Annotated in this window: 52 protein-coding genes (2 of these 52 only partly in view); 35 read left to right on the top strand and 17 right to left on the bottom strand. The window is 38.7% G+C overall.

What is annotated here, in order from left to right:
- The 3 genes from EJ994_RS01460 to EJ994_RS01450 all read right to left on the bottom strand — a co-directional run.
- Positions 1 to 97 carry the 5' portion of a phosphoenolpyruvate carboxylase gene (locus EJ994_RS01460; RefSeq protein ID WP_126590894.1) on the bottom strand. Its footprint begins 2,450 nt before the window's first position, so only the first 97 of its 2,547 coding nucleotides appear in the window; its start codon is at positions 95 to 97; its stop codon lies beyond the left edge, outside the window.
- Positions 98 to 484: 387 nt separating this feature from the next.
- Positions 485 to 1,162, bottom strand: a complete 678-nt coding sequence (locus EJ994_RS01455; protein ID WP_126590893.1) for a class I SAM-dependent methyltransferase — start codon at positions 1,160 to 1,162, stop codon at positions 485 to 487.
- A 51-nt stretch (positions 1,163 to 1,213) separates the two neighbouring features.
- Positions 1,214 to 1,873 (bottom strand): uracil-DNA glycosylase family protein, encoded by a 660-nt coding sequence (locus tag EJ994_RS01450; protein WP_126590892.1) that lies wholly within the window; start codon positions 1,871 to 1,873, stop codon positions 1,214 to 1,216.
- A gap of 132 nt (positions 1,874 to 2,005) precedes the next feature.
- Here EJ994_RS01450 and EJ994_RS01445 point away from each other — a divergent pair, with 132 nt between their 5' ends.
- The gene (locus tag EJ994_RS01445) at positions 2,006 to 2,134 is read left to right on the top strand and encodes a 30S ribosomal protein THX (protein ID WP_099574542.1); all 129 of its coding nucleotides are present in this window, start codon (positions 2,006 to 2,008) and stop codon (positions 2,132 to 2,134) included.
- 1 nt (position 2,135) lies between these two features.
- Here EJ994_RS01445 and EJ994_RS01440 read toward each other — a convergent pair whose 3' ends face one another.
- From EJ994_RS01440 to EJ994_RS01425, 4 genes are all read right to left on the bottom strand, one after another.
- A complete protein-coding gene (locus EJ994_RS01440) occupies positions 2,136 to 2,501 on the bottom strand; it encodes a hypothetical protein (protein WP_126590891.1) in 366 nt (121 codons plus the stop codon).
- Positions 2,502 to 2,554: 53 nt separating this feature from the next.
- Positions 2,555 to 3,316, bottom strand: coding sequence for a peroxide stress protein YaaA (yaaA, locus tag EJ994_RS01435; protein ID WP_126590890.1), 762 nt, complete (start codon positions 3,314 to 3,316; stop codon positions 2,555 to 2,557).
- A gap of 97 nt (positions 3,317 to 3,413) precedes the next feature.
- Positions 3,414 to 4,439, bottom strand: coding sequence for an RluA family pseudouridine synthase (locus tag EJ994_RS01430; protein WP_126590889.1), 1,026 nt, complete (start codon positions 4,437 to 4,439; stop codon positions 3,414 to 3,416).
- A 2-nt stretch (positions 4,440 to 4,441) separates the two neighbouring features.
- Positions 4,442 to 5,029, bottom strand: a complete 588-nt coding sequence (locus tag EJ994_RS01425; protein ID WP_126590888.1) for a PASTA domain-containing protein — start codon at positions 5,027 to 5,029, stop codon at positions 4,442 to 4,444.
- Positions 5,030 to 5,194: 165 nt separating this feature from the next.
- On the opposite strand from EJ994_RS01425, the gene EJ994_RS01420 reads away from it, so the two are divergent.
- The 6 genes from EJ994_RS01420 to EJ994_RS01395 all read left to right on the top strand — a co-directional run bounded on the left by EJ994_RS01420 (position 5,195) and on the right by EJ994_RS01395 (position 12,753).
- Entirely contained in the window at positions 5,195 to 6,169 is a 975-nt protein-coding gene (locus EJ994_RS01420) for a D-alanine--D-alanine ligase (RefSeq protein ID WP_126590887.1), read from the top strand.
- Between the two features lie 18 nt (positions 6,170 to 6,187).
- Entirely contained in the window at positions 6,188 to 6,646 is a 459-nt protein-coding gene (gene coaD / locus EJ994_RS01415; protein WP_126590886.1) for a pantetheine-phosphate adenylyltransferase, read from the top strand.
- Between the two features lie 118 nt (positions 6,647 to 6,764).
- A complete protein-coding gene (locus EJ994_RS01410) occupies positions 6,765 to 8,603 on the top strand; it encodes a PAS domain S-box protein (protein WP_126590885.1) in 1,839 nt (612 codons plus the stop codon).
- Positions 8,604 to 8,691: 88 nt separating this feature from the next.
- Positions 8,692 to 10,539, top strand: a complete 1,848-nt coding sequence (locus tag EJ994_RS01405) for a PAS domain S-box protein (RefSeq protein WP_126590884.1) — start codon at positions 8,692 to 8,694, stop codon at positions 10,537 to 10,539.
- Positions 10,526 to 10,930 (top strand): response regulator, encoded by a 405-nt coding sequence (locus tag EJ994_RS01400; protein ID WP_126590883.1) that lies wholly within the window; start codon positions 10,526 to 10,528, stop codon positions 10,928 to 10,930. Before EJ994_RS01405 ends, EJ994_RS01400 begins: the two co-directional genes overlap by 14 nt.
- A gap of 74 nt (positions 10,931 to 11,004) precedes the next feature.
- Positions 11,005 to 12,753 carry a M14 family metallopeptidase gene (locus EJ994_RS01395; RefSeq protein ID WP_126590882.1) on the top strand — a complete coding sequence of 583 codons (1,749 nt, stop codon included), beginning with the start codon at positions 11,005 to 11,007 and terminating at the stop codon, positions 12,751 to 12,753.
- A 15-nt stretch (positions 12,754 to 12,768) separates the two neighbouring features.
- Here EJ994_RS01395 and EJ994_RS01390 read toward each other — a convergent pair whose 3' ends face one another.
- Positions 12,769 to 13,359, bottom strand: a complete 591-nt coding sequence (locus EJ994_RS01390; protein WP_099574575.1) for an NUDIX hydrolase — start codon at positions 13,357 to 13,359, stop codon at positions 12,769 to 12,771.
- 7 nt (positions 13,360 to 13,366) lie between these two features.
- Between EJ994_RS01390 and pyrE the strand changes: the two genes are divergently transcribed.
- Both pyrE and EJ994_RS01380 read left to right on the top strand, forming a co-directional pair.
- Positions 13,367 to 14,008: an orotate phosphoribosyltransferase gene (pyrE, locus tag EJ994_RS01385; RefSeq protein WP_126590881.1), complete on the top strand. Its 642-nt coding sequence runs from the start codon at positions 13,367 to 13,369 to the stop codon at positions 14,006 to 14,008.
- 4 nt (positions 14,009 to 14,012) lie between these two features.
- The gene (locus tag EJ994_RS01380) at positions 14,013 to 14,405 is read left to right on the top strand and encodes an SRPBCC family protein (RefSeq protein ID WP_126590880.1); all 393 of its coding nucleotides are present in this window, start codon (positions 14,013 to 14,015) and stop codon (positions 14,403 to 14,405) included.
- On the opposite strand, the gene EJ994_RS01375 is transcribed toward EJ994_RS01380, so the two are convergent.
- On the bottom strand, positions 14,402 to 15,133 hold the full coding sequence (locus EJ994_RS01375) for a biotin--[acetyl-CoA-carboxylase] ligase (protein ID WP_126590879.1): 732 nt from the start codon (positions 15,131 to 15,133) through the stop codon (positions 14,402 to 14,404). The two genes, EJ994_RS01380 and EJ994_RS01375, sit on opposite strands and share 4 nt — an antisense overlap.
- Positions 15,134 to 15,226: 93 nt before the next feature.
- On the opposite strand from EJ994_RS01375, the gene rsfS reads away from it, so the two are divergent.
- From rsfS to EJ994_RS01345, 6 genes are read left to right on the top strand one after another with little or no spacing between them, the layout of a single operon-like run.
- Positions 15,227 to 15,604 (top strand): ribosome silencing factor, encoded by a 378-nt coding sequence (rsfS, locus tag EJ994_RS01370; RefSeq protein ID WP_099574556.1) that lies wholly within the window; start codon positions 15,227 to 15,229, stop codon positions 15,602 to 15,604.
- Positions 15,605 to 15,613: 9 nt separating this feature from the next.
- Positions 15,614 to 17,605, top strand: a complete 1,992-nt coding sequence (gene ftsH, locus EJ994_RS01365) for an ATP-dependent zinc metalloprotease FtsH (RefSeq protein WP_126590878.1) — start codon at positions 15,614 to 15,616, stop codon at positions 17,603 to 17,605.
- A gap of 51 nt (positions 17,606 to 17,656) precedes the next feature.
- Positions 17,657 to 18,268, top strand: a complete 612-nt coding sequence (locus EJ994_RS01360) for an LUD domain-containing protein (protein WP_126590877.1) — start codon at positions 17,657 to 17,659, stop codon at positions 18,266 to 18,268.
- A 1-nt stretch (position 18,269) separates the two neighbouring features.
- Positions 18,270 to 19,073: a phosphatidate cytidylyltransferase gene (locus tag EJ994_RS01355; protein ID WP_126590876.1), complete on the top strand. Its 804-nt coding sequence runs from the start codon at positions 18,270 to 18,272 to the stop codon at positions 19,071 to 19,073.
- A complete protein-coding gene (locus EJ994_RS01350; protein WP_126590875.1) occupies positions 19,063 to 19,746 on the top strand; it encodes a phosphatidylserine decarboxylase family protein in 684 nt (227 codons plus the stop codon). The genes EJ994_RS01355 and EJ994_RS01350 overlap by 11 nt, the downstream gene beginning before the upstream one ends.
- Positions 19,721 to 19,978, top strand: coding sequence for an acyl-CoA-binding protein (locus tag EJ994_RS01345; RefSeq protein WP_126590874.1), 258 nt, complete (start codon positions 19,721 to 19,723; stop codon positions 19,976 to 19,978). Before EJ994_RS01350 ends, EJ994_RS01345 begins: the two co-directional genes overlap by 26 nt.
- Positions 19,979 to 19,992: 14 nt before the next feature.
- Here EJ994_RS01345 and EJ994_RS01340 read toward each other — a convergent pair whose 3' ends face one another.
- The 5 genes from EJ994_RS01340 to EJ994_RS01320 all read right to left on the bottom strand — a co-directional run bounded on the left by EJ994_RS01340 (position 19,993) and on the right by EJ994_RS01320 (position 26,361).
- On the bottom strand, positions 19,993 to 20,757 hold the full coding sequence (locus EJ994_RS01340) for a creatininase family protein (RefSeq protein WP_206507165.1): 765 nt from the start codon (positions 20,755 to 20,757) through the stop codon (positions 19,993 to 19,995).
- A 9-nt stretch (positions 20,758 to 20,766) separates the two neighbouring features.
- Positions 20,767 to 22,035, bottom strand: a complete 1,269-nt coding sequence (locus EJ994_RS01335; RefSeq protein ID WP_126590873.1) for a sterol desaturase family protein — start codon at positions 22,033 to 22,035, stop codon at positions 20,767 to 20,769.
- 18 nt (positions 22,036 to 22,053) lie between these two features.
- A complete protein-coding gene (locus EJ994_RS01330; protein WP_126590872.1) occupies positions 22,054 to 22,647 on the bottom strand; it encodes a hypothetical protein in 594 nt (197 codons plus the stop codon).
- 69 nt (positions 22,648 to 22,716) lie between these two features.
- The gene (locus tag EJ994_RS01325) at positions 22,717 to 23,730 is read right to left on the bottom strand and encodes a HEPN domain-containing protein (protein WP_126590871.1); all 1,014 of its coding nucleotides are present in this window, start codon (positions 23,728 to 23,730) and stop codon (positions 22,717 to 22,719) included.
- A 6-nt stretch (positions 23,731 to 23,736) separates the two neighbouring features.
- Positions 23,737 to 26,361, bottom strand: a complete 2,625-nt coding sequence (locus EJ994_RS01320) for a valine--tRNA ligase (protein ID WP_126590870.1) — start codon at positions 26,359 to 26,361, stop codon at positions 23,737 to 23,739.
- 194 nt (positions 26,362 to 26,555) lie between these two features.
- Between EJ994_RS01320 and EJ994_RS01315 the strand changes: the two genes are divergently transcribed.
- Entirely contained in the window at positions 26,556 to 26,948 is a 393-nt protein-coding gene (locus EJ994_RS01315; protein WP_126590869.1) for a DUF1573 domain-containing protein, read from the top strand.
- 48 nt (positions 26,949 to 26,996) lie between these two features.
- Here the strand turns inward: EJ994_RS01315 and EJ994_RS01310 are convergent, their stop codons facing one another.
- A complete protein-coding gene (locus tag EJ994_RS01310; RefSeq protein WP_241240826.1) occupies positions 26,997 to 28,358 on the bottom strand; it encodes a PDZ domain-containing protein in 1,362 nt (453 codons plus the stop codon).
- A 120-nt stretch (positions 28,359 to 28,478) separates the two neighbouring features.
- On the opposite strand from EJ994_RS01310, the gene EJ994_RS01305 reads away from it, so the two are divergent.
- The 9 genes from EJ994_RS01305 (at position 28,479) to EJ994_RS01265 (ending at position 37,373) form a co-directional block, all read left to right on the top strand.
- Positions 28,479 to 29,669 carry a pyridoxal phosphate-dependent aminotransferase gene (locus tag EJ994_RS01305; protein WP_126590868.1) on the top strand — a complete coding sequence of 397 codons (1,191 nt, stop codon included), beginning with the start codon at positions 28,479 to 28,481 and terminating at the stop codon, positions 29,667 to 29,669.
- On the top strand, positions 29,669 to 30,685 hold the full coding sequence (gene murB, locus EJ994_RS01300) for a UDP-N-acetylmuramate dehydrogenase (protein ID WP_126590867.1): 1,017 nt from the start codon (positions 29,669 to 29,671) through the stop codon (positions 30,683 to 30,685). Before EJ994_RS01305 ends, murB begins: the two co-directional genes overlap by 1 nt.
- A 205-nt stretch (positions 30,686 to 30,890) precedes the next feature.
- A complete protein-coding gene (locus EJ994_RS01295; RefSeq protein ID WP_099574569.1) occupies positions 30,891 to 31,454 on the top strand; it encodes an RNA polymerase sigma factor in 564 nt (187 codons plus the stop codon).
- A complete protein-coding gene (locus EJ994_RS01290) occupies positions 31,451 to 32,209 on the top strand; it encodes an anti-sigma factor (protein ID WP_126590866.1) in 759 nt (252 codons plus the stop codon). The genes EJ994_RS01295 and EJ994_RS01290 overlap by 4 nt, the downstream gene beginning before the upstream one ends.
- 75 nt (positions 32,210 to 32,284) lie before the next feature.
- On the top strand, positions 32,285 to 32,485 hold the full coding sequence (locus tag EJ994_RS01285; protein ID WP_099574571.1) for a membrane or secreted protein: 201 nt from the start codon (positions 32,285 to 32,287) through the stop codon (positions 32,483 to 32,485).
- 56 nt (positions 32,486 to 32,541) lie between these two features.
- Positions 32,542 to 33,099 carry an RNA polymerase sigma factor gene (locus EJ994_RS01280; protein ID WP_126590865.1) on the top strand — a complete coding sequence of 186 codons (558 nt, stop codon included), beginning with the start codon at positions 32,542 to 32,544 and terminating at the stop codon, positions 33,097 to 33,099.
- A 104-nt stretch (positions 33,100 to 33,203) separates the two neighbouring features.
- Positions 33,204 to 34,079 carry a lipoyl synthase gene (gene lipA / locus EJ994_RS01275; RefSeq protein ID WP_126590864.1) on the top strand — a complete coding sequence of 292 codons (876 nt, stop codon included), beginning with the start codon at positions 33,204 to 33,206 and terminating at the stop codon, positions 34,077 to 34,079.
- 67 nt (positions 34,080 to 34,146) lie between these two features.
- Positions 34,147 to 35,157: a type I glyceraldehyde-3-phosphate dehydrogenase gene (gene gap, locus EJ994_RS01270; RefSeq protein WP_126590863.1), complete on the top strand. Its 1,011-nt coding sequence runs from the start codon at positions 34,147 to 34,149 to the stop codon at positions 35,155 to 35,157.
- Between the two features lie 59 nt (positions 35,158 to 35,216).
- Positions 35,217 to 37,373 carry an ATP-binding protein gene (locus EJ994_RS01265; protein ID WP_126590862.1) on the top strand — a complete coding sequence of 719 codons (2,157 nt, stop codon included), beginning with the start codon at positions 35,217 to 35,219 and terminating at the stop codon, positions 37,371 to 37,373.
- Here EJ994_RS01265 and lpxK read toward each other — a convergent pair.
- Entirely contained in the window at positions 37,363 to 38,361 is a 999-nt protein-coding gene (gene lpxK, locus EJ994_RS01260) for a tetraacyldisaccharide 4'-kinase (protein WP_126590861.1), read from the bottom strand. The two genes, EJ994_RS01265 and lpxK, sit on opposite strands and share 11 nt — an antisense overlap.
- A 51-nt stretch (positions 38,362 to 38,412) precedes the next feature.
- Here lpxK and EJ994_RS01255 point away from each other — a divergent pair, with 51 nt between their 5' ends.
- The 3 genes from EJ994_RS01255 to EJ994_RS01245 all read left to right on the top strand — a co-directional run bounded on the left by EJ994_RS01255 (position 38,413) and on the right by EJ994_RS01245 (position 40,766).
- Positions 38,413 to 39,507 carry a Nif3-like dinuclear metal center hexameric protein gene (locus EJ994_RS01255; RefSeq protein ID WP_126590860.1) on the top strand — a complete coding sequence of 365 codons (1,095 nt, stop codon included), beginning with the start codon at positions 38,413 to 38,415 and terminating at the stop codon, positions 39,505 to 39,507.
- Between the two features lie 2 nt (positions 39,508 to 39,509).
- Positions 39,510 to 40,289, top strand: a complete 780-nt coding sequence (locus EJ994_RS01250) for a zinc ribbon domain-containing protein (protein ID WP_099575187.1) — start codon at positions 39,510 to 39,512, stop codon at positions 40,287 to 40,289.
- A gap of 117 nt (positions 40,290 to 40,406) precedes the next feature.
- Entirely contained in the window at positions 40,407 to 40,766 is a 360-nt protein-coding gene (locus EJ994_RS01245; protein WP_164721413.1) for a DUF4174 domain-containing protein, read from the top strand.
- On the opposite strand, the gene EJ994_RS01240 is transcribed toward EJ994_RS01245, so the two are convergent.
- The gene (locus EJ994_RS01240) at positions 40,763 to 42,106 is read right to left on the bottom strand and encodes an FAD-dependent oxidoreductase (protein ID WP_126590858.1); all 1,344 of its coding nucleotides are present in this window, start codon (positions 42,104 to 42,106) and stop codon (positions 40,763 to 40,765) included. The two genes, EJ994_RS01245 and EJ994_RS01240, sit on opposite strands and share 4 nt — an antisense overlap.
- A 160-nt stretch (positions 42,107 to 42,266) precedes the next feature.
- Between EJ994_RS01240 and EJ994_RS01235 the strand changes: the two genes are divergently transcribed.
- From EJ994_RS01235 to EJ994_RS01205, 7 genes are all read left to right on the top strand, one after another.
- On the top strand, positions 42,267 to 42,911 hold the full coding sequence (locus tag EJ994_RS01235; protein ID WP_126590857.1) for a flavin reductase family protein: 645 nt from the start codon (positions 42,267 to 42,269) through the stop codon (positions 42,909 to 42,911).
- The gene (locus EJ994_RS01230) at positions 42,901 to 43,053 is read left to right on the top strand and encodes a DUF2256 domain-containing protein (protein WP_126590856.1); all 153 of its coding nucleotides are present in this window, start codon (positions 42,901 to 42,903) and stop codon (positions 43,051 to 43,053) included. The genes EJ994_RS01235 and EJ994_RS01230 overlap by 11 nt, the downstream gene beginning before the upstream one ends.
- 6 nt (positions 43,054 to 43,059) lie before the next feature.
- Entirely contained in the window at positions 43,060 to 44,355 is a 1,296-nt protein-coding gene (locus EJ994_RS01225) for a DASH family cryptochrome (protein ID WP_126590855.1), read from the top strand.
- A 22-nt stretch (positions 44,356 to 44,377) separates the two neighbouring features.
- Positions 44,378 to 45,910, top strand: a complete 1,533-nt coding sequence (locus EJ994_RS01220; RefSeq protein WP_241240825.1) for a cryptochrome/photolyase family protein — start codon at positions 44,378 to 44,380, stop codon at positions 45,908 to 45,910.
- A gap of 462 nt (positions 45,911 to 46,372) precedes the next feature.
- Positions 46,373 to 46,606: a hypothetical protein gene (locus EJ994_RS01215; RefSeq protein ID WP_126590853.1), complete on the top strand. Its 234-nt coding sequence runs from the start codon at positions 46,373 to 46,375 to the stop codon at positions 46,604 to 46,606.
- Positions 46,566 to 52,538 (top strand): Calx-beta domain-containing protein, encoded by a 5,973-nt coding sequence (locus EJ994_RS01210; protein ID WP_126590852.1) that lies wholly within the window; start codon positions 46,566 to 46,568, stop codon positions 52,536 to 52,538. The genes EJ994_RS01215 and EJ994_RS01210 overlap by 41 nt, the downstream gene beginning before the upstream one ends.
- A gap of 252 nt (positions 52,539 to 52,790) precedes the next feature.
- Positions 52,791 to 57,671: the 5' portion of a Calx-beta domain-containing protein gene (locus EJ994_RS01205; protein ID WP_164721412.1), read on the top strand. The gene runs 3,486 nt beyond the window's last position; the window shows 4,881 of its 8,367 coding nt (coding positions 1-4,881); its start codon is at positions 52,791 to 52,793; the stop codon falls past the right edge of the window.

The raw sequence follows: 57,671 nt of genomic DNA, 5'->3' as shown, positions 1-57,671 counted from the left end.
TATTCCGATACGGTAAATTTAAGAACAGGCTGTTATAAACATTGAACTTGTTCTGTACCGATTTTTTAAATTCTTCTAATCTTTCTTGCTGCTGCATACCTCAATTTCGTTATCAATTCTTATTTGAAAATTGCTGGTATAACATACCGAATTTTCCGATATAAATATCGCTATTCTAAGAGAATCTTGAATTTAAATTTTAGTAAATAACAAAATTCATAGGCGACACCACAAAAACAACAGCTTTGACAACAATAAGTCTAGATTACGAGATGTAGCTTATATATTTACAATGTATTTAAGTAAATAATTTTTTCATTTTCATATAGTGTTCTCGTAAAAGAGTCTGATCTTAAAAGATTGGACTCTTTTTAGTTGGTGGCCATTCTATATTTTGAGACAGTGAAATTAATAGAATCTAAGATTAATTTCTGAGGTGTTCAAAACTTAGGTCATTACGTTACCCGTAGTCTAAATTATCAATTTACCAAAGCTGATATAAAGTAGTTTCAATTACACCTTTACCTTTACCTAAATCAATAGCAGATAAAAGCTTTTCCTCTATAACTTTTAGATTAAACGGTGCAGACAATACCTTGACACCACTTTGTTTTTTAAGCCGAATTCCCTGACCTGAAATAATATCTCTGTTGGGCTCGTATTCACCTGCGGGAACATGCTCTGTAATTATTACATACTTAAAAGCACTTAGTTTTTTAATTATACGGAGTATTTCTTTATTCGAAAGGTGTTGTAAAACCTGCCTTAATAGTACACAGTCCGCAGCAGGTAAAACATCATTTGAAATATCCAGACAATAAAATTCTAGGTTTTTCAGGTCAAATTTTTTCTTATTACGCTTTACCAGTTCTGGCACAATATCTACGGCATGGTAAAACTGGGTGTACTCCACTAATTTGCTTCCAATATTAAAATCTCCACAGCCTAAATCACAGACCGTAAGGGGATGTTCAAAATCGCTTAAGAAAGCAATCAAGTCTTTATGATAGGGTGCTATGATTTGAGGATGATGTGAACCAACTCCTGAATAGAAATCTGTTTGATTCCCTCCCCATAGTTTCTTTTCGTATACCTGTATCATGGCCCTTTTCGTAGGCCATGGTTTCTTTGCCAATTTAGATATATGTCCGTTAGCTTCCATTTAAAATGATGGTCTATGAATCATACCATAAGGAGATAATTCATCATGATTTTAAAAAAATTCCCTGTATTGCATCACCCTAAAATCCAAGGTATTGAAATCAGGATTTTTGATCTTTAATTTTTTATATAAATCTAAACTGCCCACTGCTCTGTTGGCCGCTCCAGAAGGTGCCGTTAACGAAACCGTTTTCAGGTGTTTCTTTGTCTTTGGATGCGTAAATGTATGAATCCTTGGCACTACGTTCGAGACTACCTGCAGCGCAAGACCATTTTCTTTGAGATGTCTTCTAAAGAAATATTCTGGACCATTTTTACTATTTCCTCCAGTAAAGAGCAGTGTATCTACTGCGGGATACCGTTCCAAATACCCGAGAATATTTCTCAAAGTAGTGTTTTGCATACCCAGGTCCGAAGCATCCACTTTATCGCGCTCCGCACTCGCCACAATATCACAAACTCCTATTTTATACTTCACTAAAAATGCCTTTCGCTGCTGAGCTGCAAATTCCGTAGTTTCATACTTCAACCCCAAGTCGAAAATTATATCCAAAATTGGCCAAAGCTGTCCGTTTTTACTCCCGTAACAAAAATCTACATCTTCTGGTTTTAAATCGCCAGTAGTAAAGCGTGGTGGAGGTAAGGTGCCTACAATGAGTTTGGTAGCCTCAGGAAATAAAAACGGTTCATAAGGATGTATATGTTGAAACACGGTTAAAATTATTTAATTGAAAGATGAGAACGGAATTTTCACCAAAATTAAACCCGAATTTACTAACTTTAATACAATAGTAACGTGAAAGGTTTTTTGCCTTCCGCTTTATGCAACTTAAAATAAAAAGGAATGGGGAAGGGAGATAAAAAATCAAGGAAAGGAAAAATAGCCAATAACTCTTATGGTGCAAGAAGGCCAAGAAAAATTAAGAGAAGACCTACGGTAGAGGAAAAGATAAAAACCGTTAAAAAGAAGTGATTTAGTATTCTATTCTAAAAGTAAGTTCTATTTGCTGTGCCTCGTCAAAACTGAGTTCATAGGTATAGAAACCTATAGGTAGTGAATCTGTAAAAACTTCTGAAGGAGTATAAGTTAAGGTGGTTGAGTCTGTTTTTACAGTTAATTCCGTAGCCTCGAACGCTCGTTGGAACTCTATGTACTCAGAAAATTCCCCAGCGGGAATGTTTTCGTATACGGTATCATTTTCCACGATCAACACTTCATTGAACAAGGATTCCGTATTATTCTTAATGCGAATATTAACCGCATTTACGTCGTCATCCCTATCGGTACAAGCAAAAAACAAACCAACAACAACTAATAACGACAATATCAATTTTCTCATAGCACAACTACTCTTATGGTATACTAGGAGAACGGTATTCGCAAAAGTTTATTTTATCGTACAAAAACAGGTTCGTTTTCTTTTAAGGTGTGCGCTTTGCTAAACTGGTATTCGTCCCTATCAAAACCTTGTATATCCTCTAAGGTTTTTGCATCGGTATCCAAAATGTACCGGACCATAGAACCTCTTGCTTTTTTGGCATAAAAGCTAATCACTTTTAACTTATCGTTCTTCCAATCTTTAAAAATAGGGGTAATTACCGGTACTTTTAATGCTTTTGCATCAACAGCTCCAAAATATTCGTTACTAGCAAGATTTACAAACAATTCGTCCGCTACCAATTCCTCGTTTAAGTGTTCCGTTATGGTTTTTTTCCAGAATTCGTATAGATTTTTATTTCTTCCAACCTTCAAAGAGGTTCCCATTTCCAATCTATATGGTTGCATTAAATCCAGCGGTCTTAGAACCCCATATAACCCGGATAAGATACGTAATGTGTCCTGTAATTTATCTAGTTTTTCTTCTGGAATGGAATAAGCGTCCAGTCCATTATAAACATCTCCATTAAATGCAAAGACCGCAGGCCTGGCATTTTTAGGTGTAAATGGCACCGTAAATTTCTGATTGCGCTCCCAGTTCAATTGTGCTAAATTGTCAGATATGGACATTAGTTCGGATAATGCCTTCGGTTTCTTCTTTATCAAAACCTTGTTCAATTTCTCTGACTCCACAAGAAAATTGGGCTGCGTAAATTTAGTTGTGGGCAACTCGCTTTCAAAATCCAACGATTTTGCCGGGGATATTACAATCTTCATAAGACACTTAAATTTAAGTATAAAAATAAAATAGATTTAGGATACTACCTATTGGTATCTAAAAAGAGTTTCAATGACCCTATTGGAGAAAACTATGTTACATACTATTTTGAGCGTAGCTCCGCCATTTTTCAATACATTGGGCCATATCTTGCGGTAATTCAGAATCAAATTGCATGTGTTTTCCGGTAAGAGGATGCACGAAACCTAGTGTTTTTGCGTGAAGTGCCTGTCTTGGTAATATTTTAAAAGCGTTCTCCACAAACTGTTTATACTTGGTAAATGTAGTCCCCTTTAAAATCTTATCCCCTCCGTAACGCTCATCGTTGAACAAGGTATGCCCAATATATTTCATATGAACCCTTATTTGATGGGTTCTACCAGTTTCTAGCCTACAGGATACAAGTGTTACGTAACCTAACCGCTCTATCACCTTAAAATGGGTAACCGCTTCCTTACCTTCTTCTCCTTCGGGAAAAACATGCATTTGCAGTCTATTTTTAGGACTGCGGCCTACATGCCCCTCAATAACCCCTTCTTCTTCGTTAACATTACCCCAAACCAAAGCAACATACTCGCGTTCTGAGGTCTTATTAAAAAATTGTTTGGACAAGTGGGTCATTGCTGCCTCTGTTTTTGCAATGACCAGTAGCCCGGAGGTATCCTTATCAATTCTATGAACTAAACCAGGACGTTCACTGCTATTGGCGGGTAAATTATCTACGTGATGAATCAATGCATTGATTAAAGTGCCGGAGTAGTTTCCGTGACCAGGATGCACCACCATGCCTGCCGGTTTGTTCACCACCAAAAGCACATCATCCTCATAAATGATGTCTAAAGGAATATCCTCGGCCACCAACAAAAATTCATGTGGAGGATGTTCAAAAAGCACTTTTACCTCATCACCTGCCTTTACCTTGTAATTAGACTTTACCATGGCACCGTTGACCCAAACATGGCCATCTTTAGCCGCCTTCTGGATTTTATTTCTGGTGGCATTTTCAATGAAGTTCATAAGGAACTTGTCTACACGCAAAGGCTCCTGACCTTTAGAAGCTAATACACTATGATGCTCGTATAGCTCATCATCATCTAATTCATGGGTTGAAGTGGATGCCATAGCTATTCTGAGTCTGCCTTTATAATGGCGCTGTTAGGAATGGTACCGTTACCGCATACCAATTCTATTTTGGAGGTTTTAGGAAGTTTATCTCCAGGTTTAATATCCTTGCCCTTAAATTTTATATAGTACACCATATCCTTACCCAATTGGTCTATATAAGTAACACGTTGCACGTCTAAACCAACAGCTTTGAGCATTGAAGATGCATTTCTTTTGGTAACCTGTATAATTTTAGGAACCGTAACTTTCTTATAACCCGACGGATTAACAGTAAAATAAATTTTTCGGTTCGTTTTTACCTTTGTCCCCGCTGCGGGATTCTGCTCTATAATTGAAAACCGGGGATAATCCGGATTATAGTTTGCGGAATCTAAAACTTCATAGCGCAATCCAGCATCCTCAACCGATTTGCGCATCTCCATGACGGAGAGTTTAGCAAAATCGGGAACTTCCACAAATTCTCCATGATTAGTGGTACTGCCTAACCAACGCAGCACCAGAAAAATCAAAATTACAAGCATTACTATAGAAAGCCCTAACTGAATCAAAAAAGTCTTGCTCTTTAAAAAATTTAGAAAATTCTTCATGAAATCCTTTTATTGCCACAAATATAACAAATGCCCTTTTATCATTAGAATTCTATTTTAATAGTTACTACACAAACACGTTTATTGGTATAGGTGCTCTGGCAGTACTTTTTTCTTTAATCGGAAAAGCACATCTTTGTTAAATTAATAGCTTACATCTTTATCATGAAAAAGACTATAGGTATCATCATGGGCGGCTACTCTAGCGAGTTTAAAATTTCATTAAAAAGCGGAAGCGTTGTTTATGATTATTTGGATAAAACAAAATTTAGTCCTTACCGCATACATATCTTAAAGGAAAAATGGGTTCATGTAGATGACGATGACAACGAACACCCTGTGAACAAACATGATTTCTCCTTAACGATTAACGACACAAGGGTTACTTTTGATTGTATCTTCAACGCCGTCCATGGCACTCCTGGAGAAGATGGTCTTATGCAGGCCTATTTTGAACTTCTGGGCATACCTCAAACTTCTTGTGGTTTTTACCAAGCTGCACTAACCTTTAACAAAAGAGATTTACTAAGTGTACTAAAACCATATGGCATTAAGTGCGCACCATCTTATTACCTTAACAAGGGAGATGAAATCAACGAAGATGCCATTATTGAAAAGGTGAAACTACCATGTTTTGTTAAGGCAAATAAATCCGGGAGCAGTTATGGTATTTCTAAGGTATACAAGAAGGAAGAACTGGCAAAGGCAATAAGCATTGCATATAAGGAAGATGACGAAATTATTATAGAAGGCTTTTTATCGGGAACGGAAGTGTCTGTCGGAGTCATAAAATATGAAGGGAAAACTAAAGTCTTACCAATTACCGAGATTGTTACTGAAAATGATTTTTTTGACTACGAAGCGAAGTACGAAGGAAAGTCTACGGAAATTACTCCAGCAAGAATTTCAAAGGAGCAGGAAGAAAATGTAAGACAGAGCGCACAGACCATTTACGATGTCTTAAAAATGACAGGTTTTTCGCGAAGTGAATTTATCTTCATTGGCAACGAACCTTTTCTGCTAGAAATGAACACTACTCCGGGGCTGACCACGGAAAGCATATTACCGCAACAGGCAAAAGAAGCGGGAATACATCTTGCCGAACTTTTTGAAAATGCTATAAACGAAGTTTTGTCCTAAAATAACTACCTTTAAATCATGAGACGTGCAATTTTTCCAGGTTCCTTTGACCCATTAACCTTGGGACATCATGATATTATTATGAGAGGTATACCTTTATTTGACGAACTCATTATCGCTATCGGGAAAAACGCGGACAAAAAGTATATGTTCTCTCTAGAAGAGCGCATGAATTTTATAGTGGAAGCATTCAAAGACCAACCCAATGTAAAAGTGCTAACTTATGAAGGGCTTACGGTAGATTTCTGTCAAAAAGTTAATGCAAATTATATTCTTAGAGGATTACGTAATCCAGGAGATTTTGAATTTGAAAAAGCTATTGCCCATACCAACAGAAAATTGTCCGAGATAGAAACCGTATTCCTATTAACTTCTTCCGGAAAATCTTATATCAGCTCTTCTATTGTAAGGGATGTTATAAGGAATAATGGAGATTACACTGGTTTAGTCCCTAATTCCGTAAGGACAGAGCAATAGTTTTAATCACTTCACCACACATAATCACTTATCAACAACACTTTATTGATAATTTACAACAATTCTGATACCATAAAAGGAATAACCATATAAATTCGTAAGAAAATTCTTCGTTATTATGATTAGTGCCAAAACCAACCTTTCTTTTTCCTCTGACTGGATTCAACAAATCCCTACTGCCATTGCCCTTGTCGATACCAATTATAATTTGGTAAGTGCATCACCAAATTGGTTAAAAAAATTCGACTTTTCTCAGAGTGATGCCATCGGGCTCAATCTGTATGACCTGTTCCCTAGATTTTCAAAAGATTGGGATACGAAATTAAAATATTGCGTTGATGGTTTAAAGGATATCAAAATTATTGATAATCAGACTAACGCAAAGAATCCAGAAAATAATCTTGTTTGGGACCTGAACCCGTGGAAAGACGGTTACGGTAATATCATCGGCGTTATTCTTAAGGTAGATAACATATCCAAAAGCAGAAAGTTAGAGCTAGAATTAAACCGGACAAAACTTATATTAAACCAGAAAGGTAATATAGCTAAAATAGGTAGTTGGGAATATTTAATTAACGAAGAGCAATTGCAATGGTCTCCAATAGTACATACCATCTATGGCGTAAGTAAAGATTTTGAACCCACCTTAAATAGTGCATTAGCCTACTACGTACAAGGGACCTCAAGAGATACAATTAAGGAAAGGGTACAGCACGCCATAACTAAGGGTAAGCCCTGGAACGAAAATTTACAATTAAAACGAGGAGACGGGAAAACCATTTGGGTAAATTCTATTGGAAGACCAAAGTATAAAGATGGCGTTTGCATACGTGTTATTGGTACCGTACAAGATATTACCGCTACGTATGAGCAATCGTTGAACAAATTAGAACGGCATCAAAACACCTTTTTTGACCAAGTTACTTTTGGATTGATCCTTAGTGATTTTAAGACAGGTAGTATTATTGCGGCAAATGATGCCTTTGCAAAATTAGCCGGATACGAGACTAGCTATTTTAAGGGAAAGACGTTCAAAGCTTTTATAAGTGATTCCTTAAAAAAACGCAGTATCAACTTAGCAAAACAGCTTAAGAATAAGGGAGCGTTCAAGGCTATAGAAACAGTGTTTTACAATAAAGATGGAAAAAAATTAACCTTACGACTATCAGGTAAAAGAATCGAAACTTTTTCCGGAGGTTTTAATGTGCTTACTACAATTGAAAATATTACGCCAGAAATAGAAAAAGAAAAAAGAATTAAAGGGCTTCTTGACGATGCTACCGAAAAGAATGAGCACCTGCTGAATTTTGCTCATATGGTATCCCATAATTTGAAGGCACATGCCACTAATTTTTCTCTTCTCCTAAACTTTTTAGATAAAGAAGTCGGTGAAAGCGAGCGCAAGAAATTAACGGAAATGCTTTTCAACGCCTCGGATAACTTGTCTGAAACTATAAAAAGGTTAAGAGAAGTTTTTGCCATAAAAACTAATGCCAACCAAGAGAAAAAAAATATTTCTTTGAACGAACACATCTTCCATGTAGAGCAGAATCTTATGGGACTTTTAAAACAAAATAACGGTAAGATTATAAATGAGATTCCCGATAGTATTAAGGTAAAAGCTTTACCTGCATACTTAGATAGTATTCTTACGAATTGTTTGACCAATGCCATTAAGTACAAAAAGAAAGATAAAGCACCGATCATTATCTTAAGTGTTCAAAAAACAAAGGCATATACCACCTTAAGCATAGAGGATAATGGCGTAGGACTGGATATGGAAAAATTTGGAGATAAACTCTTTGGACTATACCAGACATTCCATAAAGAAAACAAGGGCAATGGAATTGGACTATACATAACCAAACAACAGATTGAATCCATGAATGGCAAAATCAGCGCTACAAGTACTTTGGGACAAGGGACAATTTTTAAAATATCTTTCAGCAATTCATAACCACCCTTTACAACAACAATGATACGTTTCGCAACAAATTCTATAGAAAGTAGTACTATTAATGTATAATTGTAAGAAAATACAATCAATGAAAAGGGGTTCCCCAACTTTATCCACTTCCTATCTAGTTAAGCAGTTGCCAAGTGCAACGGTCTTTATAGATAAGACCTTTAGTATTGCGCACGCTTCTGATAGGTGGGTCAATACCTTTGGTAAAGAAGAGGTAGATATTCATGGGAAAAACCTTTTTGAACTGCTACCAGAACTCAGCACCAAATGGAAAAACGTTCTGGAAAATTGTTTCCAAGGTAAATCAGGCCCCATGGGGGTGGAAAAAGTCCTTGAAGATGGATGCGAAAAATGGTATGAATGGTCTACCTCATCTTGGTACGATGATAAGGAGAATATAGTTGGCGCCATCATCCAGTCCAATGATATCACAGAAATGATCGTTAGCGAACTTAAACGTGATAGAGCGGAATCACTCCTAAAACATCAATCAGAAATATCTCAAATTGGTAGTTGGGAATATAATGTCATTGAAAATACCGTTCAATGGTGTAGTATGACAAAAGCTATTCACGAAGTAGAACCAAGTTATGAGCCTAACATTGAGACAAGTATAAATTTTTACAAAGAGGGTCATAGTAGAAATGCTATTTCCATGGCCGTTTTTGAGGCGATGGAAAAAGGAACTCCTTGGAACCTAAAGCTGCAGATTATAACTGCAAATGGCTCTGAGAAATGGGTAAGGGCTGCAGGAAAAGCTATCTACAGAAAAAGGAAGCTGATTAGTTTAATGGGGACCTTTCAGGACATTGACGAACAAGTACTTTCCAATTTAGAAACCAAAAACAATGAAAAGCTTCTAAAGACCTTAATAGACAATCTTCCGCTAAATGTATATATAAAAGACACGGAATCCAGAAAGATTCTCGTAAATAAGGCGGAATGTGACTATCTCGGAATAGAGGATCCAAAAGAAATTTTAGGTAAAAGCGATTTTGACCTGTATCCTGACAAGAGTGCAATTTTATCAAGGGAAGAAGATTTAAGGGTTTTGCAGACCTTAAAACCAATAATTAGTAAGGAGACGGTAAATATTAGAAAAGACGGTTCAGAAACTGCATTCTTAAGCTCAAAAATACCGCTAATAGACCATTTAGGAAACTCCTACGGACTCGTAGGCATTAGTTTGGATATCACAGATATAAAACAGAAAGAAAAAGAACTCAGAAACCTGATTAACGTAACATCACAACAGAATAAAAAATTAATAAACTTTGCTCACATTGTATCCCACAACTTAAGATCTCATTCGGCCAATTTTTCAATGCTTTTAAACTTTTTAGTCGAAGAAACCAACGAAAAAGAAAAAGAGGGCATCCTTAAAATGCTCATGAGTGCTTCTGGAAATCTATTGGAAACCTTGGATAATCTCAACGAAGTGGTAGCCATAAGTTCTAACGTTAATATCAAAAAAGAACCTACGAAGGTATTACAGACGGTCACTAAGGTAAAACAAACATTATCTGGATTCCTATTGAACAATAAAGCACAGATCATTACCAACATTCCAAAAAATCTTAAGGTAAATGTGGTGCCATCTTATTTAGAAAGTATCATCCTTAACTTTATAACTAACGGTATAAAGTACAAGCATCCAGAACGTGATCCTAAACTAACATTGAGCGTAAGCAAACGTGATAAACAAACTTTATTAAGCATTGAGGATAACGGACTAGGCATAGATTTAAAAAAATACGGAAACAAACTATTTGGCATGTACAAAACCTTTCATACTCATGAGGATGCTAGAGGTATAGGCCTGTATATTACAAAGAACCAGATTGAGGCGATGGGCGGTAGAATTACGGTAGAAAGTAAAGTCGGTCAGGGTACTAAATTTAATATATTTTTTGATGACAAAAATTAAGTACATAGGCATAGTGGACGATGACCCCATAACGGTCTTTGGAATAAGGAAAATGTTGAATTCCACTGTGGAATGCGAACAAATAGATACTTATAAGAACGGTAAAATTGCTTTTGATGATATTTGTGAAAAATTAAAACACAACCAAACCTTACCCGAAATAATTTTTTTAGACATTAATATGCCCATAATGGACGGATGGCAGTTTCTAGAAGCGTTTCTAAATTTGCCTATTGAACATAAAGTGCGTATCAATATTGTTACCTCTTCTATAGATCCCTATGATGTTGAGAAGTGGAAATCTTACAAGAATAGAACCCATCATCTTATTACCTTCAATAACAAACCTATACGACCTCAAGAAATTGCCCAAATAACTAAGGTGGCCTAACCACATCTGTCTGTAATTTTAATTATTTTTACGCTTCACAATTTTGAGATTCACTCAAAACTAAGTCGTAAATAATGAAGCAGGCAACACTTATTTTAGCTATAATATCGATTTTCTATTCCTGCGAAAAAAAACCAGAAGAGATAGCACGCGATTTTCCTACGACCTTCGAAATTTCTAACGGTACTAAAACAGCAACCTACGCGGAAGTCTTGGAATTTTACATGGCTTTAGCCAAAGAATTTCCAGAAATTAATATTCAGACCATTGGCGAAACCGATAGTGGTGAACCTTTGCATGTGGTGACCTATAACGAAGGTGGTACTTTTAATTTTAATAAAATCGGAGAAGAAAATACCGTCATCCTAATCAATAACGGAATTCATCCCGGAGAAAGCGATGGTATAGATGCCACAATGATGCTGTTCAGGGATTTAGCAAGTGGCAAAATTAGTCCCCTGGAAAGAACGGTAGTCGCAAGCATCCTAGTTTATAATGTAGGCGGTGCGCTTAACAGAAATTCGCACAGTAGGGCAAATCAAAATGGTCCTAAATCCTACGGGTTCAGAGGTAATGCCAGAAATTTTGATCTAAACAGGGACTTTATTAAGGGCGATACAAAGAATGCAAGAACCTTTGCACAGATTTTTCATATGGTAAAGCCAGATGTGTTTATAGATAACCACGTAAGTAATGGTGCGGATTACCAATATATACTTACCCATCTTTTTACGCAGCACAACAAATTAGGTGATGAACTCGGTGCTTATTTAAACGATTCTTTAATGCCAGCACTGCAGGATTCCTTGGCCCTTTCAGGTTGGGACATTACCCCGTACGTTAATGTATTCAATAAACCACCAGAAATCGGATTTCAACAGTTTATGGACCACCCAAGATATTCCACAGGGTATACGACATTATGGAATACCCTAGGAATGATGGTGGAAACCCATATGCTAAAACCTTATAAACAAAGGGTAGACGGTACATATATGCTTATGAAAAAAATGATAGCCATCGCCGAAATCGATGGGGAAAGAATTAAGCGATTAAGGGATGAAGCTGGCAGAAGACATTTAGAGTGGGAATATTATCCTGTACAATGGCAAGTAGACACGACTCAATACTCGGTCTTGAATTTTAAAGGTTTTAAGGCGGATACGATTCCCAGCGAGGTAACGGGATTTCCTAGATTAAAATTCAACAGGGATGCTCCCTTTACAAAAAATGTTACTTATCAGAATTATTTTATGCCGTCGGATTCCGTAAAAATACCCGAAGCCTACATTATCCCGAAGCAATGGAACAAGGTCATAGAATTACTAGATCTGAACCATATTGAATATACCGCTGTTGAAAACGATACGCTATTAAATGTAGGTTCCTACCGTATACAAGATTATGAGACCGTAGAAAATCCGTATGAGGGCCACTACCTGCACTTTAATACAAAAGTCAGTTCAACAATGCGTGAAGTTCAATTAAAAAAAGATGATATCTGGGTTCCTACGAATCAGACAGGCTTTAGATATATACTAGAAACTTTAGAACCTACCGCGCCAGATTCATTTTTTAACTGGAACTTTTTTGATACTATACTTCAACAAAAAGAAGGTTTCTCCCCTTACGTATTTGAAGATAGCGCATTGAAAATGCTACAAAACGACAGTATTTTAAACCGCGAATTTCAACTGAAAAAGGAACAGGAATTATCATTTTCAGAAAATTGGTATGCACAATTAGAATGGCTCTTTGAAAAATCCAAGTACTATGAAAAAGCACATATGCAATACCCTGTATATCGATTTATGAAGAATTAACGCCCTTTGCCAGCTTTAATCCCCTTCAAATAAGATTTTGATATTGTTGTAGGAATTCTGTAATGCCTTCTGAATTTTATTGGGACCCTTCCATTTTACTTTTACTATTCCCTCCTTTTTTTCCGGTTTAAGTTTACCGTCATAGTCTGTCTTCATGGCGTACCAATGCACTTGTTTCAAAGTGGGTTTTCCAGAATTATTAAAGACGTGATAGGTGGTACGCAAAAAATTCTCTATTCGAAGCCCTTCAACACCCGTTTCTTCCATTACCTCCCTTACAGCGCAAGCTTCAATAGACTCTCCCTTGTCCAATTTACCCTTAGGTAAATCCCACTTATCGTTCCTGTAAATAAAAAGTACCTTTCCCTTTTGGTTGGTTACTACACCCCCAGCTGCCACAATCATAGGTATTTCTTGAGTAAATTTCTTTAGAATTTCCTCATGGTTAGGGTGATAGATATAGGCAATGGAGAGTTTTTTCTTTTTCAACGCCTTAATTGCCTCCAGTATAGATTCTTGATTTAGTAGAAAATACTCGCCGTCGGATGTTTCAGAGAGTTTATTTGTCAATATCAAGGGTAATTCATTAACAAAAACTTTATACATTTGCGTCATGGTTTTAGACAAGAACACGGCTAAAAAAACAGCGGAACTTCTGCTGCAAATTAATGCAATAAAATTGAATCCTGAAAATCCTTTTACTTGGGCATCAGGCTGGAAATCTCCTATATATTGCGATAATAGAATTTTACTCTCGTATCCTACTATCAGAAAGTATATCAGTGAGGAAATTGCAAAACAAGTAGAAACACTTTATGGTAAGCCAGATGTTATTGCGGGTGTTGCCACAGGCGCCATTGGTATGGGGGTTTTGGTAGCGGACGCCTTGGGTCTACCCTTTATATATGTAAGACCAGAACCTAAATCCCATGGGAGAAAGAATCAGATAGAAGGCCAGTTAGAGGCAAACCAAACCGTTGTAGTCATCGAAGATTTGATTAGCACAGGAAAGAGTAGTTTAAATGCGGTAGCCGCCTTAGAAGAGCAAAATGCCAAGGTAAAGGGTATGCTCGCTATTTTCACCTATGGCTTTGACCTTGCTGTAAAGAATTTTAGTGAAAAGGATATTGAACTTCACACTTTGAGCAGCTATGAATACCTTGTAAAGCAGGCCTCGGAAACAGGTTACATAAAAGAAGAACAACTACATACATTAATGGATTGGCGTGTGACGCCATCAGAATGGTTACAATAAAAATATGTTTATAGAAACACCTAAAGCAGCAGTAAGTAAAAGTCAAACGGAAACTTTTGAATTTTTAAGTGATTTGGCAAATTTTGAACAATTAATGCCAGAGAACATAGATAAATTTGAAGTTCTGAATGAAAATAGGTTTCTTTTCGCACTTAAAGGTATGCCAGAAATTGTACTGGAGCGAAAAACAGAAACCCCACATAGTCAAATAGTATTGGGTGCCGCAAGTGAGAAACTCCCCTTTACCCTAACGGCGGACATTGCTGACTTACAAGATCATAAAAGCGAAGTAACGCTAAGTTTTGCCGGTGAGTTCAATGCAATGATGGCGATGATGATAAAAAACCCTATTACCAATTTCATTAATACGCTCGCTACGAATTTGGCTAAAATTTAATATTGTAAACTAACTTCTTTAAGTGCAAATTCACGGACTGCTCCGTCTTCTAATCTCACTTTTAATTTACCCTCTTTGCCAATACCTAGTAGGGTGCCTTGAAATACTTCATCGTTCTCCAGGACAAAATGGGACAAGACATCTTTTCGGAACAATAGACTATGATATTCGTCCAAAAGCATTTCCCAATTCAAAGGGTTAATTTTCGATAAATAGGTGTTCAGATTTTGCAAAACCGTATGCAACGAATCTTCTAAATCTATTGTTCTGCCTGTTAGGGCATACAAAGATGTTGCTTTAGGCTGATTTTCAAAAGTAATTTGATTCACATTGAGGCCTATTCCTATGACCGAAGACGAAATTTTAAGACCAGAAATACTATTTTCAATAAGAATGCCACAAATCTTAGAATTACCTGACAGAATGTCGTTAGGCCATTTAATCCTTACATCAGGAATTTTGAAAGCCATGAGTGACCTGTAAACCGCCAAAGAGGCACAAATACTTATTAAGAACTGATCTTGAATTGTAAGAGAAGTAAATTTTTTCAAAATGCTGAAAGTGAGGTTTTTACCATCTTCAGACTCCCACATACCGTTCATTTGACCCCTACCTTTCGTCTGTTTTTCGGTAACGACAACGGTGAAATCCTCTAGATTTTTCACTAATGCCAGTTCCTTCAAATAGGTATTTGTAGACTCCGTGGCACTAAGTTTGATTATTTGCATTAAGATTTGGTTTTAGCAATCTTTAATCTATTGTTAAAAACTAACCTCAAAAGAACAAAAAAACAATAACTTTGTAGAAACTAAATTTTTTGAATGCAGAAAAAGAAAGCTAGCGCAGATGAGTTGATTACTTTAATTTTACAAGGCATTGAGGAAGTAAAAGGACACCATATAAATTTACTTGACCTAAGGGAAATTGAGAATACCGTTTGTGACTACTTTATCATTTGTAATGGTACTTCTAATACGCATGTAAACGCCATAGTGGGCTCTATCCAAAAAACAGTTAGTAAAGCTATTCAGGACAAACCCTGGCATATAGAAGGTGAGGACAATGCCGAATGGATACTCATGGATTATGTAAACGTAGTTGTGCATGTGTTCCAAAAACAAGTTCGCGAATTCTATGACATAGAAGGTCTATGGGGAGACGCCAAATTTACAACGATAGAAAGTAGCATTAATCAATAAAAAATTAAAATGGCTAAAGAAAATAATACAAATCCTAAGAAACCTAAGTTTAGCTCATGGTGGATTTACGGATTGGTGGCAGTACTGCTCATAGGTTTTCAATTTTTTAATAGTGATAATCTAGCAAGTGCTGAAAAAACAACAACTTCAGAGCTTCAGGAATACCTACGAAACGGGGATATTGAAAAGATTCTGATTATCACGAATACCAATCAGGCAAAAGTCTTTCTTACCGATGAGGCACTGGCCAAGGATGTGCACAAGGGTGTAACGGAGAAACCCTTTATACCTTCCACTACCAAAGTACCACAATACACTTTGGATTATGGTGATCTCCAAATTTTTCAAAATGAAATTACGGAAATCAAAAAGGAAAATAACTTAGACACCATTGTTGAATTTGGCAAGGAATCTACAGCTATTCTAGATTTTCTACTATCACTTTTACCCTTTGTACTGATCATAGGGATTTGGATATATCTAATGCGCAGAATGTCTGGCGGAGGAGGTGGTGGTGCCGGAGGGCAGATTTTCAATATCGGAAAATCAAAAGCCAAGCTCTTTGACGAGAAAACGGATACAAGAACCTCGTTTAAGGATGTCGCAGGTTTAGAAGGTGCTAAAGAGGAGGTTGAAGAGATTGTAGAATTCCTAAGGAATCCGGACAAATACACATCTCTGGGTGGTAAAATTCCCAAAGGAGCCCTCTTAGTCGGTCCTCCGGGTACGGGGAAAACTTTACTGGCAAAAGCTGTTGCAGGTGAAGCAAAAGTGCCTTTCTTCTCTCTATCAGGTTCTGATTTCGTAGAGATGTTCGTAGGTGTAGGGGCTTCAAGGGTACGAGACCTTTTTAAACAGGCCAAAGATAAATCTCCTGCAATAATCTTCATTGATGAAATCGATGCGATAGGACGCGCTAGAGGAAAGAATAACTTCACAGGCTCTAACGATGAACGTGAGAATACCCTGAACCAGTTGTTAACTGAAATGGACGGTTTTGGTACCAATACCAACGTAATTGTCCTTGCTGCGACAAACAGGGCCGATGTATTGGATAAAGCGCTTATGAGAGCAGGTAGATTTGACAGGCAGATTTATGTTGATTTACCGGACATTAGAGAGCGTAAAGAGATTTTTGAAGTACACTTAAGACCCATAAAAACTTCAGAAACCCTAGATTTGGACTTCTTGGCAAGACAAACGCCAGGTTTTTCAGGTGCAGATATCGCCAACGTTTGTAATGAAGCGGCCTTAATCGCCGCGCGTAAAGAACAAAAAGCGGTGAATAAGCAAGACTTTTTGGATGCTGTAGACAGAATTGTCGGCGGTCTAGAAAAGAAAAACAAAATTATTACTCCTGGAGAAAAAGAAACGATTGCCTATCATGAGGCGGGACATGCCACCACTAGTTGGATGTTGGAGCATGCTGCCCCACTGGTAAAAGTTACCATAGTTCCCAGAGGGCAGTCCTTGGGTGCAGCTTGGTATCTGCCAGAGGAACGTCTTATTGTTAGACCAGAGCAGATGTTAGATGAAATGTGCGCCACCATGGGCGGTAGAGCTGCCGAAAAAGTTATTTTCAATAAAATTTCAACCGGTGCGTTAAGTGATTTGGAAAAGGTTACGAAACAAGCCAGAGCTATGGTTACTATTTATGGCCTAAACGATAAAATAGGAAACTTAACATATTATGATTCTTCCGGTCAGGACTCTTATGGATTTTCAAAGCCTTACAGTGAGCAGACCGCTAAAACAATCGACGAAGAAATTTCCAAGATAATTGAAGAACAATATCAGCGTGCTATTAAAGTTCTTACTGATAATAAGGATAAACTTACGACCTTAGCGGAAAGATTGTTGGAGAAAGAAGTTATCTTTAAGGAAGATTTAGAGAAAATCTTTGGTAAGCGAGCTTTTGAAAAGGATATTCGCCAAGAGGCCGAAGAGAAAAAATCGAAAGAAGCATCCAAGGAAGATGAAGAAGTAGTAAAAGAAGGTTAAAATCTGGTCTTTTACGTTGTAATCAATCAAAAGAGTACTTTGCATTTTTAGATGGGATTATTAGACATATTATTTGGTGGCGGTAAAAAGAAGGTTTCAAAAGAAACTGCAGAAACCCGTGGCCAACATATGCCTGATTTAAATCTTCCAGTAGATGAAAAATTCACTATTCATTTTAAAAAGAATGGTGGTAAGTTCATCTACTGTGTTTCACAACAAGAAATTTCTAGTGCCCTACAATCTATCGTAGAGGAAAATAGTTGGGAGAAAGAGCCATTCTTTGTAATGGATTCCAGACTTTCAGAAAAATTCGGCAAAGAAGGTATTTTATTCACGAATAAACCAAAAGAGAGCCAGGTCTTTTTCACGACATGTGAGCACTTAATAGCTCAGAACGGAAGTATTCTCGTATGTTCCAATCAACTGAACGAAAGAAAAGTGAACGAGCTGCCGAGTAATGTTGTTGTCTTTGCCACCACGAGCCAATTGGTAGAATCTATTGGAGAAGGGTTAAAAACCATAAAAAGAAAATACGGAGCTAAAATACCGGCAAATATTACCACACTGAAACATTTTAAGGCTACCGAGGAGAACTCCGATGATTTTCTTACCTACGGAAGCAGCACAAAGAATCTTTATCTCTTATTATTGGAAGATTTGTAGTATGAAGGAAATTTTACGAAGGTCACTAACTGGGGGCGTGTACATCATTTTATTACTCTCTGCCGTATTCCTTAGTTCAGACGCCTTTGATTTCCTTTTTATGACTTTTGGTTTAGCATGTCTCTATGAATACAAACGGTTGGTACAGCTAAAAGGGTACTACCTCTTTGCGGCTTATTTACTGCTATGGTGGGCCTATATCTACCTTGTTCATGATCAATTTTTAATCAATATTTTGATGGTGATTACCATCATTGTTGACGTTGTGCTACTCTTTTACCTTTTCTCGAATAAAAAAAGAATGTTCAATACCCTTCAGAAGTTCTTAATCGGGCTTTTTTATATTGGAGGTGGCTGCATTTTTCTAACCATGATTCCGTATAAGAACGATGCGTTTGCCAAGTTGCTTATCATGGGAATCTTTATACTCATTTGGGTGAACGACTCCTTTGCCTATTTGGTCGGAAAAAGTATAGGCAGAACCAAATTATTCCCTGCCGTTTCACCGAAAAAAACCGTTGAAGGTACGCTTGGAGGTTTTATCTTTGCTCTTGGTGCGGCATATATTATGGGAACACAGGAACAGATTATCGGGCCGTGGCAATGGATGATATTGGGAACGGTAATCGTAATATGCGGAAGCTTGGGAGATTTAATAGAATCCAAATTAAAAAGAACCGCTGGGGTAAAGGATAGCGGTGCTATTTTACCTGGTCATGGCGGTATGTTAGATAGGTTAGACAGTCTCGTTTTCGCCGCTCCTTTTGCGTACTTAACATTAAATATTTTTACATATGTTTCATAGAGAGGGTCAAAAAATTATATTGACTACCTTTTTCGTAATTGGCATTGCCATCATTCTATCCCATTTCTTTGTGCAAATTCCATGGCTAAAACTTACGATACAAATAACGGCCTTGGTTATACTTGTTCTAATTCTACAATTCTTTAGAAATCCCAAAAGAATAGTTACCAAGAATTTTGATGAGATTCTCTCTCCTGTGGATGGCAAAGTCGTAGTTATAGAAGAAGTGGAAGAAAATGAGTACTTTAAAGATAAACGTAAGCAAGTTTCCATCTTCATGTCTCCTGTTAATGTGCATGTCACACGCTATCCGGCAAGCGGTAGTATTCAATATTCCAAATATCATCCTGGCAAGTATCTAGTTGCTTGGCATCCAAAATCAAGTGAGGAAAATGAACGGACAACTGTGGTTATTAGAACTCCTAAATTTGGTGATATCCTCTTTAGGCAAATTGCAGGTGCTATGGCCAGGCGAATTGTGAATTACGCAGAAAAAGGAGAAAGTGTTCAACAGGGTGACGATTCTGGCTTTATTAAATTTGGTTCAAGAGTAGATGTTTTCTTACCCTTAGACTGTCAAATAAATGTGCAGCTAAATCAGAAAGTAAAAGGAGCCAATACCTGTATAGCTACATTTGTAGATCCGAATGAAAAAGAAGAAATTACATACTGATTTTAAAGAGGCAATTGATTTTGTGAATAGTTACCAAGCCCCCATTCCAGCGGATGTTCTGCTAAAACTATATGCTTACTACAAAATTGCCCACGAAAATTTTGAAAACCCTGGTAGTAAAACGCCCTTAATTAATGCTTTCAAGGCCAATGCCTTAATACAAGCTAAAAACATAGACCAAAAGGCCGCAATGAAATCCTACATTAAACTAGTGAATCAGGAATTACGCTAAAATTGGCCCTCTAGCTATTCGAATAGATGCTCCAAATCGGCATCACAAAGCTCTTTTAGAAGCTTTGAAAGTTTTTCGCAAACATCCTTAAAGAAACGTTCTCCCTTATCCTTGGTAGCGTATTCAGGATTTCCAATACCCGTGTCCGCGCTGACCTTAGACCATTGACGTTCTGCCCATGCCCATCCTTCATTAAAAGCGTTTACTTTAAACTTCTTAGCTTCTCCTCTACCCCACTCGGCCCTTGGAAGAATTAAATCTGGTCTTAAATAGAGCATAAGACTAGTTTCCATTTCGTCGGCATGATCACCTGCTTCCTTGAAATACATGGACTTATTAAACATTTGTGGAAAAAAACAGAAACTAATGAACATATTAGGAAATTCTAAGCCCAACTCCCTAACCAAAGGTTTAAAATTATTACCACCATGTCCGTTGAATATCAATAATTTATAAATTCCTTGATTATTTAATACCGTGATAATATCCCTAAGAATGGCCAATTGTGTACTTGGGTTCAAATTCATGTCCAAATAAATATCCTTTTGCCCCGTATTTACTCCAAATGGAATGGTTGGTAATACAACGACTTTATGGCCTTCTTCCCATGCCATTTTTGCTGATTCTTGAACCATTGCTTCAGCCTGAAAATTATCGGTAGCATAAGGTAAATGATAATTATGGGCCTCCGTTGCTCCCCAGGGTAAAATAGCAAGTTCAAAGCTCTCGTCCTTGACATGCTTCCAATTGGTTTCCGCTAAAATATAGGGTCTTATCATGCTTTTGATTTAAATGGTCAATTGATTTTTAGGCTCTAAAGTTTTACTAAAGGTAAAGTAAATACCACCTGTAATAGTGATAACAAAATAAACGGACACCATCAAACTTCCCCAAACTACATAGACATTCAGTCCAAACCAATCTTGGGTAATGAGAACGACAAGGACTCCCAGAACCCCTCTGAACACCTCGACCCAAACGGCATAGGAAGCTCTGTCCATTAAGCTCGTATACCCATAAATTCCTAAAAATATCAAACCTCCGTACATAAGGAGTTCTTTATAGTTCAAATTCCCGTAGTTAAAGAACATAAATAATAATAAAGCGGTTGTAGTCAACAACTGAAATATCAGATAAGCGTTAAATAATGTAGAGGTCGCCGTCTTATAACGCTCAAAGGTATAGACATCCTTTATTACCTGAATAGGATACGCCTCTAGTACGTCTTTTGGTCTCCAACCAGTGGGCATAAACCATATTCTTATTTTGTCCCACAAATTATCGGTTCTCCAAGCATCTAGAAGTAATCTCCAAAGATGTTGAAAATTAATATATAACGGATTCCATGTTCTTGCGGGTTTCAATATACCATATTGGGGAGGCACCTCATCTAATTCTTCCTGAAACGTACCGAAAAGCCTGTCCCACACACATAATAGTTGTCCTAAATTCTTATCGATGTATTCCGGGTTTATCGCATGATGCACCCGATGTTGGGACGGTGTCACAATAATATATTCCAAGAAACCTAATTTTCCGATGTGTTGTGTGTGGTACCAGAACTGAGCGAATAAATGCACAGGAGCTAAGATGGCGATTACCTCATTTGGTATGCCCAACAAAGCGGCAGGGATTAAGAGAAAAGGAAAATATCCCAATAAATTAGAAATGGATTGCCGCAATGCGCAGGCCAGATTAAACTCCTCGCTGCTGTGATGTATAACATGTTGGTTCCAGAAAAAATTTATTTTGTGACTTAGTCTATGGTTCCAATACCCGGCAAAGTCTATTGCGATGAATGCAATTATCCAAACCAGCCAAGTATTTTCAATTTCAGTAACTGCAAGGGTATTTAATAAGTAAGGATAGGTAACTAGGATAACCCCTATTCCTAGAGAATCCTTTATGATATTGGTAAGCCCAGAACTTATACTAGAAACGGAGTCTAGAACATTATGCTTTTGATTTTTGATGAGATAACCGTACAGAATCTCAACTGCCAAGAGTACCATGAAAAAAGGAATGGCATAAAGTAAGGCCGTAGCGTATGCTTCCATTATACTAATTTTGGGCTATTAGTTAAAAGGCCCGACCATAATGTGAGCTCGGAATGTACCAGGATCCATTAACCATGGCATTCCTTTGGCATGCGGTTTATCGGGCAATCCTGTGGACTCCGTAGTTGCGAAAGGCGTATATATGACATATCTGAATTGACCATCCGCTAATTCACCCGTATCAGGATTATAACCCGCTTCACTTCCATAATAGATATACGTCATACTAGGCTCATTGGGCATTTTAATTTTACCTTGGGCTACTTCCATACCTCGGATTTCTCTCTTTTCCTTAAAATTTTTTCCTTCTGCCGTAAGCTCTCTACCCCTTTTCATAAAAGGTTCTAACTTTTTGGAGTAGCAGGAGACACTTATACCCTCCTTACTAGGGTCATCGGCAAGGCAAATGAGATTATTGCTTCCCTGGCGAAGTACAACCATATTACCCGTGGTATCATAGCCGTACACCATTGCCGCCTCTTTATCGGCCTCTGGTGCGGGAAGAACCGCAGTCTTAATCTGTATCTCTGCAGGCAGAATTTTAGTAGTATTCTCTTGAGCAGTTAGGTAAGCTCCTAAAAAAGTGAGTAATATGCATATTTTTGTTTTCATGACAGTGCTGTTTGTCTAAAGATAACAAACATTCTATTCTTAAAAAACAATGCGTTTTTCTTAGCAAGACTAGTCTTTAAGGATAATTTCAAATTCGTATTTAGTCTTATTCTTCTGAATTAAATCCTTAATCAATGAGATTAGAATTGAAGTGGCAAAATATAAATAATTATTGTATTCTTCCGTAAGTTCATTTCTATCGTAACTAAATTTACCAGTGAGATTTAAATCTCCATGAATTAACCTAGACCTATAATTATATAATTGATTTATTTTTTTCTTAAAATTGGGAGGAGTATCAAAAATTAAAGAAAGTTTCATTGAAATTTGTTTTTGGATTTCACTCTTCCCCTCGCATAAAATAGCTTCTATACCTAACATCATCCAAAATAAATTTGAAGATTCTAACTGTCCAGGTTTGTAAAAACTATAAGAAAAGGAGTTAATACCTCTCTGAACAGAATTGGTGCTAAGCTCATACGGATGCATATTTTCAGAAAACCATTCTACAACTTGACTTAGAGTTATATCTGGAATAATTGGCCAGTTGAGACCATAAGAATGACCATAAACAAATTCCATATTGCTTATGTAAGTAGTAGTTTTTCCGATATGAAATCCGTTATCAAAGTATGCTGATCCTTCTAAGAAATCAACCATAGAATTACTTGCTATATTGAGAATTAGCATTAATCGATTTAATACATCTTGAATATCGCTAATTATTAGCCAATTGAAATCTTTATTAAAATCACGTACGACAGAATAAAAATAATCTTCTTGAGGAGTTTTCAATTTAATGCCCAGCATATCACAATCCGGAGGTATTTCAAATGCATATTTTTGTTCCCAACCAAAATTATTAGGAGTAAATTGTAACCACTTTTCAAGTACTTTCTTTTCTGAAGCTTGGTTCACCCGAATTTCGACGCTATGAAATCTTCTCAATTCTTTGTTATCAGATATTGATAACTGACTTAATTTCTGAAAATCCTTTAGACTATTAATTTCCGAAATTAAACTTTGATACTTTTTGTATAAGGGCTCATAATCAGAACTTCTTATTGGTAAGAAAACATACATCCATGATTAACTTAAATTTGCCAGACTCTTCTTTAACGTTTCAATTTTTGCCTCGGCATCGGCTGCCTTCTTCTTTTCGATACCAACGACCTGCTCCGGGGCATTATTCACAAAACGCTCATTGGATAATTTTTTCTGAACCGATTTTAGAAAACCCTCCGTATACTTCAGCTCTTCTTTTATCTTGGCTATTTCCGCATCAATATCAATGTTTCCGGCAATAGGTATAAAGTACTCGTTAGATTTTACACGAAAGGTAAGTGCACCTTCTAGCGGACTATCTATATAAGAAACCTTAGAGACGTTGGTCAGTTTACAGATGACGGCATCCCATTTGGAAGCTACTTTTTCTTGGTTCAATACAGAAAGCTCCAAAGCTTCCTTCATAGGAATATTCTTTTCCTTTCTGATAGTTCTGATTCCGGAAATGACCTCTGCGGCAAAATCAAATTCTGAAATTAAGCTTTTATCGGACTGCGATACCTTGGGCCATTCCGCTACTACTAATGCCTCCTCAGGAGTTCTTACAGCAATATGCTGCCAGACTTCCTCGGTAAGGAAAGGCATAAAGGGATGTAACAGCTTTAAGTTCTGTTCAAAAAGCCGGATTACCGCGTCAAAAGTTGTTTTGTCAATGGGTTGTTGGTAGGCCGGTTTTATGAGTTCTAGCAACCAAGAACTATAATCGTCCCATACCAATTTGTAGATACTCATTAATGCATCGGAAATACGGTATTTGCTAAAATGATCTTCAATTTCAACCAAAGTTTCATTGAACTTTGAAGTGTACCAGTCCAATGCTAATTTAGAGGCCTCAGGCTGTGGCAAATCCGAGATTTCCCATCCCTTTAGCAGGCGAAACCCGTTCCAAATCTTATTGGCAAAATTCTTTCCTTGCTGGCAGAGGTCTTCATCGAACATTAAATCGTTACCAGCGGCCGAACTTAGAAGTAATCCGACCCGAACGCCATCGGCACCGTAATCGCTTATTAGCTTTAAGGCATCTGGAGAGTTGCCAAGGGATTTGGACATTTTTCTTCGCTGCTTATCCCTTACCAATCCGGTAAAATAAACGTTCTCAAAAGGTCGTTCTTCTCGATATTCATACCCTGCAACAATCATCCGTGCTACCCAGAAAAACAGAATATCCGGACCGGTCACCAAATCGTTTGTTGGGTAATAATATTGAATCTCTTCATTCTCGGGCTCTAAAATTCCGCCAAAGACACTAATGGGCCATAACCATGAAGAAAACCAAGTATCTAGTACATCTTCATCCTGGCGTAAATCCGTTTTTTTAATATTTGGATTTTTAGCTTGTGCCAACTTCAACGCCTCATCCTCATTTTCGGCAACTACAAAATCTTCTTGACCGTCACCAAAATAATATGCAGGAATTTGCTGTCCCCACCATAGTTGACGAGAAATATTCCAATCCCGTATATTTTCCATCCAATGGCGGTAGGTATTCTCAAATTTCTTTGGGAAAAGTTTTACTTCCTTGCTGGTCATTACCGCATCCAAAGCTGGTTTTGCCAAGTCTTCCATTCTAAGAAACCACTGATCCGAAAGTTTAGGTTCTATTACCGCTTTGGTTCGCTCAGAAGTACCTACTTTATTAATATGCGTCTCCGTTTTAACCAAGAAGCCTTTTTCTTTGAGTTCTTTAGCGATTTCTTTACGTACTACAAATCTATCCTTTCCTTGGTAGTGCAGTCCAAAACTGTTCAGTGTGGCATCATCATTGAAAATATCTATAGTTTCAAGATTGTGCTTTTCTCCTAAAGACTTATCGTTAATATCATGTGCGGGTGTTACTTTAAGGCATCCCGTTCCAAATTCAATATCAACATACTCGTCCTCGATTATAGGAATGACCCTACCGCAAATGGGTACAACAGCTTTTTTACCTTTCAAATGCTGAAACCTTTCGTCGTTTGGGTTAATACAGATCGCGGTATCACCCAAAATAGTTTCGGGTCTTGTGGTGGCAATGGTCACCTTTTCTTCCGAGCCCTCTAATTGGTATTCCAGATAATAGAGTAATCCCTGCTTTTCCTCATAAATTACTTCTTCGTCAGATAGTGTAGTTTGTGCTTCCGGATCCCAATTAACCATCCTGTGGCCCCTGTATATCTGCCCTTTTTTGTATAAATCGACAAAAACCTTTATTACGGAAGCTGACATATCGTCATCCATAGTGAATTTTGTCCTGTTCCAATCACAGGAACAGCCTAACTTTTTTAATTGGTCTAGAATTACGCCTCCATATTCATCCGTCCAATCCCAAGCATGCTTTAAAAATTCTTCTCGAGATAAGTCCGATTTAGCTATTCCTTCCGCTTTCAATTTGGCAACGACCTTAGCCTCAGTGGCTATTGATGCATGGTCCATGCCGGGCACCCAGCAGGCATTCTTACCCATTAAACGGGCTCTACGGATCAATACGTCTTGGATGGTATTGTTTAACATATGCCCCATATGCAACACCCCTGTAACATTTGGTGGTGGAATAACGATGGTGTAAGGCGTCCTATTATCTGGCGTAGAATGAAAGAAGTTATTTTTCATCCAATAGTTGTACCATCTGTTCTCTACCTCGTGAGGCTCATATTTTGAAGGGATTTCCATTTTTTGGAATAGTTTTTGAATTAAAGGGGTAAGGACTAAAAAACAAAGCCGAAAAGATTTGTTAAATATCGCTTTCAGCTTCTTTTTTACCTAAAATTAAATACGAAACAAAAATAAGTAACGTTAGAGTATAACAAAAGGATTTTGAGGTTGAACTGAAAAGATTTAATTTTGAAATTCGCTCAAAAATTAAAATGATGAAAAAAATAGTACTTTTATTATTTGTTGGTCTAGTCGGATTTACTGCGACAGCACAGGATACGGCCGCCAAAATCGAGTTTAAGACAGAGACCGTTGACTATGGGGAAATAGCAAAAGGTTCTGATGGTGTGCGTGTATTTGAATTTACGAACACGGGAACAGCTCCTCTAATCATTAGCAAGGTAAGTTCTAGTTGTGGTTGTACCATACCTAAAAAGCCCGAAGCTCCTATTTTACCTGGTAAAACTGGTGAAATACAGGTGAAGTACGATACCAACCGTGTAGGTCCTATTAGAAAGGCCATCACCGTAATATCGAACGCTGATACACCTACAAAAGTTTTAAAGATAAAAGGAGAAATTAAAGCTACCGTTAGCGGTAAATAATTTACATCTTTCACATAAAAAATAATAGCCCGGTTCTGCCGGGCTATTTTATTTAAAAAGGTCTTTTAAAACAAAGCTGAAGAGCAGGTCATTGTCCGACCTTTCGATAAGCACTTTAACCCGCTTACCTTGCTTGTCGTTTAACATCTGTAAAACTTCTTGAAGTTTATAACGGTGGATTCTTTTTCCATTCACGGCTAAAATAACATCTCCTTCCTTTAAACCCGCGCTATGTGCTGGGCTACCCGCCCGTATTGCAGAAACTACAATTTCTGGCACAACACTGAGTTTGGTAGCATGTTCCAATAAAATCTTAACATCACCGTACTTCCTTTCGTTACTGAACATAACACCATTGGTATTGGCAATACGTTCGGACACATACCTTACACCGGCATGCTGCAAGTCTATACCACTTATGTTATACCGAAAAGGCTTCTTAAAATTACTATTCTTTTTCAGTGTAATTTTCCTATTCCGATAATCGAAAATGATATTAAAGCGTCTTAAAACTTCTCCTCCTAGACTACCATTCCGATCCCCAAGATTTTTAATAGAACTGAAGGTGACCATATCTGGAAAAGCTGCTTTCGCATCATCCAATTGATAGTTCCCTATCCTTAAGTGGTTGATCCTGGTTCTTTTACCATAAATATCGCCCGCAAGTCCTTTTCCCAAAAAATCTTCATAATATTCTTTAGGAACACTTAAATCTTCATCCTCGAATAACCAAACGGCATCGCTACTTCCGGTGTCCAACAAAAGTTTAACATCAAAACGCTCTTCATTCCTTAAAGCTACCTCTGCCGCCAAATATGCCTTCTTATTAATAATATCAATGGGTAAGGTGTTGGATTTTTTTGTTGATTTATACGTATAATCCTCAGGATCGTAAAATCGGATACTTTTATGGACATAATTGATATCTACCACAAAATCCTTAAAAAGATCATAACCAATAATACCATGAATAGGTACGCCTAAACTAGGAGAAAAATTAATTCCACCATCCATTACAACATACAATTTTTGAGCAAAATTTCTAATGTTTCCGAGGTTAAAAAAATTACCGCTAGAACTAAGTGCACTTATGGGGTCTCCCTCACCGAGACCATTTATGGTGATTTCTGAAACATTTTTAAGTTGAATGGAATCTTGGTCGGCTAGATTAAATAAAATTGGCGTCCCTACACCGGAATCCATAATAAAGGACAATTTTGTTCCGTTGACCTCAATTGGCACGACCATTAAATTATTGATCAACTCAAATTTAATTTTTTCTACCTGCTGTCCCTTCACCATCTCGTAGTTTTGGGAAAAGAAAAGTAGTGGAAAGCACAGAACAAACAATAGCTGTAGCCGCGAAGAATGTGTTGACATCTTATTATCCAATTGATTAACTCTCTTCAAGTTACAATATTTTTCCTTACATCACGGCGTTTTAACAGTTCTGTGGTTACCGGACAAATAAACCTCACTACTATTGTAAGATCCACTATGATTTACCACTTTTGTTAAAAATTAAAGTTTATGCCATCCGTTTCCCAGAAAGGGCGTTCCATGCCAGAGTCGCCCATCAGAAAGCTAGTTCCCTATGCCGAAAATGCAAAGAAAAAAGGAGCTAAGGTCATTCACCTGAATATCGGTCAACCTGATATTAAAACACCGCAGATTGCACTGGACGCTGTAAAGAACAATACGCTTAGCGTTTTGGAATACAGCAGAACGGAAGGCTCGGAAGCATACCGAACCAAGATAGCAGCTTACTACCAGCGAAACGAGATTATGGTTAATGCCAGTGATATTATTGTAACCACAGGTGGTTCCGAAGCTCTTTCCTTCGCTATGGCCTCGATTGCAGATGCCGAGGATGAAATAATTATACCGGAGCCTTTTTACGCCAATTATAATGGGTTTGCAACCGCTGCTGGGGTAAAGGTTGTCCCCGTTGAATCAAAACTTGAAGATAATTTTGCACTTCCTCCTATTGCGGATTTCGAAAAATTGATAACCCCTAAGACCAAAGCGATACTAATCTGCAATCCCGGTAACCCAACGGGTTACCTGTACAGCAAAGAGGAGATTCAAAAACTAGCGGAAATCGTAAAAAAACATGATTTATTTCTTATTGCAGATGAAGTATATAGGGAGTTTACCTATGACAACGCGTCGCACTATTCCATCTTGCAAGAGGAGGGATTGGACGATCATGCCATCATAGTAGATTCCGTTTCAAAGAGATATAGTATGTGTGGGGCAAGAATAGGATTTTTAGTATCAAAAAATAAAGAGGTCATAAAAACGGCCTTAAAATTTGGTCAGGCACGTCTTTCGCCTCCCACCTACGCCCAAATTGCAAGCGAGGCGGCCTTGGAAACTCCGCAAAGCTATTTTGACGATGTTATTGAGGAATATGTCTCCAGAAGGGATTTGTTGATTGCTGAACTAAAGAAATTGAATGGGGTTAAAGTAGCAAAACCAAATGGTGCATTTTATTGTATTGCGGAACTGCCTATAGAAGATGCCGATGATTTTGCACAATGGCTTCTAGAAGATTTTAGGGTAAATAATGAAACGGTCATGGTGGCCCCAGCAGCTGGCTTTTACGCTACACCGGGACTGGGAAAAAATCAAATTAGAATTGCTTACGTTCTAGACCAAGAAAGTCTTAAAAGAGCCGTTCATATTTTAGGAGAGGCTTTAAAAAGTTACATTGGATAATGCAAATCAAAAAAGATTTTTCCTTAAAAAACTTCAACACTTTTGGAATTGACGCCAGGGCACAGTTTTTTGTTGAGGTTACAAGTGTGGAAGAGTTACGTATTGCATTACAATTAGCAGATTATCCAGAAAAATTTATTCTGGGTGGAGGTAGTAATATGCTTCTAGTCAATGACATTAAGGCTTTGGTGATCCATGTGAACATTAAAGGAAAAGAAATTATTTCTGAGAATGCCAATCACGTAAAAATCAAAGTTATGGCCGGTGAAAACTGGCACCAAGTGGTACTTTGGACGCTGGAGCAAGATTTTGGCGGACTAGAAAATATGTCGCTCATACCGGGCAATACAGGTACCGCACCTGTTCAAAATATTGGAGCGTATGGCGTTGAACTTAAGGATACTTTTGTCTCTTGCGAAGCAATGGACCGAAACAATCAGGAAATAAAAGAATTTTCCAAAGAGGACTGTAAATTCGGTTACCGAGAATCCTTTTTCAAATCAGAAGGTAGAGATGCCTTCGTAATTACCGCAGTAACTTTTGAACTGAGCAAAAAAAATCATAAACTGAACACGGGTTATGGCGCTATTGAGGACGAGTTGCAAAAAAGAAATATCCTCAACCCTACTATAAAAGATATTTCCAACGCCGTAATTACCATAAGAAATAGTAAACTACCAGACCCTAAGAAACTGGGGAATAGCGGCAGTTTCTTCAAGAACCCGATCATTACCAAAAGTGAATTTGAACGTTTTATTGAAAAACACTCCGCAGCACCTTTTTACAAAGTTTCCGAATCAGCCTTTAAAATACCGGCAGGTTGGCTTATTGAACAGTGCGGTCTTAAGGGCAAACGCCTTGGCGACGCCGGTGTACACACTAAACAGGCCCTTGTACTGGTAAACTATGACAGTGCCTCCGGAAAAGAAATTCTAGACCTGGCCCATACCATTATCAAGGAAGTATATGCTAGATTTGGAATTAGTATTCAACCTGAAGTTAATATCATAAAATAACCCTCGCAACAGAATTACGAGGGTTATACCAAACCAAACTAACCAAAAACTAAGTGAGCAGTTACCAGCTGATCACTTATGAGATATATATTTTTAGTAAACGCTTCTTTAACAATCAATTTTATAAATTAGCGTTTATCCATATACGAAGAGACAAAGCCGTTTGGATGTTTGTCCTAAAAAACTTTAGGCACATCTTTACATTATGAGTACACTACTTGAAAAACATATCGTTGAATTATTGCAAGAGCGCAATGACAAAGCCATTGCGTTACTATATGATAATTATGGTGATACGTTACTAGGTGTAGCCAATAAAGTAGTTCGGGATCAAGAACTGGCCCAAGATGTGCTCCAAGAGAGTTTCGTGAAAATATGGAAGAAGGCAGACTCCTATGACCCTTCTAAAGCCAAACTATTTACATGGTTGTTCAGAATTACTAGAAACACCGCTATAGATAAACTTAGGAGTGTAAACACAAAATCCGATAAGGAAATCCAAATTGATGTTTCTGACGTATATACCTTAGGTGTAGAAAGTACACGACCAGAATTAATGGACATTCAGGAGAATTTAGAAAAGATTGAAGAAAAGTACCAAATAGTGTTAGAAGCATTATTTTTTCAAGGTATGACGCAACAAGAAGCTAGTGACGAATTGGACATTCCATTAGGAACCATAAAGTCCAGATTAAAGATAGGACTAAGAGAATTAGGCAAGATTTATGGTCCGGCTATGCTAGCACTCTTATTAAATTTAGTACAATGAAAGAAAAAATAAAAGCATTCCTAGAGTCCGACTTACTGGAAAAATACCTTTTAGGGAATACCACGGAGATGGAAACCTTGCGTGTAGAGCAATATATAGCCATGTATCCCGAAGTTAGGAATACATATAACGAGCTTCAGGATAATTTGGAGACCTTTGCGAAATTGCATGCTATAAAGTCTCCAGAGGGACTTAAGGAAAAGATTGTAGCAAGGATTAGGACCGAGAGAAACGGAAGAAAAAAATTCTTCAGATATGCTATTGCGGCAAGTGTGGCGGCAGTAATGTTTGCAAGTGCCTCTTATTTCTTCTACAACCAGAATCAGAATCTGCAAGAAGAAAATACTGTTGTTAGCAATAAAATAAAACTTTTAGAAGCGGACATGAAACAGCAGTTAGAGGATGTTAGGAACCAATTTATTGTGCTTAACAATCCCCAGACAAAAAAATATAATGTAAATGGTAACAGAAAAGCCAAGGAACTAAAAGCTGTTGCCTACATTAACCCTGTAAAGAAGCTTTCTTATATCAACGTAAGCAAACTTCCTAATCTACCAGAGAACCAGTGTTTTCAGATGTGGGCGGAAGTCAACGGGGAAATGTTGAACCTAGGCATAATTCAAGAAGCTGCGAACGGTCAAAATCTAATGGCGCTTCCATATGCTGAAAATGCGGTTAGCTACATCACCATTGAACCCGAAGGTGGAAATCTAAATCCTACCGTAGACAATATAGTTGCGAACATCTCTTACTAGAACCCACATATTAAAGTAATCATAAAGCCCCTGTTCGGGGCTTTATTTTTTTATCTTTGTTAAAAATTTCAGTTTATGAAACTTATTCTTCTCACCATTGGTCTTTTGGCACTTGCATTTTCTGGTATAGCCATAAAATTATGGGCAAAGAAAGACGGGAAATTCGCAGGCACTTGCGCAAGCCAAAGCCCTTTCCTAAATAAGGATGGTGAAGCCTGCGGCATGTGCGGAAAACTTCCCAGTGAGCAGGACTGTAAAAAAGATATTGTAGCCTAAAACCTGGCTATGGCTTAAGCCTACTAAACTCATAATGGCATATTAACATTTTCTGATTGGACAATAAGGAAGTTCTGGACGACATTATCGCGAAAGCAAAAAAAGGCAACCAAATAGCCTTTAGTAAACTTTTAGATGCTTTTTGGAACGATGTCTACGGTTTTCAATTAAAGCGCACAGAGAACGAAAATGACGCCGAAGACATCACCATACAGACATTCTCCAAAGCTTTTGACAAGATTAATACATACGACGACGCTTACGTATTCAAGACTTGGCTCATAGCCATTTCCAAAAACATTCATATAGATCTTGTACGTAAAAGAAAAAGGAGCGTCCTAAATACTAGCGGCAGCGGCGAAGCCATTCGAAAAGTACTGGATAACGCGCCATCCATGGAAGACCGACTTATTCAAGAACAGAATTTAGCGAATCTGCTACGGGACATAAAAAAGCTTAAACCGCATTACCAAGAAGTGATAAACCTAAGGTTCTTCAATGAACTGAGTTATGCCGATATAGCGGACAAACTCAATGAACCCATGAACAATGTTAAAGTAAAATTGTTAAGAGCCAAAAAATTGCTTGCTGAAATTATTAGAAGCAGAAAATAATCTTGATACCGACCAACAAAAAACTTCATTTTTGTTCGAATCAGTCACCCCCCTTCAACCCGCATAGGTACAATTTAGTTCGTATATTTGTACAAAAATTAGGTATGTCCGTAGCAGTAAAAGAAAATGTAGCTCCCCCCAAAGGAAAACCAAAATGGCTAAGGGTAAAACTTCCTACAGGTAAAAAATATACCCAACTAAGAGGGTTGGTGGAAAAGTATGATTTGCACACCATCTGTACTTCTGGAAGTTGCCCCAATATGGGCGAGTGTTGGGGAGAGGGCACAGCTACGTTTATGATACTGGGTAACATATGTACCCGTTCTTGTGGCTTTTGTGGTGTTAAGACCGGAAGACCGGAAGATGTGGATTGGGCAGAACCTGAAAAGGTAGGACGCTCCATTAAAATAATGGGCATAAAACATGCCGTAATCACCTCTGTTGACCGGGACGACCTTAAGGATATGGGATCCATTATTTGGGCTGAAACCGTAAAGGCCATTAGAAGAATGAATCCGGACACGACGCTAGAGACACTCATCCCAGATTTTCAAGGTATAGAAAGACATATAGACCGTATTGTGGCCGTAGCACCAGAAGTGGTTTCCCACAACATGGAGACCGTAAAGAGGCTTACGAGAGAAGTGCGTATACAGGCCAAATACGAACGTAGTCTTGAAGTCTTGCGCTATTTAAAAGCTAGTGGTATCAATAGGACAAAATCTGGTATTATGTTGGGCCTTGGTGAATTAGAGGAAGAAGTAATTGCTACCATGCAAGATTTACGAAAGGCTAATGTGGACATCGTCACCATTGGGCAATATTTACAACCCTCAAAAAAACACTTGCCCGTAAAAGAATTTATTACTCCTGAACAATTTAAGAAATACGAGACAATAGGCTTAGAAATGGGTTTTAGACATGTAGAAAGCGGTGCCTTAGTGCGTTCTTCCTACAAGGCACATAAACATATTCATTAAGATTCGAATACCCGTCAAGTTTAATATTTAAAGCCTTTAGCTGCTTTTAAAGCCTTAATTTTATGCCATGGGAACAGTTAACATAGGTATTAATGGCTTTGGTCGTATAGGCCGTACATTGTTTAGACTCATTCAGCATCACCCTAATCTCAACGTGGTGGCCATTAATGATTTGGCGGATTCCAAAACACTATCACATTTATTGAAATACGATAGCATCCATGGTATCATGAATTCGTCCATCTCTTTTGATGAAGAACACATCATTCTAGAAAAAAAAGCGATAAAACTTACCAATCATAACCACCCCAAAGAGATAAATTGGAGCCATCAAAAGGTTGATATAGTTGTAGAATGTTCGGGTAAATTCAAAACAAGGGAAAGTTTGGACTTTCATTTAAAAAATGGTGCTAAGAAAGTTATATTATCAGTTCCACCTGTGGACGAGGCCATTAAAATGATTGTTTATGGCATTAATGAGAATACCATAACAAAGGAAGATGCAATACTATCAAACGCCTCGTGTACCACGAACAATGCGGCGCCAATGATAAAAGTCATCAATGATCTATGTGGTATAGAACAGGCTTATATTACAACAATTCACTCTTACACGAGCGATCAAAGTTTGCACGATCAACCGCATCGGGATTTAAGGAGGGCCAGAGCGGCATCTCAATCCATAGTTCCTACTACCACGGGAGCAGCTAAGGCCTTAACCCGCATTTTTCCAGATTTAGCAGATGTAATCGGTGGCTGTGGTATCCGGGTTCCTGTCCCTAATGGTTCTTTGACAGATATTACTTTCAATGTAAAAAGGAATATTACTATTAAGGAAATAAATGATACTTTTGAAAAGTCGGCAGAAAACGAATTGAAAAATATATTATATTATACGGAAGACCCTATAGTATCTATTGATATAAACAATAGTTCCCATTCTTGTACGTTTGATTCTCAGATGACGTCCGTAATAGGAAAAATGGTTAAGATTATAGGCTGGTACGATAATGAAACTGGCTACAGCAGTAGAATTATTGACCTGATACATTTTATGAACAACAAAGAATACATTTGAAATTCTCTTCATTACATAAAAGCCTTAGAAATTTTATTTTACTACTGTTACTCACGGTAATGGCAGTCCCGTTTTACGCACAAGATTCCATTCCGTACAAGGATATTTCCCCCTACTTCAACGAAGCTCGAAAATTAAGGAACCAGAATAAGATAGATCAAGCTTTAGAAACTTTGGATAAGGCTTCGGAGGAGGCAGAGAAAAACGAAGATATCAAGTCGCTTATAGACAGTTACCATGAGCTAGCGCTCTTATACCTAAAATTAGAAAAGGAAGCCGACACCCAGTTTTATTGGGATAGAGCTAGTGTACTCCTAAAAGATATTGCCTACCCATATGGAGATGCCATACACAAGTACATAGAGGCTATTTTGCTTTACCGTAGCAATCAGAATTTTCAGGCCCTTTTTATGCTCAATGAGGCCAAACAATTAAATAATGACCGTAATTTTTTCAATAACATTCTCTTGACGGAAGCTCGAGTTTACATGAATTTGGAAAAGTATGAGAGTGCTTCAAAAAATTTAAACTCACTTGTCGTAAATACAGACATCTACGAGAAAGACTACCTATCCACGCAAGCTTATCTTGGACTTGCAGAACTTGGTCTAAGTACCGAAGATTTCGAAGAAAGTGCAAAAAATGGTGAAAATGCATTGGAATTGGCCAATAAGAATGGCTTTTTTATGGAAATCAGAGAAGCTAATGAACTCTTGACAAAAGTATATGAGAAATTAGGACTGTACAATAAGTCCTTAGCGAACAATAGAAATCTGCTTGAAATAAAAGATTCCATATTCAATATTGAAAAGTTGAAACTGGAAGCAAAGACGGCCGATAAAATACGGGATGATTTTAAAACAGAGGAAATCATAAGACAGGAAGATAAAATCCAAGAACTGACCGAGTCTCAAAACAGGTCTGAAATAACAGCAATATTAACCTCAGCCTTCCTTATAATCATAACACTTTTGGCGGTTTCCCTATATCGCAACAACCAGATAAAATTAAAAACAAACGATCTCTTACAAACCAAAAATAAAGAACTTCAGGTTGCTAGGGATGGGGCGGTCCAGGCCATGGAAGCTAAAACCAACTTTTTGTCCACGGTTAGTCATGAGCTTAGAACCCCATTGTATGCGGTAACGGGTCTTACACATTTACTCTTAGAGGAAAATCCATCCGACCATCAAAAAGAACATCTGAAGGCATTAAAATTTTCTGGAGATTATCTTTTGAACTTCATCAACGATATTCTTCACATTAATAAAATTGATGCCAATAAGCTAGAGCCATTGAACATGGAGTTCAATTTGAAAAAGATTATCAATGAAGTAATTGATTCCCTCCAGCAAAGCGCCAAAGCCAACAACACACAAATAATACTGGATTACGACGCGGACATTCCGAGCCACTTGATGAGTGACCCTCTAAAGCTGTCCCAAGTTTTTATGAATCTTATAGGGAACGCTATAAAATTCACCAAAGACGGAGAGGTAACCGTAATTGCCAAACTGCTAAAAAAAGAATACGAGGAGGTAAAAATCTATTTTGAGGTTAAAGATGACGGTATCGGTATTTCCAAAGAAAAACAGCAAAGTATTTTTGAAGGGTTTGAACAGGGCTCTATTCAGATAAACAGGGAATATGGAGGTACTGGTCTTGGCCTTACTATCGTAAAAAGCTTGTTAAAACTGTTCGGTAGTAAAATTCAGCTCAAAAGTAGCCTTGGCGAGGGCAGTTCTTTTTTCTTTGAAGTGGACATGAAGAGCTTGGAAGACCTTGTTGATACCGTTGATTTCGAAATTACACAGAGAGATTACGATTTTAAAGGTCTACATTTAATGATTGTTGAGGACAACAAAATTAACCAGGTTATCACCAAGAAAATGCTTACCAAAAAAGATATCACCAGTGATATTGCCAGCAATGGCGAAGAGGCCGTTGTGCTTGCAAAGGAAAATGTTTATGATGCCATTTTAATGGACATCCACATGCCTGGAATCAGTGGCGAAGAGGCAACGATACAAATACGTGAGTTTGACCAACAAACCCCGATTATAGCGCTTACGGCTATTTCATTGGATGATAGTTTGGAGAGTTTTTACGCCGCAGGATGTAACGATGTAGTCACCAAACCTTTTAAACCAGAAATTTTCTATCAAAAAATAGGGGAGAACATTTTTGATAAGAAAATTCAGAACTCTACTTCGTAATTGCACTCAAATACTTTTCTATTACAGTCGCATCTTCTGGAAAAAAAGCATGTTTTATCGGTAGATAGTAAAGGTTCTCAATCTTGCCAGCCAAACGCATATAATCCTTTTCTGTAGTAATGATTATACTTTTTGCCCTTAACGACTTCAGCTCATTTTCCGTAAAAAAATGATGGTCTGCAAATGACAAGTGCTCTACTCTCAACCCTTTGGTTACTACGTATTGATATAATGGTTGTGGATTGGCAATGCCCGTGACAAGGGTAACTTTTTTATCCTTGAGCGACTCTAAATAAATTTCGCCTTTTCCGCTATACAGTTTACTATCATACTCCAAATAAGAGAATAAAACCTTCTGATGTGCTTTTGGGTTAATTTGTGACCGTAACGTATTTTTCTCCTTTTTAGAAATAGAAGCAGGACACTTGGTTATGACGATTAAATCCGCTCTTTGGGAAGCATATTTACTATCCCTCAAATCGCCAGTGGGTAGGTACCAATCATTTACATATAAATTGTTATATGCAGTAAGTAAAATGTTATGTGAAGGCTTTACGCGTCTATGTTGAAAAGCATCGTCCAGTATAATAATATCTGGATTAACTGTTTTATCAAGGCGAGCTATGCCGTTTCTTCTATCGGCATCCACCGCAACACTTACGTTTTGAAATTTATTAAATATCTGAAAGGGTTCATCACCAATATCCTCGACCTCTGTATTGGTGTTTGCTATTATAAAACCTGATGTTTTACGTTTATACCCTCTGCTCAATACGGCCAACTTATTTTCCTTTTGGAGTCTTCTAATCAAAAACTCTACCATGGGCGTCTTACCGGTACCACCAACACTGAGGTTACCAACGCAAATTATGGGTGTTTCATAGCTTGTTGATTTAAATAGGCCTCTATCATAGAATAGGTTCCTAACACGTACAACCAGGGCATAAATCAAGGAAATGGGAAAAAGAAGTTTTCTCAACAGTTGCATCAGAACGAAAATATAATATTTTATCTTTGATGACCTTATATTTTATTGAAAATGACAGTAAATGGCGTTATAGAAATATTAGAAGACCTGGCCCCACTAGATTATGCAGAGGACTTCGATAATGTGGGCCTTCTCGTTGGTGACAAAGATATGAAGGTCAACGGCATACTGGTAACCCTTGACACCTTGGAGCACGTTGTCGATGAAGCGATCGCGAACCACTGTAACCTTATCATAAGCTTTCACCCAATAATTTTTGAAGGGCTAAAAAAACTGACTGGTAGAAATTACGTGGAGCGTACGGTTTTAAAAGCCATTAGGAACGATATAGCCATTTACGCTCCTCATACGGCCTTAGACAATTCTTTTAATGGTGTAAATGCAAAAATTTGCGAAGTTTTAGGATTAGAAAATAGACAAATATTAATTCCTCAATTAGGAACGATCAAAAAATTGGTCACCTACGTACCTATCGCCGCCGCAGACCAACTACGAGAAGAATTATTTAAAGCAGGAGCTGGCACTATTGGCAACTACGACAACTGTAGTTTTACAACTATAGGCAAAGGAAGTTTTAGGCCTGGAGAAAACACCAATCCGCTAAAAGGAGAAAAAGGAAAAACACATATCGAAGAAGAGGTAATGATATCTCTTACTTATCCAAAAATGAACGAGCATAAGATTTTAACTTCCCTAAAAGAGAACCATCCTTATGAGGAAGTAGCTTATGAAGTGACAACACTGGAAAACACCAACCAACATATTGGTATGGGGATGATAGGTGAACTAGACGAGCCACAAACCGAAGAAGCTTTCATGACCTTTCTTAAGGACAAAATGAACGCATCGGTCGTAAGACATTCCGAGTTCCTTGGGAAGCCTATCAAAAAAGTTGCTATTCTAGGAGGTAGCGGAGCGTTCGCAATACGTGCGGCAAAGCGAGCCAAGGCAGATGTATTTGTCACGGCCGACATAAAATACCATCAATTTTACGAAGCGGAAAAACAAATGGTAATTGCGGATATTGGACACTTTGAAACTGAGCAGTTTACAAAAACGCTATTAGTTGATTATCTTACAAAAAAAATTCCTAATTTTGCAATCCGTTTATCGGAAAGTATAACAAATCCTATCAAGTATTTTTAAGTATGGCAAAAAAAGAAGATTCATCTGTAGAAGCAAAATTAAGAGCTTTATATGACCTGCAATTAATTGACTCTAGAGTAGATGAAATACGCAACGTTCGCGGTGAGTTACCTTTGGAAGTTGAAGATTTGGAAGATGACGTCCTAGGCCTAAAAACTAGAATGGATAAACTTAAAACCGATTTAGAAACTATCAATTTTGAAATAGGTGCTAAGAAAAATCTAATCGAGGAAGCAAAAGCTTTAATCAAGAAATACACGGAGCAGCAGAAAAATGTCCGTAACAGTAGAGAATTCAACTCTATTAGTAAAGAACTAGAATTTCAGGAGTTGGAAATACAACTAGCTGAAAAAAACATCAAGGAATTCAAAGCTCAGATAGACCAAAAGAAAGAGGTTATTTCTGAAACAAAGGAGCGTTTAAGCGAACGCGAGGCACATCTTAAACATAAAAAAGGAGAGCTAGATGCTATTCTTGCAGAAACCGAGAAAGAAGAAAAAGCACTATTGGAAGAATCAATAAAATTCCAAGATAAAATAGAAGAACGCTTGGTGAAGGCCTACGCCCGCATACGTAATAACGTTAAAAACGGCCTGGCGGTTGTTCCCATCGAAAGAGGAGCTTCTGGGGGTTCATTTTTTACAATACCGCCTCAAGTACAAGTAGAAATTGCTTCTCGTAAGAAAATAATCACGGACGAACACAGTGGTAGAATTTTGGTTGACCCTGCTTTGGCGGAAGAAGAATCAGAAAAAATGCAAAAGATGTTCGCTAAATTATAAGAGCATAGAAAATTTAATAGTTAAGCCATCTTTAAAAAGATGGCTTTTTTATTTATATTAATGTACATGCATTCCAAAAAGACTTTTTGTTTCACAATCATTTATGCTATTTGCTTTATGCTATACTCACAAGATATGGCCGATTTTAAATGGACAAACAGGATACTCATCTTTGCCGATAGTGACCAAAAGCTTATCAAAGCAAAATCCGCAATACAAGTTTTTAAATCGTTAGAAAAAGAGGTTAAGGAGCGGGCACTACTGCTCTTTGTGTACTCAAAAGGTGCGTTCTTCAATTGCGACGGAGTACGTCTTCGATTAAAGAGTAGCCGCCCTATTGAATCTTCTTTTGACGGTATTATTTTACTGGGTAAAGATGGAGGCGTAAAATTCAAGGAACCTTACCCCGTTAAAGCGGAAACTATTTTTGAGCTCATTGATGGTATGCCAATGCGAAGGGCAGAAATGAAAGATTAAGATAATAAATCCAAAATCTTATTTTCAACCTCCATCGAATCCCAAATGTCGGCGATATTTGGGATTTGCATAATCTGCTTCATAATCAATTCTTGGTTGTCCCCAATGGACAAGGCTTCAGCGTAAGGCCTATTAGAAAAAGTAACACGGGAGTACACAGGAATCCATTTATCTGGGTATTTAGCGGCAAAATGCTTTTCAATCTTCTTTTGTAATAAAAAATTGCTATCAGCCGTTTTGCTGCTCATCTCTATAAAATTTCGATAGCTTAATTCTGCAATGGCATCGGCATTAGGTTTCCGCTCCTCTTGGTAGGTTCTAAAAATAGCCTCCCAATCGTCCCCAAATTTACCAATGATTTTGTTTAAACTATAAATATCCTCAAAACCAGCGTTCATTCCTTGTCCATAGAAGGGAACCACAGCATGGGCAGAATCACCGACTAAGGCCACCTTGTCCCAATACGTCCAAGGATAGCACTTCATGGTAACCATGGCGCTTGTGGGATTGTTAAAAAAGTCCTCCGTTAAGTTTTCTATATCCTTGCTGACATTAGGGAAATACGTCTTAAAAAAATGCTTGGCCTCCGCTCTGGTGGTAAGCTTTTCAAAGGAGATGTCCCCTTCAAAAGGAAGAAACAGGGTACAGGTAAAACTACCGTCTAAATTAGGCATGGCAATAAGCATAAATTTGCCCCTTGGCCATATATGAAAAGAGTGTTTATCTAATTTATGAGTTCCGTCGGTGTTTGGCGGAATGGTCAATTCCTTGTACCCTACATCTATAAAATCTTGAGAATAATCAAACCGGCTCCTTCGTTGCATTTTATGCCTTACCCGGGAAAAAGCTCCGTCACACCCAAAAACCATATCATATTGGTATGATTTCCATTCACTCTTTTCCGAAGCTCCCGTATAAATTTTCGCTTCCGGCAAATCTATATCCCAAACCTTTTCTTCAAACCTGAAATGAACGCCGGCCGTTTCAGCTAAATCAATCATCCTTTTATTGAGAACGCCTCTGGAGATAGACCAAATGGCCTCCCCCTCTTTTCCGTATTTTTGATAGTACTCTTCCTTGCCAACTACGTGCATGGCCCTTTTATCGAGCGGAATACCTATTTTTCTTATATCCTCTGCTATACCCACTTCCTCCAATGCTGTCCACCCCCTATTACTCATGGCTAAATTGATGGACCGTCCGGAGAATTCTATCCCTCTTATATCTGGCCTACGATCAAAAACAGTGATACTATGGCCGTATTTTCTCAGATAAATAGCAAGTAAAGAACCCACTAGGCCGGATCCTATAATGGCTATGTTCTTTGGGGTCTGTTTCATAGAAAATGGAGTGATGTCCTAGATTGGTTCAATCGCTAAAATAAGAAATATAAACGGACAAAATGAACTATAAAACGCTATGGACAGTTCGTATTTGTGTAAAATTTAACTTTAAAATGTTTAGCTTTTTTATAAATTTGATAAACAAAAATAGAATCGTTTGAAACATTTTAATACCGTCCATTTTTCTAATCTTCAAAGTAGATTCAAGGCGAACCTTATAAATAGTTGCAGCGGATATAGGTCTTCAAATTTATTGGCTACCTGTAATGAGAAAGGGGAAAGCAACTTGGCTATTTTCAACTCTATAGTACATATTGGAAGCAACCCGCCCATGTTGGGTTTTGTGTTAAGGCCACTGACCGTGCGAAGGGACACCTATGAAAATTTTAAGGCAACTGGATATTTCACTGTAAATCAAGTTTCCAAGAACAACTTTAAGCAAGCGCACCAAACCGCGGCAAAATATGACAAAGGAGTTTCAGAATTTGCGAAAACCGGACTCTCCGAAGAATATTTAGACGATTTTAAAGCACCTTACGTAAAGGAAAGTACCATAAAGATAGGCTGTAGTTATGAAAATGAATACGAAATAAAAGAGAACGGGTGCATTTTGATAATTGGTAAAATAGAACACCTGTACCTACCAGAAGAACTTATTCATAAAGATGGTTGGGTACAATTAGACAAAGCGGATACTGTAACGAACATAGGGCTAGATGGCTATGCCTTACCGAAAATTCTGGATAGACTATCCTATGCCAAACCGGACCAAGAAACAAGCTCCGTACTAGATGGGCTATAAAAAAAGTGACTTGCCTAGCAAAACCTGTGCTACGTGTGGCCTACCCTTTAATTGGAGAAAGAAGTGGGAAAAGAACTGGGCTCATGTAAAATATTGCAGCAAGAGGTGTCGCAGTAATAAAACGGATAAAGCCGATAAATAATATAGAATGAACAATCTCATCTGGTTTAGGAATGACCTTAGGGTTACTGATAATGAATCATTGCTCAAGGCTATGAACGGCAATAATGTTATAGCAGTATATTGTTTTGACCCAAGGCATTACGAGGCGGATAATTTTGGATTTAAAAAAACAGAAAAATACCGTGCCAAGTTCCTAATGGAGACCATTGCCAACCTACGCGCCAATCTTAAACAACTAAACGTAACCCTCTTCGTGTTTCATGATAAACCGGAAGTTGTGCTTCCCAAACTGGTCAAGGAAAACGAGATTAATAATATCTTTCTTCAAAAAGAGTGGACTTCTGAAGAAAATGCTGTTTTTGATTCGGTCATAGCAAATGTTCCCGCTTTGGTCAATTTTGAAACGGCTTATCAGCAGTTTCTTTTTCACCCTGATGACATACCATTTGATAGCTTTGAAAATATACCTGAGGTATTTACCAACTTCAGGAAAAAATGTGAAAAATATGCACAAATTAAATCAACATATCCAATCCCTGAGTCAAAGAACCCCACCAACTTCATAGCGAATACCACAAAAATACCCACGCTTGCTCAATTAGGATTATCGGACTTTACAACGGATTCCCGCACGGCATTTCCTTTTAAAGGAGGAGAGGATGAAGCCAATAACCGCATAGCATCATACTTCTGGGAAACAGGGAAACTAGCCCACTACAAAAAGACCAGGAACGGACTAATCGGAAAGGACTACAGTTCCAAACTTTCGGCTTGGTTGGCAAACGGCAGTATATCGGCGAGGACTATTTACTGGCAAGTGAAAAAATTTGAAAAGGAGGTCATAAAAAACCAAGATACCTATTGGCTTATTTTTGAACTCATTTGGCGCGATTATTTTAAGTACGTCTCCCTAAAACATCAAAATAAGATTTTTCATCTTGGAGGCATTCTTAATGCGGATTATCACTGGGATAACGCTAGGCTCGCAAAAGAAAATTGGATTAAGGGAAATACCAAAGAACCCTTTGTGAACGCAAATATGAAGGAACTTGCCCTAACCGGATGGATGAGTAATCGCGGTCGGCAGAACGTAGCCAGTTTTTGGTCCAAAGAGCTTGAACAAGATTGGCGTATTGGTGCGGCGTATTTTGAAAGCATGCTCATTGATTACGATGTACATAGTAATTGGGGCAATTGGATGTACAACAGCGGAGTGGGAAATGACCCTAGGAACAGAAAATTCAATATTCCAAGACAAGCTAGCATGTACGATGCTAATGGTAAATTTCAAAAACTATGGTTACAAGAAACCTTGTTCTAAACATTTAAAAAAATTAATATTCGTGAAAGTACTTCGCTTAATTCTTGGTGACCAACTGAACCAAAACCATTCTTGGTTCAATGAAGTCGATGAAAACGTTACGTATCTCATGGCAGAAATGAGACAGGAAACTGACTATGTAAAACATCATATACAGAAAATTACCGCATTTTTCCTGGCCATGCGTAGCTTTTCCGATGAGCTGTCTAAAAAGGGACATCATTTTATATACTACAAAATTAGTGACAATAACAATCTGCATGATTTAGAAAAAATTATACAGAAAAATATTGAATCTACGAGCGCAGCCAAATTCGAATACCAATTACCTGATGAATACCGTCTAGACAGCCAGTTAAAAGGTATTTGCGAACGCTTAAAAACGAAAACCGCTTCGGTAGACACCGAACACTTTTACACCACACGTTATGAACTTAAAAACTTTTTTGAAGGGAAAAAGCAATTGATCATGGAGAATTTTTATCGTATGATGCGAAAAAAACATGATATCATGATTGTTGGCGGACAACCTGAAGGGGGTAAATGGAATTTTGACCATAGCAACCGTAAAAAGTGGAAAGGCACACCGGGCATACCAAAAGCATTAACTTTTGGGCAAGATGCACATAAAGTAGTTGACGAAATTAATAGTGCGGCCATAGTATCGTTTGGAGAAATTGATACGACCAAATTTAATTGGCCCACTAGCAGAGAAGATTGTTTGGCCACACTTCATTATTTCTGTGAAAATCTCTTGGTCCACTTTGGCGATTATCAAGATGCGCTGCATACGGAAGAGAAATTTTTATTCCATTCCCGACTTTCCTTTGCCATGAACGCCAAAATAATAGCTCCAAAAGAGGTGATTAACGCCGTACTGGACCATTACTATGAGCATAGCTCGCAAATAGATATCTCGCAGGTAGAAGGTTTTATACGGCAAATCTTGGGCTGGCGAGAATATATGCGAGGTATATATTGGAAAGAAATGCCGGAATATGCACAGATGAATAGTCTAGAGAACAAGAATCCCCTACCCGATTTCTTTTGGACAGGAAAAACAAAGATGAACTGCCTGAAGCATGCCATAGGCCAAAGTTTAGACGAAGCCTACGCCCATCATATTCAACGTTTAATGATTATAGGCAATTATGCCCTCTTAACTCAAATAGACCCGGATGAGGTAGACAAATGGTACTTAGGGGTATATATAGACGCCATCCAATGGGTGGAAATCACCAATACTAGAGGAATGAGCCAGTTTGCCGATGGCGGTATCGTAGCCACAAAACCTTACGTAAGTAGCGCTAATTACATCAATAAGATGGGTAATTATTGCACTAAATGTGATTATAGTCACACTAAAAAAACAGGAGAAAACGCTTGTCCTTTTAACTCGTTGTACTGGAACTTTTTAGATGAGAAAAAAGAGCATTTTAACAATAACAACCGTATGGCAATGATGATGAATTTACTACATAAGAAAGATAAAGACGAGCTCCAAGAACTTAAAAATAGAGCGCAAGATATTATCAAGAATCCCGATATTTATTAATCCAGATTTCACTTTTATTTAACGTGGGTCATACGTCTAAAAATTAGTTTTGCAACGTACATAAAGAAACTATTCCGCGAGAGCGTCTATATATAAAAAAGTCCTTTTCAATTCAGATTGAAAAGGACTTTTTGTTGTTATAAAATCGTACTAACACCTTCTCATTAGAACATACAAAGAGCTGATTTTCAACTGAATTTTATTAAAAATAAATTCCGTTCAAAGTATATTCTAGACCACTCACCGACACTTTATAGTTCTTGGTCTTTTTCCTTTATCTATCAAAATTTACACTTCACCGAAAGATTTGTTCGCTATCGACAAAATGCACCCTTAAACCAATTAGCTACGGGGCCTGAAGACTTTGTCCTTTATTTGATGTTAGAAATTTAACCTAAAGAATCAAAACCCAAATTAGAGATTTTCAGTTTCCCAATCTAAAATCCCGCCAAATTTTAAGCTATGCAACATTCCACGCAACAAGCAATTGAAAAGAAAAAAATCAACCTTATAGGTCTGGTACTTTTTGTACTAATATCACTAGGTATCCAAACAGAAATTAACGCTCAAGGAATTTCCTCTGGTGTTACATTTAATTGGTCAGATACTCAGACTACATTTGATGACCCCGCTACACTGGATTTCATTGAAATAGATGGGGCCATCTACAATACCTTTAGTCCCCTCTACGTATGAAATGACGCGCTTAGGACCCGGAGGTCACAGCGGAAACCGTATTTGGGAGAACGGCACACAAATAGTGGGAGCCAGTAATGCCTCAAATTGGGAAAGCGAAGCTATCAAAGCTTACCAATCAATAAATCTAAATCATTATTTCGAATCTAATAATAATGGGGATTCTTTTTGTGGGAATTTTGATAAAGCTCTTATTACGGATTCACAAATACAAACAATTAACTATAGTCCGGGTATTCCTTCCAATCCAGATGGCATTCTTGCAGTAACAGAAAGAGGTGGTAATAACTGTCAATATTTAGAGTTATACGGAATCCGAAATGGAGAAAGTACAGAAAGTCTATTGGGAAGAACTTTTGTTAGGTCAAGCGGAGACCTAAGAGGTATTAAGCCCCAAGCTCCACCTATTGGTAATTCCGACTATTGGAGTAGTGGCCGAAATAACGAAAATGATCAAATTATCGGAATAGCCCTCTTTAAGTTGTCCGATATTGCTCCTGTAGGCTCAACGATTACTTCCATTAGATATTTATCCGCTTCCAATGATAATGGAGATGGAAAATTCTTTTTGATGCAGACCTATGCCGTTGATGATATATTTGATTCGGAGTTTGACGAAACGTTCAACGGTGATGTGGGAGCAAATGATAACGTTCCTGTTGGTTCTTCATATAGTTATTTTACTAGTCTTTCACCTTTAAACGGAACTGTAGTCGTCAACGCTGACGGTACTTTTACCTACACTCCAAATCCTGGTTTTGTGGGTACAGATGTTTTTGAAGTTGAAGTATGCCTACCAGCTCCTAACGAAGCCGTATGTAACACTTCAACAGTAACGCTTACGGTAAAACCAGATAATTCACCAACGGCAATTGATGATAACTACACCATCGACGAAGGCACTACCAACAATGCTTTTAACGTACTGAGCAATGATGATTTTGGGCTAGACGGTCCACAAGAAAATACCGCCTTAACAATACTATCTAGCCCAACATATGGTGCGGCTTCCGTTAATAACAATGGAACGCCAACCAATCCCTTAGATGATTTCATTGAATACACGCCGGATGCCTATTACAGCGGGTCAGATAGTTTAACATATGAGATCACCGATGCTAACGGAACCGTTGCAACAGCAAATGTAGACATAACTGTTGAACTGGATACTTCTTATAATCTTGCCATAACCGTTCAAAGTCTTACAATACCGGAAGATATTGGCTTGGCTGTACTAACCATTGGTATTGAGGGTACGTATAGACCAGGAGCAACTATCAATTATAATACAAGTAACGTCTCAGCGATTGCGGGAGAAGATTATTCTTCGGTATCCGAAACGTATACACTTGCGACGGAGAATATCACTTCTTTTGATATTTTAATTCCCATTACGGACGATAATCTAATTGAACCAAGCGAGTCTTTCTTAGTGAATTTCGCATATGACACACCAGCTATTTCTGCTACAGCTAGCGTTTCCGTTTCCATAACCGATAATGACAATGGTGCCGACAAAGGAGTTTCGATTAACGATTTTACCGTAAACGAGGATGTTGGAACCGCAAGCTTTACGGTTTCCTTAAATGGAAATGTCCAAAATAGCTTTACTGTTGATTATGACCTTATAGATGGTTCTGCAACAGAAGCTGAAGATTACACGGGCAGCTCGGGAACTATTACTTTTACTGGAAACGATGGCGAATCATATGTTATAAATGTTCCTATAATTGATGATAGTATAATTGAAGAGACAGAAAACTTGGAAGGTAAATTATCCAATCTCTCCACAACTCTTATCAATATCGTCGATGCCAACGGTGTCGGTGCCATTACCGACAACGACGGTGGTGCGGGGACCGGTGTTTCCGTAAGCGACTTTACAGTGGATGAAAATGCGGGGACCGCTACTTTTGACGTAACACTGAACGCGGACGTGCAGGGTGGCTTCAACGTGGACTTTGACATTGCCGATGGTTCCGCCATCAGTCCCGACGACTATACCGTGGCCAGTGCCTCGGGTACTCTCAACTTCGCAGGGAACAACGGTGAGGTACGGACCGTCACGGTTACTATCGTAGATGATACGCTTATCGAAGGGTCCGAGGACCTTTCCATAACGCTTTCGAATATTTCCACGACTCTTATCAATATCGTCGATGCCAACGGTGTAGGTACCATTAACGACAACGACGGTGGTGCGGGGACCGGTGTTTCCGTAAGCGACTTTACGGTCGACGAAAGCGCAGGGACCGCTACCTTCAACGTTTCGCTCAACGCGGACGTGCAGGGTGGATTCAACGTGGACTTTGATATTGCCGATGGTTCCGCCATCAGTCCCGACGACTATACCGTGGCCAGTGCCTCGGGTACACTCAACTTCGCAGGGAACAACGGCGAGGTACGGACCGTAACCGTGAACATTATAGACGATACGCTTATCGAAGGTGCCGAGGACCTCTCCATAACACTTTCGAATATTTCCACGACTCTTATCAATATCGTCGATGCCAACGGCGTCGGTACCATTACCGATAACGACGGTGGTGCGGGCACGGGTATCTTCTTTGACAATACCGATGTTACGGTAAACGAAGGAGATGGTACAGCAACATTCAACGTGAGGTTCGTTGGTAATTTTCCAACGCCATTTACTGTTAGCTACAGTAGTAATGATGGTACTGCGACTAACACACAAGATTATACCGGTGTTTCCGATATCCTAACTTTTAGCGGCGTCGACGGCCAAGTTTTACCGATTACAGTACCAATTATTGATGATACGGTAATTGAGACCACTGAAGATTTCAACATCAATTTAATCAATATAAGCACAAGCCTAATTGCAATTAATACAGCACAGGCCAGAGGTAGAATTATTGATAATGATGCAGTGGCAGGAACAGGCGTTTCTTTCACCAATAACAATGTTATAGTCACCGAAGGCACTGACTCCTTTGCACGATTCACAGTAACCTTGACAGGTAATATCGAAGAGAATGTAACTGTGGACTATGTTACTAACAATGGAACTGCCCTAAACGGAGCAGATATAACAGCGCAATCAGGTACTATAACTTTTACTTCAAGTACAAATTCATTCGATATCGATATACCTATAATTAATGACGTAATTATTGAACCACAAGAAGCATTTACAGTGGTACTCTCAAATATACAGTCTACTATCGGAATTGGATTCGTGGATGGAAATACTTCCAACACAGCAAATGGTATTATTAATGACGATGATGCAGTGGCAGAAAACGGTTTAAGTTTTGTGAATACCGATGTTGAAGTAACAGAGGGTGTCGGTGTAACGGCTACCTTCGAGGTTGCCCTTACGGGGAACTTTCAGGATGCCTTTGACGTATCTTTCGAGACCGCTTTCGGTACCGCCACGGATACGGACTTTGAAGCACAGACCGGGAACATTTCTTTCACGGGTGCTGACGGAGAGGTTCAAACGATCGTCGTTACCATATTGGACGACAACATTATAGAGCCTACCGAAAGTTATACGGTAAACCTTACGGGAACTACCAATCCGTTGGTAACCATAAATACACCACAGGCAAACGGAACTATACTTGATGATGACCTTATGGTTACGGATGGTCTCAGTTTTGTGAATACCGATGTTGAAGTAACAGAGGGTGTCGGTGTAACGGCTACCTTCGAGGTTGCCCTTACGGGGAACTTTCAGGATGCCTTTGACGTATCTTTCGAGACCGCTTTCGGTACAGCCACGGATACGGACTTTGAAGCACAGACCGGGAACATTTCTTTCACGGGTGCTGACGGAGAGGTTCAAACGATCGTCGTTACCATATTGGACGACAACATTATAGAGCCTACCGAAAGTTATACGGTAAACCTTACGGGAACTACCAATCCGTTGGTAACCATAAACACACCACAGGCAAACGGAACTATACTTGATGATGACCTTATGGTTACGGATGGTCTCAGTTTTGTGAATACCGATGTTGAAGTAACAGAGGGTGTAGGTGTAACGGCTACCTTCGAGGTTATCCTTACGGGGAACTTTCAGGATGCCTTTGACGTATCTTTCGAGACCGCTTTCGGTACCGCCACGGATACGGACTTTGAAGCACAGACCGGGAACATCTCTTTCACGGGTGCTGACGGAGAGGTTCAAACGATCGTCGTTACCATATTGGACAACAACATTATAGAGCCTACCGAAAGTTATACGGTAAACCTTACGGGAACTAACAATCCGTTGGTAACCATAAATACACCACAGGCAAACGGAACTATACTTGATGATGACAACGACCCTTCTCTAGGGATACAGTTTGATGTGACTTCCGTGAATATTGATGAAGCGGCCGGAACGGTTTCCTTAAATGTTGTACTTAATGCTAATGTTCAAGATGAATTCACTATTGAATACCATACGGAGGATATATTGGCGATGGATGTTTTTGACTATACAGGTATTCCTTCAGGCTCACAGACCTTGACATTTGGTGGTACTAATCCGAATACTCAGACTATTGTAATCCCTATTATCGATGATATTATCATAGAAAGTACGGAAGACTTTAATGTAATCTTGAGCAATATCACCACTACCCTTGTTTCGGTTTTGGCCAATGATACTGCTATTGTGAACATCATCGACAACGATGGTAATGAGGGGTGGCCAGAAGACGTTACAATTGAAGCTTGTGATACGATTCCTCCTCCAGCGGATATAACTTCAACAAGTGATTGCGCCATTAGCGTTGTACTTAACGAGGTAATTGAAGGTCAGGATGATGAATGTGCAACCGAGTATACCATTACAAGAACGTGGACCATAACAGATTGTGTTGGTAACATACGTGAGCACATCCAAGTAATTACAATTGAAGATACGGTTGCTCCAACATTTGTAGAAGCCTTGCCGCAAGATATCACGGTCGCTTGTAACGAAGTTCCAGAAGCGGACGTTCTGACCGCTCTTGACAGCTGTGAACCGGATATCGAAGTTACTTTCCTAGAAATAGTTAGTAATGATGCAAACTGCGCCTTGGGATATACCGTTACGCGCACATGGACGGCAAGCGACTGTGCAGGGAATACGGTAGATCATACGCAGATTATTACGATACCACCGACGGGACCTATAGTGGCCGGACCTTACGAAGAAGAGATTACTATTCTTTGTGGTGATGTTGTTCCAGATGCTCCTGTACTAAACTTTACTGGTGGATGTGGTGATTATGAAGTAGTATTCAATGAAGAGATCGAAAAATCTAGTGATTCTGACGACTTCATGATTATACGTACGTGGGATGTAACCGACTCTTGTGACAACACAGCTTCTTTTGAGCAGCTTATATTCGTGCTACAACCTCAATTACAAGAAGTTACTATCGACATCTGTGTAGAAGAAGAAGCTATAAACCTCTTGGACTACCTTCCAGAAGGGTTTGATGCAAATGGTGAATTTATGGTCCTAGAAGGAGATGCTACTATAAATGGTAATATGTTCGACCCTCTTGACCATCAACCTAGTGAGTATAAAATCGCTTATACTTCTCTTGGCGGCGAATGTAAGTATTATGTTGATTTTACAATCATAGTGAATACAGATTGTGTGCCTTGCGGTAGAGATGAAATTGAAATCTCCAAAGCTATTACTCCTAACGGTGATGGCGTAAATGATACATTTGAAATAAGAGGCGTTGAATTCTGTCAGTTTACTTTTGATGTGGTCTTGTTCAATAGATGGGGCAATAAAGTAGCCGAAGTTATGGACTACCAAAATACATGGGGCGGGGAAGCTCCTGATGGATCTTTTGGCAGCTCTGGAATGCTACCCGCAGGTACGTATTACTACATTATTAATACTACAGATACAGAAACAGGGAATACTTTGGAACCACTCAACGGATTCATTTATTTAGGTTCAAATTAATATAACTTTAATAATTGCAAATCATAAAAACGCCGGTCTTTGACTGGTGTTTTTTGTTTATAACTTATTTTCTTTTAACCAAAATAGTATTCTTACAATTCTTACAAATAGTGCAGTTCGTCTTGTGTCACCACAAAAATAAGGGCTTTTACAACTTTTTATTTATCAAGACAGTGTTATTGTCTTTCTTTCCAGCTAATTGTTTTCGGACATCCCCCCACTGAGAACACGTGACAAAAAATAAGTATGCACATGAATTCAAACACCAACCAACCTTATATGAAGGATTTGTTTCTTCCCATGTTAGCTAAAAACAACCGTATTTCATCTAGGGTTTTAAAAGTTATGCTATTCCTACTACTTGTGGCCAGCGGAAACAAACTAGCCGCACAAACCACATACAACGACGAATTTTCTGTTATTTCATACGGCAATAATGATGGTACAGCTAATTTTGATACCAATTGGGTAGAGAATGATGCAAATGGTGGCGCAGAAAATAGTGGGAACATTTTTATTGCAGATAACAGACTTACGTTCACCAGTCTACAAAGTACGGATGCGCTAAGCAGACCAGTTAATTTGGCCGCTGCCTCATCTGCCTCTATTTCAATTAACTATACCTCGGCACTTAGAGGGAATGCAGAACTAGAACTGCAGATATTACAATCAAATGGTACTTGGAGAGAATTGCTCACCATACAAACAACAGCTACTTCGGGAAATCGTTCTTCAACATTTTCTGGTACAGGCTTTTTACATTCCAATACTGCTTTTCGTTTTGTACCTAAAGCACCAGATGATTGGGCGGCTGGTGAGACAATTCATATTAATCATTTCCGTATTTCTACAAATATTTCCAACAACGCCGCCGATGCAGAGATAAAAAGACCATTTGTTCCTCGTTTTTCACAAAATTTAAAAGGAGATTTCACATTTATTGCAAATACTACTATTGGTACGGACCCAGTTGTTCCTTACAATGGAACAGATGGTAATTCAACCTTAACCACACAATTTATTGATATTGATTCTGATGGTACTACTTTCAATTCAAGTAATGCAGTACTCGCCAACCCAGAGGGCTCAATCGCTTGTTTAAATTACCGTAAAGTGTTTTTATACTGGGCAGCTTCCAATAAAGAGTATAGTGCCAATACTGGTGACGGCGGATCAGAACCCATATGGGATTTTGATGATGTAAAATTGATGCTACCAGGATCCAGTACCTATACTACGTATACTGCGGATGAAGTAATATACAATGGTAGGGCCGATCATTTTGAAAATGACCCTATCGTACTTTTCAAGGATATCACCGCTGATGTAGATGCTCTAGCTAGCCCCTATGGCACATACCAAGTGGCGAATGTTAAAGGAGCTGAAGGCGTGTTACAATCGCATTCGGGGAGTGCTACGGGCACCTCTGGCGGTTGGCAAATCGTATTCGTTTATGAAAGTTTTGATTTGCCCCCAAAAAATGTGACCCTATTCGATGGGTATGCCCATGTTACGGCATCTGAAAATATATTGGATATTGATTTTGATGGTTTCCAAACGATTCCCACAGGACCGGTAAACGCGGACGTTATGATCGGTGCTTTAGAAGGTGACCGTGAAATCACCGGTGACGAACTACAAATTCTGGATACCTCCAACAATTGGGTCAATTTATCCACGACACAAAGGCCTGCGACTAATTTTTTTAATAGTAAAATTACTATTGATAATACAATAGTTACGAACAGAACTCCAAACAGTACCAACACCTTAGGTTTTGATGCTGCTATCTTTGAGTTAGACAACACTACGAACGATAAAATAGCAAATAGTCAAACTTCGGCTACAATGCGTATTACCTCTACACAGGAGTCTTATGGAATATATCTATTAGGATTAAGTGTAGAAGTTTATGAGCCTAATCTAGGTTCTTTTCAATTGGAAACTGCAAGTAGTACAATTAATGTACCTCCGGGATCTACGTTGCCCCTAACACTGAATTTTGACAATTTTGGTAACGATAATATCGAAAATTTAGAGGTAACGCTTGCTTTTCCTGATCAGTTAGATTTTACCTCGATAACCAATTCACCAGCCGGGACAACATCTTCATATGACGCGCCTAGTCGTACATTGACCATACAGGTTCCTGATGGAATTTCAGATGTGGGCGATCCTGCTTATGTGATAGATTTTAATGCTTTGGTCGTTAACCCGTGTACCAATTGTTCGACAAATACAGGCATACAGGCACTGGCTACCTACGATGGTCAAATTAACCCCACATCCATAAGCACATTAAGTTCTGGAACATTGGAAGATTGTGGTTTTGGTAATAACGACATGCTTCAGATCAGCATTCAGCCAACTATTTCAATAAATGATTCCTCCGTTACAGAAGGTGGAGACTTAGTATTTACTATTTCCTCTTCACATCAATTTGATACGGACCAAGTATTTACCTTGTCTTATACTGATATTGAAACAAGTGCTTCTGATTACAGCGGCCCAGCTTCCGTTACCCTATTCGCAAATAGTAATACGGTGACTTTCTCCGTAAACACAACGGATGATAATATTTTGGAAGGGAGTGAAACCTTTCAGGTAAACTTTTCTGGTTCTACTGGAATTATTACTGATGATAACGGTTTAGGAACCATCACGGACAACGAAGTTTGTAGCGAAAGTAACGTTATTGGCGGTAATATTACGGTTAACAGTACCGGAGATGGTGGTGACGTTAATCCTGGTGATGGCAATTGTGCAGATTCTAACTGCGAATGTACCCTTAGGGCCGCCATTGAAGAGGCCAACGCACTCGCTGGTGCGGACTCCATTCATTTTAACATATCCGGTGCCGGTATTCAAATTATAAGCCCCAATACCGTATTACCTGACATCACGGAAACACTAGTAATCGACGGAACTACCCAACCTGGTTTTCTAGACAGCCCTTTGATAAGGATAGATGGGGATTTAATAGGGATTAATGATTTGCTAACCTTCTCGGCAAATAGCGATTTTAGTGAGATTAGGAATATTATACTAACCAGAGCTGTTCGCGGAATAGTAATAGAGCCTGGCGCCGATAATATCACCATTGCAGGAAACTGGATAGGTACGGACGGTACCGGAGATACCTCGCTTGGGCAAAATATTGACGCCATTTTGGTCCAAGGTGCCTTCACGACCATCGGTGGTACCAACGCATTGGACAGGAACGTAATAGCCAATAGCTTTGTTAACGGCATATTTGTAGACGGCCCTAGTTCTTACAGCAATAACATTATAGGAAATATCGTAGGTTTGGAGCCAGATGGTATAACCCCGGCGGGTAACACTAATCCAGGGGTTTTACTCATTGGCGGTGGCTCTAATACTGTTGGGGGCATTCTAGCTGCACAACGGAATATTATCGGATCAAATTTCGAAGGTGTTGACATTTACTCCGACAACAATATAGTACAAGGTAATTATATCGGAACGGATATTAGTGGAACTCTTAATCGGGGTATGTCAAGAGGTGTTGAGATAAGTCCATCCGCCAGTAATAACCTTGTTGGCGGTACAGACCCGCGAGCTGCCAACCTCATTGCTTTTAATGGTAATAACATTAGTGCTTCATTTGCCCCAGCTGGGCTGAACAACTCCTTTTTGGGGAACAGCATTCATTCAAGTACAAATCTAGGTATTGATCTATCCGGAGACCAGAACGATCCAGACATTAATGATTTAGGTGATACCGATACGGGCTCTAACGACTTATTGAACTATCCGGTCATTAACTCCATTGTTTTAAATAACGGAGTTTTCAACATTACTTTTGACCTTGACATTGACGACACTAACGTTGTAAACGGCTACCGCATAGAATTTTTTGCCAGCCCTGTGGTCGGTGTAAGTGGTTATGGTGAAGGACAGGTTTATTTAGGTTCAATGAATGTAGCTGGTGATGTTTCCAATCAAGCTATGAACATAACACCTCCCAATGGAGTTAATAGTGGATGGCATTTGTCCGCAACTACTACCGAAATACTAAGTGGCACCACATTCGGATCAACCTCCGAGTTTGCTCTGGCCGTTGTACTCCCATTTCCGGAAGATTGTGCAAATGGTATAGACGATGATGGCGATGGCCTCGTTGATTGCGATGACCCTGATTGTTTTCTGGCGTCCAACACAGGCGATACGGACAGTGATGGCGACGGAATTGGGGACTCCTGTGACTTCGATGATCCAAACAATGGCATCTCCGTGGCCGACTTTACCGTAAATGAAGATGCAGGTACCGCTGATTTTGTAGTTACCTATACCGGTCCTACCGTGCAGGACGCCTTCACCGTGGACTTTAACGTGACAGATGGTTCGGCGATCGATCCCGATGATTATACCGTTGCTACCGCAGGTACCAATGTGGCGTTCCCTACGAATACGACATCCGGAACTACCCAGGTGGTCACCATCAATATCGTGGACGACGCTTTATTGGAAGGTGCGGAAGATTTGAACATTACCCTATCCAACATCTCCGACCCTCTTGTGGCCATGGTAGACGATACGGGACTGGGGACCATTACGGATAACGATGCGCCTGGGGCTGGAGACGGTATCGCAGTGAGCGACTTTACCGTGAACGAAGATGCCGGTACCGCTGACTTTGTAGTTACCTATACCGGTCCTACCGTGCAGGACGCCTTCACCGTGGACTTTAACGTGACAGATGGTTCGGCGATCGATCCCGATGATTATACCGTTGCTACCGCAGGTACCAATGTGGCGTTCCCTACGAATACGACATCCGGAACTACCCAGGTGGTCACCATCAATATCGTGGACGACGCTTTACTGGAAGGTGCGGAAGATTTGAACATTACCCTATCCAACATCTCCGACCCTCTTGTGGCCATGGTAGACGATACGGGACTGGGGACCATTACGGATAACGATGCGCCTGGGGCTGGAGAAGGTATCGCAGTGAGCGACTTTACCGTGAACGAAGATGCCGGTACCGCTGACTTTGTAGTTACCTATACCGGTCCTACCGTGCAGGACGCCTTCACCGTGGACTTCAACGTGACCGATGGTTCGGCGATCGATCCCGATGATTATACCGTTGCTACCGCAGGTACCAAT

It is taken from the genome of Maribacter sp. MJ134 (genome assembly GCF_003970695.1).
Lineage (GTDB): Bacteria > Bacteroidota > Bacteroidia > Flavobacteriales > Flavobacteriaceae > Maribacter.
This window is presented reverse-complemented; position numbering and strand designations above follow the sequence as displayed.

Excerpts from the sequence above, each read along its gene's own strand:
- lpxK (WP_126590861.1), bottom strand. The coding sequence starts at position 38,361 with ATGCAACTGTTGAGAAAACTTCTTTTTCCCATTTCCTTGATTTATGCC.
- EJ994_RS01360 (WP_126590877.1), top strand. The coding sequence starts at position 17,657 with ATGGGATTATTAGACATATTATTTGGTGGCGGTAAAAAGAAGGTTTCA.
- EJ994_RS01265 (WP_126590862.1), top strand. The coding sequence starts at position 35,217 with ATGGCAGTCCCGTTTTACGCACAAGATTCCATTCCGTACAAGGATATT.
- EJ994_RS01395 (WP_126590882.1), top strand. The coding sequence starts at position 11,005 with ATGAAGCAGGCAACACTTATTTTAGCTATAATATCGATTTTCTATTCC.
- EJ994_RS01455 (WP_126590893.1), bottom strand. The coding sequence starts at position 1,162 with ATGGAAGCTAACGGACATATATCTAAATTGGCAAAGAAACCATGGCCT.
- EJ994_RS01315 (WP_126590869.1), top strand. The coding sequence starts at position 26,556 with ATGATGAAAAAAATAGTACTTTTATTATTTGTTGGTCTAGTCGGATTT.
- EJ994_RS01335 (WP_126590873.1), bottom strand. The coding sequence starts at position 22,035 with ATGGAAGCATACGCTACGGCCTTACTTTATGCCATTCCTTTTTTCATG.
- EJ994_RS01345 (WP_126590874.1), top strand. The coding sequence starts at position 19,721 with ATGAAAAAGAAGAAATTACATACTGATTTTAAAGAGGCAATTGATTTT.
- EJ994_RS01215 (WP_126590853.1), top strand. The coding sequence starts at position 46,373 with ATGCAACATTCCACGCAACAAGCAATTGAAAAGAAAAAAATCAACCTT.
- EJ994_RS01355 (WP_126590876.1), top strand. The coding sequence starts at position 18,270 with ATGAAGGAAATTTTACGAAGGTCACTAACTGGGGGCGTGTACATCATT.
- EJ994_RS01295 (WP_099574569.1), top strand. The coding sequence starts at position 30,891 with ATGAGTACACTACTTGAAAAACATATCGTTGAATTATTGCAAGAGCGC.
- EJ994_RS01430 (WP_126590889.1), bottom strand. The coding sequence starts at position 4,439 with ATGGCATCCACTTCAACCCATGAATTAGATGATGATGAGCTATACGAG.
- EJ994_RS01305 (WP_126590868.1), top strand. The coding sequence starts at position 28,479 with ATGCCATCCGTTTCCCAGAAAGGGCGTTCCATGCCAGAGTCGCCCATC.
- EJ994_RS01230 (WP_126590856.1), top strand. The coding sequence starts at position 42,901 with ATGGGCTATAAAAAAAGTGACTTGCCTAGCAAAACCTGTGCTACGTGT.
- EJ994_RS01330 (WP_126590872.1), bottom strand. The coding sequence starts at position 22,647 with ATGAAAACAAAAATATGCATATTACTCACTTTTTTAGGAGCTTACCTA.
- coaD (WP_126590886.1), top strand. The coding sequence starts at position 6,188 with ATGAGACGTGCAATTTTTCCAGGTTCCTTTGACCCATTAACCTTGGGA.
- yaaA (WP_126590890.1), bottom strand. The coding sequence starts at position 3,316 with ATGAAGATTGTAATATCCCCGGCAAAATCGTTGGATTTTGAAAGCGAG.
- EJ994_RS01420 (WP_126590887.1), top strand. The coding sequence starts at position 5,195 with ATGAAAAAGACTATAGGTATCATCATGGGCGGCTACTCTAGCGAGTTT.
- murB (WP_126590867.1), top strand. The coding sequence starts at position 29,669 with ATGCAAATCAAAAAAGATTTTTCCTTAAAAAACTTCAACACTTTTGGA.
- EJ994_RS01410 (WP_126590885.1), top strand. The coding sequence starts at position 6,765 with ATGATTAGTGCCAAAACCAACCTTTCTTTTTCCTCTGACTGGATTCAA.
- pyrE (WP_126590881.1), top strand. The coding sequence starts at position 13,367 with ATGGTTTTAGACAAGAACACGGCTAAAAAAACAGCGGAACTTCTGCTG.
- EJ994_RS01325 (WP_126590871.1), bottom strand. The coding sequence starts at position 23,730 with ATGTATGTTTTCTTACCAATAAGAAGTTCTGATTATGAGCCCTTATAC.
- EJ994_RS01405 (WP_126590884.1), top strand. The coding sequence starts at position 8,692 with ATGAAAAGGGGTTCCCCAACTTTATCCACTTCCTATCTAGTTAAGCAG.
- EJ994_RS01445 (WP_099574542.1), top strand. The coding sequence starts at position 2,006 with ATGGGGAAGGGAGATAAAAAATCAAGGAAAGGAAAAATAGCCAATAAC.
- EJ994_RS01225 (WP_126590855.1), top strand. The coding sequence starts at position 43,060 with ATGAACAATCTCATCTGGTTTAGGAATGACCTTAGGGTTACTGATAAT.
- ftsH (WP_126590878.1), top strand. The coding sequence starts at position 15,614 with ATGGCTAAAGAAAATAATACAAATCCTAAGAAACCTAAGTTTAGCTCA.
- EJ994_RS01210 (WP_126590852.1), top strand. The coding sequence starts at position 46,566 with ATGGGGCCATCTACAATACCTTTAGTCCCCTCTACGTATGAAATGACG.
- EJ994_RS01350 (WP_126590875.1), top strand. The coding sequence starts at position 19,063 with ATGTTTCATAGAGAGGGTCAAAAAATTATATTGACTACCTTTTTCGTA.
- EJ994_RS01390 (WP_099574575.1), bottom strand. The coding sequence starts at position 13,359 with ATGTATAAAGTTTTTGTTAATGAATTACCCTTGATATTGACAAATAAA.
- EJ994_RS01340 (WP_206507165.1), bottom strand. The coding sequence starts at position 20,757 with ATGATAAGACCCTATATTTTAGCGGAAACCAATTGGAAGCATGTCAAG.
- EJ994_RS01425 (WP_126590888.1), bottom strand. The coding sequence starts at position 5,029 with ATGAAGAATTTTCTAAATTTTTTAAAGAGCAAGACTTTTTTGATTCAG.
- EJ994_RS01380 (WP_126590880.1), top strand. The coding sequence starts at position 14,013 with ATGTTTATAGAAACACCTAAAGCAGCAGTAAGTAAAAGTCAAACGGAA.
- EJ994_RS01400 (WP_126590883.1), top strand. The coding sequence starts at position 10,526 with ATGACAAAAATTAAGTACATAGGCATAGTGGACGATGACCCCATAACG.
- EJ994_RS01440 (WP_126590891.1), bottom strand. The coding sequence starts at position 2,501 with ATGAGAAAATTGATATTGTCGTTATTAGTTGTTGTTGGTTTGTTTTTT.
- EJ994_RS01375 (WP_126590879.1), bottom strand. The coding sequence starts at position 15,133 with ATGCAAATAATCAAACTTAGTGCCACGGAGTCTACAAATACCTATTTG.
- EJ994_RS01245 (WP_164721413.1), top strand. The coding sequence starts at position 40,407 with ATGCTATACTCACAAGATATGGCCGATTTTAAATGGACAAACAGGATA.
- gap (WP_126590863.1), top strand. The coding sequence starts at position 34,147 with ATGGGAACAGTTAACATAGGTATTAATGGCTTTGGTCGTATAGGCCGT.
- EJ994_RS01240 (WP_126590858.1), bottom strand. The coding sequence starts at position 42,106 with ATGAAACAGACCCCAAAGAACATAGCCATTATAGGATCCGGCCTAGTG.
- rsfS (WP_099574556.1), top strand. The coding sequence starts at position 15,227 with ATGCAGAAAAAGAAAGCTAGCGCAGATGAGTTGATTACTTTAATTTTA.
- EJ994_RS01250 (WP_099575187.1), top strand. The coding sequence starts at position 39,510 with ATGGCAAAAAAAGAAGATTCATCTGTAGAAGCAAAATTAAGAGCTTTA.
- EJ994_RS01285 (WP_099574571.1), top strand. The coding sequence starts at position 32,285 with ATGAAACTTATTCTTCTCACCATTGGTCTTTTGGCACTTGCATTTTCT.
- lipA (WP_126590864.1), top strand. The coding sequence starts at position 33,204 with ATGTCCGTAGCAGTAAAAGAAAATGTAGCTCCCCCCAAAGGAAAACCA.
- EJ994_RS01255 (WP_126590860.1), top strand. The coding sequence starts at position 38,413 with ATGACAGTAAATGGCGTTATAGAAATATTAGAAGACCTGGCCCCACTA.
- EJ994_RS01290 (WP_126590866.1), top strand. The coding sequence starts at position 31,451 with ATGAAAGAAAAAATAAAAGCATTCCTAGAGTCCGACTTACTGGAAAAA.
- EJ994_RS01320 (WP_126590870.1), bottom strand. The coding sequence starts at position 26,361 with ATGGAAATCCCTTCAAAATATGAGCCTCACGAGGTAGAGAACAGATGG.